The 57,671-nt window shown below is 37.3% G+C and carries 52 protein-coding genes and 1 riboswitch (2 of these 53 only partly in view); of the genes, 15 read left to right on the forward strand and 37 right to left on the reverse strand.

The window, feature by feature from the left end:
- Positions 1-114: the 3' end of a DUF599 domain-containing protein gene (locus ABVT42_RS01825; RefSeq protein WP_353873388.1), read on the forward strand. Its footprint begins 612 nt before the window's first position; only the last 114 of its 726 coding nucleotides appear in the window; its start codon lies off the left edge, out of view; the stop codon is at positions 112-114.
- Here the strand turns inward: ABVT42_RS01825 and ABVT42_RS01830 are convergent, their stop codons facing one another.
- The 8 genes from ABVT42_RS01830 to uspE all read right to left on the reverse strand — a co-directional run bounded on the left by ABVT42_RS01830 (position 115) and on the right by uspE (position 8,893).
- Positions 115-2,529: a heavy metal translocating P-type ATPase gene (locus ABVT42_RS01830; RefSeq protein ID WP_353873389.1), complete on the reverse strand. Its 2,415-nt coding sequence runs from the start codon at positions 2,527-2,529 to the stop codon at positions 115-117. It abuts the gene before it with no gap.
- An 82-nt stretch (positions 2,530-2,611) separates the two neighbouring features.
- Positions 2,612-3,118 (reverse strand): FixH family protein, encoded by a 507-nt coding sequence (locus ABVT42_RS01835; RefSeq protein ID WP_353873390.1) that lies wholly within the window; start codon positions 3,116-3,118, stop codon positions 2,612-2,614.
- A gap of 38 nt (positions 3,119-3,156) precedes the next feature.
- Positions 3,157-4,584: a cytochrome c oxidase accessory protein CcoG gene (ccoG, locus tag ABVT42_RS01840; RefSeq protein WP_353873391.1), complete on the reverse strand. Its 1,428-nt coding sequence runs from the start codon at positions 4,582-4,584 to the stop codon at positions 3,157-3,159.
- A gap of 66 nt (positions 4,585-4,650) precedes the next feature.
- Positions 4,651-5,538 carry a cytochrome-c oxidase, cbb3-type subunit III gene (ccoP, locus tag ABVT42_RS01845; protein ID WP_353873392.1) on the reverse strand — a complete coding sequence of 296 codons (888 nt, stop codon included), beginning with the start codon at positions 5,536-5,538 and terminating at the stop codon, positions 4,651-4,653.
- Positions 5,531-5,722, reverse strand: a complete 192-nt coding sequence (locus tag ABVT42_RS01850) for a cbb3-type cytochrome oxidase subunit 3 (protein ID WP_353873393.1) — start codon at positions 5,720-5,722, stop codon at positions 5,531-5,533. The genes ccoP and ABVT42_RS01850 overlap by 8 nt, the downstream gene beginning before the upstream one ends.
- Positions 5,723-5,727: 5 nt before the next feature.
- Positions 5,728-6,339 carry a cytochrome-c oxidase, cbb3-type subunit II gene (ccoO, locus tag ABVT42_RS01855; protein WP_353873394.1) on the reverse strand — a complete coding sequence of 204 codons (612 nt, stop codon included), beginning with the start codon at positions 6,337-6,339 and terminating at the stop codon, positions 5,728-5,730.
- Positions 6,336-7,784 (reverse strand): cytochrome-c oxidase, cbb3-type subunit I, encoded by a 1,449-nt coding sequence (gene ccoN / locus ABVT42_RS01860; RefSeq protein ID WP_353873395.1) that lies wholly within the window; start codon positions 7,782-7,784, stop codon positions 6,336-6,338. The genes ccoO and ccoN overlap by 4 nt, the downstream gene beginning before the upstream one ends.
- A gap of 206 nt (positions 7,785-7,990) precedes the next feature.
- Positions 7,991-8,893 carry a universal stress protein UspE gene (uspE, locus tag ABVT42_RS01865; protein WP_353873396.1) on the reverse strand — a complete coding sequence of 301 codons (903 nt, stop codon included), beginning with the start codon at positions 8,891-8,893 and terminating at the stop codon, positions 7,991-7,993.
- Positions 8,894-9,155: 262 nt separating this feature from the next.
- Between uspE and ABVT42_RS01870 the strand changes: the two genes are divergently transcribed.
- Positions 9,156-11,723, forward strand: coding sequence for an efflux RND transporter permease subunit (locus tag ABVT42_RS01870; RefSeq protein WP_353873397.1), 2,568 nt, complete (start codon positions 9,156-9,158; stop codon positions 11,721-11,723).
- Between the two features lie 69 nt (positions 11,724-11,792).
- Here ABVT42_RS01870 and ABVT42_RS01875 read toward each other — a convergent pair whose 3' ends face one another.
- The 9 genes from ABVT42_RS01875 to ABVT42_RS01915 all read right to left on the reverse strand — a co-directional run bounded on the left by ABVT42_RS01875 (position 11,793) and on the right by ABVT42_RS01915 (position 19,402).
- Entirely contained in the window at positions 11,793-12,203 is a 411-nt protein-coding gene (locus tag ABVT42_RS01875; RefSeq protein WP_353873398.1) for a SufE family protein, read from the reverse strand.
- A gap of 27 nt (positions 12,204-12,230) precedes the next feature.
- Positions 12,231-12,767, reverse strand: a complete 537-nt coding sequence (gene sufT, locus ABVT42_RS01880) for a putative Fe-S cluster assembly protein SufT (protein ID WP_353873399.1) — start codon at positions 12,765-12,767, stop codon at positions 12,231-12,233.
- Positions 12,768-13,130: a HesB/IscA family protein gene (locus ABVT42_RS01885; RefSeq protein WP_353873400.1), complete on the reverse strand. Its 363-nt coding sequence runs from the start codon at positions 13,128-13,130 to the stop codon at positions 12,768-12,770. It abuts the gene before it with no gap.
- A gap of 16 nt (positions 13,131-13,146) precedes the next feature.
- On the reverse strand, positions 13,147-14,400 hold the full coding sequence (locus tag ABVT42_RS01890; RefSeq protein ID WP_353873401.1) for a SufS family cysteine desulfurase: 1,254 nt from the start codon (positions 14,398-14,400) through the stop codon (positions 13,147-13,149).
- A 25-nt stretch (positions 14,401-14,425) separates the two neighbouring features.
- Complete coding sequence (sufD, locus tag ABVT42_RS01895; protein ID WP_353873402.1) at positions 14,426-15,742, reverse strand: Fe-S cluster assembly protein SufD; 1,317 nt, start codon at positions 15,740-15,742, stop codon at positions 14,426-14,428.
- A 22-nt stretch (positions 15,743-15,764) separates the two neighbouring features.
- Positions 15,765-16,508, reverse strand: coding sequence for a Fe-S cluster assembly ATPase SufC (gene sufC / locus ABVT42_RS01900; protein WP_353873403.1), 744 nt, complete (start codon positions 16,506-16,508; stop codon positions 15,765-15,767).
- A 40-nt stretch (positions 16,509-16,548) separates the two neighbouring features.
- A complete protein-coding gene (gene sufB, locus ABVT42_RS01905) occupies positions 16,549-17,988 on the reverse strand; it encodes a Fe-S cluster assembly protein SufB (protein WP_353873404.1) in 1,440 nt (479 codons plus the stop codon).
- Positions 17,989-18,014: 26 nt separating this feature from the next.
- Complete coding sequence (iscR, locus tag ABVT42_RS01910; RefSeq protein ID WP_353873405.1) at positions 18,015-18,494, reverse strand: Fe-S cluster assembly transcriptional regulator IscR; 480 nt, start codon at positions 18,492-18,494, stop codon at positions 18,015-18,017.
- A gap of 143 nt (positions 18,495-18,637) precedes the next feature.
- A complete protein-coding gene (locus ABVT42_RS01915; RefSeq protein WP_353873406.1) occupies positions 18,638-19,402 on the reverse strand; it encodes an inositol monophosphatase family protein in 765 nt (254 codons plus the stop codon).
- Between the two features lie 304 nt (positions 19,403-19,706).
- Here ABVT42_RS01915 and moaB point away from each other — a divergent pair, with 304 nt between their 5' ends.
- Together moaB and ABVT42_RS01925 are read left to right on the forward strand one after the other, a co-directional pair.
- Positions 19,707-20,219 (forward strand): molybdenum cofactor biosynthesis protein B, encoded by a 513-nt coding sequence (gene moaB, locus ABVT42_RS01920; RefSeq protein WP_353873407.1) that lies wholly within the window; start codon positions 19,707-19,709, stop codon positions 20,217-20,219.
- A 175-nt stretch (positions 20,220-20,394) separates the two neighbouring features.
- Positions 20,395-22,206 (forward strand): DUF885 domain-containing protein, encoded by a 1,812-nt coding sequence (locus ABVT42_RS01925; protein ID WP_353873408.1) that lies wholly within the window; start codon positions 20,395-20,397, stop codon positions 22,204-22,206.
- Positions 22,207-22,365: 159 nt separating this feature from the next.
- Here the strand turns inward: ABVT42_RS01925 and ABVT42_RS01930 are convergent, their stop codons facing one another.
- The gene (locus tag ABVT42_RS01930; protein WP_353873409.1) at positions 22,366-23,691 is read right to left on the reverse strand and encodes an HD-GYP domain-containing protein; all 1,326 of its coding nucleotides are present in this window, start codon (positions 23,689-23,691) and stop codon (positions 22,366-22,368) included.
- Between the two features lie 605 nt (positions 23,692-24,296).
- On the opposite strand from ABVT42_RS01930, the gene ABVT42_RS01935 reads away from it, so the two are divergent.
- Positions 24,297-25,487, forward strand: coding sequence for an NnrS family protein (locus ABVT42_RS01935; protein WP_353873410.1), 1,191 nt, complete (start codon positions 24,297-24,299; stop codon positions 25,485-25,487).
- An 84-nt stretch (positions 25,488-25,571) separates the two neighbouring features.
- On the opposite strand, the gene cmoB is transcribed toward ABVT42_RS01935, so the two are convergent.
- From cmoB to ABVT42_RS01955, 4 genes are all read right to left on the reverse strand, one after another.
- Entirely contained in the window at positions 25,572-26,555 is a 984-nt protein-coding gene (cmoB, locus tag ABVT42_RS01940) for a tRNA 5-methoxyuridine(34)/uridine 5-oxyacetic acid(34) synthase CmoB (RefSeq protein ID WP_353873411.1), read from the reverse strand.
- An 18-nt stretch (positions 26,556-26,573) separates the two neighbouring features.
- The gene (gene cmoA / locus ABVT42_RS01945) at positions 26,574-27,302 is read right to left on the reverse strand and encodes a carboxy-S-adenosyl-L-methionine synthase CmoA (RefSeq protein ID WP_353873412.1); all 729 of its coding nucleotides are present in this window, start codon (positions 27,300-27,302) and stop codon (positions 26,574-26,576) included.
- The gene (pepE, locus tag ABVT42_RS01950) at positions 27,299-28,051 is read right to left on the reverse strand and encodes a dipeptidase PepE (protein WP_353873413.1); all 753 of its coding nucleotides are present in this window, start codon (positions 28,049-28,051) and stop codon (positions 27,299-27,301) included. The genes cmoA and pepE overlap by 4 nt, the downstream gene beginning before the upstream one ends.
- 125 nt (positions 28,052-28,176) lie before the next feature.
- Complete coding sequence (locus ABVT42_RS01955) at positions 28,177-28,869, reverse strand: TetR/AcrR family transcriptional regulator (RefSeq protein ID WP_353873414.1); 693 nt, start codon at positions 28,867-28,869, stop codon at positions 28,177-28,179.
- A 579-nt stretch (positions 28,870-29,448) separates the two neighbouring features.
- Between ABVT42_RS01955 and ABVT42_RS01960 the strand changes: the two genes are divergently transcribed.
- The 4 genes from ABVT42_RS01960 (at position 29,449) to mobA (ending at position 33,469) form a co-directional block, all read left to right on the forward strand.
- Positions 29,449-30,222, forward strand: coding sequence for a glucosaminidase domain-containing protein (locus ABVT42_RS01960; RefSeq protein WP_353873415.1), 774 nt, complete (start codon positions 29,449-29,451; stop codon positions 30,220-30,222).
- Between the two features lie 253 nt (positions 30,223-30,475).
- Positions 30,476-31,858 carry an oxygen-independent coproporphyrinogen III oxidase gene (gene hemN, locus ABVT42_RS01965; protein WP_353873416.1) on the forward strand — a complete coding sequence of 461 codons (1,383 nt, stop codon included), beginning with the start codon at positions 30,476-30,478 and terminating at the stop codon, positions 31,856-31,858.
- A gap of 173 nt (positions 31,859-32,031) precedes the next feature.
- Entirely contained in the window at positions 32,032-32,760 is a 729-nt protein-coding gene (fnr, locus tag ABVT42_RS01970) for a fumarate/nitrate reduction transcriptional regulator Fnr (RefSeq protein WP_353873417.1), read from the forward strand.
- A gap of 133 nt (positions 32,761-32,893) precedes the next feature.
- Complete coding sequence (gene mobA, locus ABVT42_RS01975; protein WP_353873418.1) at positions 32,894-33,469, forward strand: molybdenum cofactor guanylyltransferase MobA; 576 nt, start codon at positions 32,894-32,896, stop codon at positions 33,467-33,469.
- Here mobA and ABVT42_RS01980 read toward each other — a convergent pair whose 3' ends face one another.
- The 3 genes from ABVT42_RS01980 to moaA form a co-directional block, all read right to left on the reverse strand.
- Complete coding sequence (locus tag ABVT42_RS01980) at positions 33,470-33,784, reverse strand: DUF7009 family protein (protein WP_353873419.1); 315 nt, start codon at positions 33,782-33,784, stop codon at positions 33,470-33,472.
- 106 nt (positions 33,785-33,890) lie between these two features.
- The gene (locus ABVT42_RS01985) at positions 33,891-35,168 is read right to left on the reverse strand and encodes a molybdopterin molybdotransferase MoeA (protein WP_353873420.1); all 1,278 of its coding nucleotides are present in this window, start codon (positions 35,166-35,168) and stop codon (positions 33,891-33,893) included.
- A 6-nt stretch (positions 35,169-35,174) separates the two neighbouring features.
- Complete coding sequence (gene moaA, locus ABVT42_RS01990; RefSeq protein ID WP_353873421.1) at positions 35,175-36,158, reverse strand: GTP 3',8-cyclase MoaA; 984 nt, start codon at positions 36,156-36,158, stop codon at positions 35,175-35,177.
- A riboswitch (molybdenum cofactor riboswitch) is annotated at positions 36,149-36,333 on the reverse strand. It overlaps the preceding gene by 10 nt.
- A gap of 812 nt (positions 36,334-37,145) precedes the next feature.
- On the opposite strand from moaA, the gene ABVT42_RS01995 reads away from it, so the two are divergent.
- A complete protein-coding gene (locus ABVT42_RS01995; RefSeq protein ID WP_353873422.1) occupies positions 37,146-38,339 on the forward strand; it encodes an alginate export family protein in 1,194 nt (397 codons plus the stop codon).
- Between the two features lie 114 nt (positions 38,340-38,453).
- Here ABVT42_RS01995 and trhP read toward each other — a convergent pair whose 3' ends face one another.
- From trhP to ABVT42_RS02025, 6 genes are all read right to left on the reverse strand, one after another.
- A complete protein-coding gene (gene trhP / locus ABVT42_RS02000) occupies positions 38,454-39,782 on the reverse strand; it encodes a prephenate-dependent tRNA uridine(34) hydroxylase TrhP (protein WP_353873423.1) in 1,329 nt (442 codons plus the stop codon).
- Between the two features lie 213 nt (positions 39,783-39,995).
- On the reverse strand, positions 39,996-40,691 hold the full coding sequence (locus ABVT42_RS02005) for a sulfite exporter TauE/SafE family protein (protein ID WP_353873424.1): 696 nt from the start codon (positions 40,689-40,691) through the stop codon (positions 39,996-39,998).
- Between the two features lie 11 nt (positions 40,692-40,702).
- Positions 40,703-41,368 carry a DUF2057 family protein gene (locus ABVT42_RS02010; RefSeq protein ID WP_353873425.1) on the reverse strand — a complete coding sequence of 222 codons (666 nt, stop codon included), beginning with the start codon at positions 41,366-41,368 and terminating at the stop codon, positions 40,703-40,705.
- A 91-nt stretch (positions 41,369-41,459) separates the two neighbouring features.
- Positions 41,460-41,792, reverse strand: coding sequence for a cbb3-type cytochrome oxidase assembly protein CcoS (gene ccoS / locus ABVT42_RS02015; protein ID WP_353873426.1), 333 nt, complete (start codon positions 41,790-41,792; stop codon positions 41,460-41,462).
- Between the two features lie 52 nt (positions 41,793-41,844).
- Positions 41,845-42,447, reverse strand: coding sequence for a Yip1 family protein (locus tag ABVT42_RS02020; protein ID WP_353873427.1), 603 nt, complete (start codon positions 42,445-42,447; stop codon positions 41,845-41,847).
- Positions 42,448-42,512: 65 nt separating this feature from the next.
- Positions 42,513-43,220 carry a DUF445 domain-containing protein gene (locus ABVT42_RS02025; RefSeq protein WP_353873428.1) on the reverse strand — a complete coding sequence of 236 codons (708 nt, stop codon included), beginning with the start codon at positions 43,218-43,220 and terminating at the stop codon, positions 42,513-42,515.
- 378 nt (positions 43,221-43,598) lie between these two features.
- Here ABVT42_RS02025 and ABVT42_RS02030 point away from each other — a divergent pair, with 378 nt between their 5' ends.
- Complete coding sequence (locus tag ABVT42_RS02030; RefSeq protein WP_353873429.1) at positions 43,599-43,814, forward strand: hypothetical protein; 216 nt, start codon at positions 43,599-43,601, stop codon at positions 43,812-43,814.
- Between the two features lie 186 nt (positions 43,815-44,000).
- On the forward strand, positions 44,001-45,272 hold the full coding sequence (locus tag ABVT42_RS02035) for a GNAT family N-acetyltransferase (protein ID WP_353873430.1): 1,272 nt from the start codon (positions 44,001-44,003) through the stop codon (positions 45,270-45,272).
- Between the two features lie 109 nt (positions 45,273-45,381).
- Here ABVT42_RS02035 and ABVT42_RS02040 read toward each other — a convergent pair whose 3' ends face one another.
- The gene (locus tag ABVT42_RS02040; protein ID WP_353873431.1) at positions 45,382-48,435 is read right to left on the reverse strand and encodes a M14 family metallopeptidase; all 3,054 of its coding nucleotides are present in this window, start codon (positions 48,433-48,435) and stop codon (positions 45,382-45,384) included.
- Between the two features lie 225 nt (positions 48,436-48,660).
- A complete protein-coding gene (locus tag ABVT42_RS02045) occupies positions 48,661-49,254 on the reverse strand; it encodes a pseudouridine synthase (protein WP_353873432.1) in 594 nt (197 codons plus the stop codon).
- A 616-nt stretch (positions 49,255-49,870) separates the two neighbouring features.
- Between ABVT42_RS02045 and ABVT42_RS02050 the strand changes: the two genes are divergently transcribed.
- Positions 49,871-52,090 carry an NADP-dependent isocitrate dehydrogenase gene (locus ABVT42_RS02050; protein WP_353873433.1) on the forward strand — a complete coding sequence of 740 codons (2,220 nt, stop codon included), beginning with the start codon at positions 49,871-49,873 and terminating at the stop codon, positions 52,088-52,090.
- A gap of 469 nt (positions 52,091-52,559) precedes the next feature.
- Here ABVT42_RS02050 and cspD read toward each other — a convergent pair whose 3' ends face one another.
- Positions 52,560-52,811, reverse strand: coding sequence for a cold shock domain-containing protein CspD (gene cspD, locus ABVT42_RS02055; protein WP_353873434.1), 252 nt, complete (start codon positions 52,809-52,811; stop codon positions 52,560-52,562).
- A gap of 315 nt (positions 52,812-53,126) precedes the next feature.
- Here cspD and clpS point away from each other — a divergent pair, with 315 nt between their 5' ends.
- Positions 53,127-53,456, forward strand: coding sequence for an ATP-dependent Clp protease adapter ClpS (gene clpS / locus ABVT42_RS02060; RefSeq protein ID WP_353873435.1), 330 nt, complete (start codon positions 53,127-53,129; stop codon positions 53,454-53,456).
- Positions 53,457-53,528: 72 nt separating this feature from the next.
- On the forward strand, positions 53,529-55,808 hold the full coding sequence (gene clpA, locus ABVT42_RS02065) for an ATP-dependent Clp protease ATP-binding subunit ClpA (RefSeq protein ID WP_353873436.1): 2,280 nt from the start codon (positions 53,529-53,531) through the stop codon (positions 55,806-55,808).
- Between the two features lie 265 nt (positions 55,809-56,073).
- Here the strand turns inward: clpA and infA are convergent, their stop codons facing one another.
- From infA to aat, 3 genes are all read right to left on the reverse strand, one after another.
- Positions 56,074-56,292: a translation initiation factor IF-1 gene (gene infA, locus ABVT42_RS02070; protein WP_196137995.1), complete on the reverse strand. Its 219-nt coding sequence runs from the start codon at positions 56,290-56,292 to the stop codon at positions 56,074-56,076.
- Between the two features lie 83 nt (positions 56,293-56,375).
- The gene (locus ABVT42_RS02075) at positions 56,376-57,098 is read right to left on the reverse strand and encodes an arginyltransferase (protein ID WP_353873437.1); all 723 of its coding nucleotides are present in this window, start codon (positions 57,096-57,098) and stop codon (positions 56,376-56,378) included.
- Between the two features lie 14 nt (positions 57,099-57,112).
- On the reverse strand, positions 57,113-57,671 hold the 3' portion of the coding sequence (aat, locus tag ABVT42_RS02080) for a leucyl/phenylalanyl-tRNA--protein transferase (protein WP_353873438.1). It continues 149 nt past the right edge of the window; only the last 559 of its 708 coding nucleotides appear in the window; its start codon lies off the right edge, out of view; its stop codon occupies positions 57,113-57,115.

The raw sequence follows: 57,671 nt of genomic DNA on the forward strand, positions 1-57,671 counted from the left end.
TTATTTATTGCAACGACAGCATGGGTCGTTGGTGTTTTATATCGAAGAGAATTCTATTCACGCACTTTAGCTGCCATGCAATCAGCCATTAGAATTTTAAAAAAGCAAGACTGATTAATGTCTTAATCTAAGTGCATTAAGCACAACGATAAGTGAACTGGCAGCCATACCAATGGCTGCCAGCCAGGCTGGGACTAATCCTGCGATAGCAAATGGAATAGCAATAAAGTTATATAAGATTGCCCATGATATGTTTTGTCGTATGACTTGATTTAATCGTCTTGCAACTTTAATGGATTCACTTATCACACTTAAATCTTGACTAGCCAAGACTGCATTTGATGCCGTTTTGGATAGATGTGATGCGGCACCTAAAGTGACTCCAACCTCGGCCTGGCTCAGTGCGCCAATATCATTGACACCATCACCAATCATCATTATTTGCTCATGCTTTTGTTGCGCGGCTTGAATATGTTGTAATTTTTTTTCTGGTGAGGTATTGGCAATAAAATGCGAAAAACCAAGTTGATTAGCAATTTGTTTGCAAGCCAGGGTAGAGTCTCCACTCATAATACTGGCATTGACTTTAAGTTTTTTAAGTTGCTTGACTATATTTTTTGCGCTTAAGTTACTTTGGTCACTCACTAGAAAGGTGGCCAAATGCTGTTGAGGAGTGCACAAATAAACAGGTATACAAGTTTGATTTTTTAAATATTTTTCGGGAATACTGTTTAATTGTAAATGAGTATTTTGGCAAACGAATTCCCGCTTGCCAATTCGAAAAAGCTGTCCGTGAATTTGGCCCTCAATACCACCAGAAATAATTTCCTTTAATGCCGTAGTTGGTAAGGGGCTTAATGAGTTATTTTTAAATGCATGAGCTATTGGATGATTTGAAATTGACTCAAGTGTCGCAGCAATTTGTAAGCAGTCAATATCATTGTCTTGGTTGTAATTGATCGTGTTTACTAATGACATACGGCCGAGTGTTAACGTACCTGTTTTATCAAAAAAGATATGCGAAATTTTTGCTAGATTGGCTAAAGTATATTTGTCTTTTATCATTAATCCACGATCAGTTAAGCGGGCGATAGCTGCTGCTACTGCCGCGGGTGTTGCTAATGAAAGTGCACAAGGACAACTGACGACTAAAAGTGATAACACAATCGGAAAGACTTTTTGTGGAGCAATTATCCACCAAGCAATCCCTGATAAGGTGCATAAAATCAGTAATCCAATAATGTACCAGTTAGCCACTTTGTCAGCTAAGGTAACTTCACGTGAAGTTAAGTGTTCAGAATTATGTTGTAGCTGAACCAGTTTTTGTACACGGCAGTTTTGCAGCTCTGTTGTTGCTTGCATAACAAAGCTACCGCCATTATTGGTCGAGCCACTATATAAAGGCTCGTGGTAACCTTTAATAATCGGTAAAAACTCACCCGTTATGACAGATTCATTAATCTCGACTTCTTGTTCCAGGTTGATACCATCAATGGGAATAATTGCACCGCTATTAATTATTAATTTATCACCAGCTTGTACCTTATTGGTTGCAATGATTTCCGTTTCTCCTTTTTTTGTTTGACGGATGACAGAAAGTGGAATTAAGCGTTTGAAGTTTTGTTGTTTTAAGATCGCTTTCAAGCGCATTTTGTGTTCAAGAAATCGGCCAATTAACAAGAAGAAAATAAACATTACCGCTGAGTCAAAATAAAAAACATTTGCATGAGCGATTAAAGAGTAAACACTGGCACTGTAACTGGCAATAATTGCAATTGAAACTGGTAAATTCATACCAAAATGAAAATGTTTTAACGAATTCCATGCACTTTTGAAAAAAGGAAAAGCGGAATAAAATACTACTGGTGTTGCCATTAATCCGCTGACGGCGTGTAAAAAATAGGCATGTTCGGGAGACATATCTTGAAAGTCACCAACATAAATACCAGTGGCATACATCATCACCTGCATCATGCCAATTCCAGCAACGATTAAGCGTCTCACATAGGCGCGATCTTCCTGTTGGATTTGTTTTTCTTGTTGATCTTCAGTAAACGGAAAAGCGCGGTAACCTAGATCACGAATGTTTTTTAAAATTGGACTGATAGGGGTATCTTTGTTAAAACGTAATCTTGCGCGGCTGGTTGTTGTGTTGACCTGAATATCGACAACATCATTTCTTTTGTTAATTTGGTTTTTAATTAGCCAGCTACAAGCCGCACAGGTGATACCGTCAATACCTAATTCGATTTCCTGATAATTATTTTCTGTATTGGAAACAACTTCTTGCAGTATTTCTGGATTATCTAAGGATTCCAATTCAAGAATTTCTTCGGGTAAAATTTCTTCAGGTCTGACGTTTCGTTCGGTTCTGAATTGATAAAATTTTTCTAAGCCATTTTCAATAATTGTTTCAGCAATCGCCAGACAGCCGGGACAACAAAAACTTCTTTGTTCACCGAGTATGGTCGATTTGAATTCGCTATTCTTCGGTACCTTTAAATCACAATGAAAGCAAAGGTTACTCATTTAGTATTCGCTCGCTGAAACAATTTTTATCTGGTTAACTTGACTAAATTTTGTAGTATTTAATACAGGAAGTTATAAAGTTTTAACCGTTTGGCTTTGCATTAATGGTAATTGACCGACTTTCTGGGTAATGCCAACGAGATTTTAATAGCCACTGATTTTTATCGTCGCTGATTCTTACATGCCAATATGCTTTTGGAAGGTTAGGTATTTGCGCAATAAATTCATTATCACCTAATTTTTCAAGGCTAACTGCCTGATCCAGGTTTGCTTGAGTAGGGTGAGAGAATATCAATTGTAAACTTTGTATATTTGAGTGATTACCAGTTAATTTTAAAGTAATAAGTTGACTGCTTTGATCGGTTGTAATATTCGCTGATAGATTCAATGTTTTTGCTTTTTGCAGCTTTTCAATTGATTGATTGATGGCTAAGCCTTCCTTGAAGTAATCGTCTTTTACCATACTGTGTGGATCAGTTGCTGCAAGCTGATAAGTAATTATGCCTGCAACAACACTAATTAACGGGAGAGAAATAATGAACCAAGGCCATGTTTCTTTGTACCAGGGAGTAGGCGTTTTTTCTGTCATTGGTTTTTCTCTCACATTAAAAAGTTTTCAAGATTAATTTAGTTAGGACCAAGGAACTTGCCTTTGGCCTTAAAAGTATAAGGTTCTTCACCTGTTTTACTGATTTCAAAATAGATATCATTACTACGCTTAGGTATACGATCTTGTGAGGTACTGATTCTCAACGGAACCGTTAATACTTCACCTTCCGGTATAGTAAACTCGGTTTCACCCTGAATAGATAAACCTTCAAGTCCAAGCACTTTGAGTTGATATTTATTGGTATGTTGAGACATATTTAAAATTCTTAATTGGAATATGTTCTCAATGCTACCATCGAATGATTCGGTATAAAGATTATTTCGGTCGCGTATAACATTAACATCCAGCGGTACACGCGTAGCTATTAGGTATACGAACAAACTGACTAAAGTAATAAATAAGATCGAATAAACAAATGTTCTGGGCCGTAGAATTTGTGTTTTTTGACCTTCTTCTTCGTGCTCTGTAGTGTACTTGATAAGTCCTTTTGGATATCCCATTTGCTCCATGACATTATCACAAACATCAACACATGCCGCGCAGGCAATACATTCATACTGTAAGCCGTCTCGAATATCGATGCCGGTTGGACACACATGTACGCATTGATAGCAGTCTATACAATCTCCCAAACCTTGTAGCTGATAGTCATCTGAGTCTTTTTTACGCTTACCGCGTTTTTCCCCACGTTCTTTATCATAGGAGATGATCAGAGTGTCTTTATCAAACATTACGCTCTGAAAACGTGCATATGGACACATATGAATACAGACCTGCTCTCGCAGCCGGCCGGCATTGCCGTATGTGGCTAGGGCATAAAAACCTATCCAGAATGTTTCCCAAGGACCCAATGTAAAAGCAAGCATTCCATCCCACAATTCTCGAATCGGAGAAAAGTAACCTACAAAGGTGTATCCCGTAAATAACGCAAATACAACCCAAAAACTATGCTTAAGCGTTTTACGAGTAATTTTTTCTGCATTCCAAGGCATCTTATCAAGCTTCATTCGCTTGTTTCGATTACCTTCAAAAAACTCCTCCATCCAGATGAAAGTTTCTGTCCAGACAGTTTGTGGACAAGCATAACCACACCAGATGCGTCCAGCAAATGCAGTAAAGAGAAACAGACCTAACGCACAAATAATCAATAGTAGCGCAAGATAAATGAAGTCTTGAGGCCAAAATGTAATGTTAAAGAAATGAAACTTTCGTGCCGGTAAATCTAATAATATTGCCTGGCGAGAGTTCCATTGAATCCAAGGTGTAAAGTAATAGATCCCCAATAAGAAAAACACCGATAAAACGCGTATTTTTGCAAATATTCCGTGAACTTGGCGGGGATAAATCTTTTCACGCTTTGCATATAAATCTTTTACTACAATCGGTTCGCCTTTTGGTGGTTGTGACTTATCGCCACGCACTGGCTTGGCCTGAACTTTTGACATTCCATTCTCTCAATGAAGTTAACCGAAGTATCTGTCGATACTTCGGTGTCGATGAAATAAACTGATTTACTTGTTAGATAGACTATAAACGTAGGCGGTAACTAAATGAGCTTTGGCTTCACCTAGAATATCGGCGTGTGCAGGCATTTCTCCGGTTCTGCCTTCACGAATTGTTTTTGCAATTTCTGTTGCTGCTCCGCTATGTAACCAAATGTTGTCGGTTAAATTAGGTGCGCCAAGTGCGATATTGCCTTTACCATCCATGCCATGGCAAACAAAGCACTGAGTTTGGAAAGTTGCTTTACCTGCTGCAGCTTTAGTTTCATCAACTTTATTATTTGATAAACTTCCAACATATTGTACTAGCTCATCAATTTGTTGCGCAGTAAGCATACTACCAAAAGGAGGCATCGCGCCCATGCGGCCATTCACAATGCTGTGTTTAATTTGATCAGGTGCTCCTCCCCATAACCAGTCTTTGTCGGTCAGGTTTGGATAGCCGGGGTTACCACGAGCATCTGAACCATGACAGCCAAAACAGGTATTCATAAAGATACGTTTACCCATTTCTGTTGCTTGTTTAATTTTTGCTAATTCAACAATTGGTGTATTCGAATATTTATCAAATAGTGGTTGATAGCTAGCTTTAGCTTCCGCAATTTCTTGCTCAAGCTGATTTTCCTGAGTCCAGTTTAATACACCTTCAAATTTTCCTAAACCCGGATATAAAACTAAATAAACTACTGAAAAAACTAATGTGATATAGAATAAATATAACCACCAGCGAGGCAGGGGATTGTTATATTCTTCAATACCATCATATACATGACCTGTTGTCTCGCCGTCCTGGGTTTCTGACTCTTTTACAGTACGAGTCCAATGCAGCAGTGCCCAACAGCCAAAAATATTCACTGCTACTATTATAATAATCCACCAATTCCAAAATTCAGTCATGGTCTTCTACCTTAGATTCTGCTTGGTTTAACTTGTTTGAGCGCTCATCCCCATCTTTAAAGACGAGATTGGCTGCATCTTCATAGCGGCGCTTGTTTTTCTTACTATATACCTGATAAATCAGCACTATAAATAAGATAAACAGCGCCAGTGTTATCAAACTTCTGATTAAGTTGATATCCACACGGATTACCTTTTATCTTTTAAGGCAAGTCCAAGCGATTGCAAATAAGCAATTATTGCTTCTAATTCAGTTTTGCCTTCGACGCTTGCACTGGCTGTTGCGATATCTTCATCGGTATAAGGAACACCCATAAAGCGGAATGCTTCGAGCTTTTTGGGCGTCAGCTTTTCATCGATAATTTTATGCTCTAACCAAGGGAAAGCTGGCATGTTCGATTGTGGAACAACATCACGAGGATTTAACAAATGAACACGATGCCACTCATCACTATATCGTCCACCAACACGTGCCAGATCGGGGCCGGTTCGTTTTGAACCCCATAAAAATGGATGTTCCCAGACATGCTCACCCGCAACAGAGTAGTGGCCATATCGCTCTGTTTCTGAACGAAATGGACGAATCATTTGCGAATGGCAAGTATGACATCCTTCGCGAATATAGACGTCTCTACCTTCGAGCTGCAGAGCTGTATAGGGTTTCATACCTTCAACGGGCTTCGTCGTATCGTCCAAGAAAAAGAGTGGAACAATCTCCGCCAAGCCACCAAAACTGACAACTATAATTATCAGAATTCCCATTAAGCCTATATTCTTTTCAATCGCTTCATGTTTACTCATGCATAGGCCTCCCGCATTTTACCTTCACCTGAATCAGCTGGTACCGTTTCTTTATCAGGGCCAGCTTTAATCGTCTTGATGACGTTATAAGCCATTATCAGCATACCGGTTAAGAATAATATTCCACCAACCAGACGTATTGCATAGTATGGATAGGTTGCTTGAACAGACTCAACAAAGCTATAAGTTAATGTACCGTCTTCGTTTACTGCACGCCACATTAGGCCCTGCATAACACCGGCAATCCACATTGATGAGATGTATAAAACAACACCAATTGTTGAAACCCAGAAGTGAACATTTATGAGATTGGTACTTACCATCTCCTTACGACCAAATAACTTTGGAATCAGATAATACATTGATCCAATCGTAATAAATGCGACCCAACCAAGTGCACCAGAATGAACGTGACCAACGGTCCAATCTGTGTAGTGAGATAACGCATTAACGGTTTTAATTGACATCATTGGTCCTTCAAAAGTTGACATTCCATAGAAAGATAATGACACGATCAAAAACTTAAGAATTGGATCTTCACGTAACTTATACCATGCACCAGATAGCGTCATCATTCCGTTGATCATACCACCCCAAGATGGAGCTAACAGAATTAAAGAGAACACCATACCAACTGACTGAGCCCAGCTTGGTAGAGCGGTATAATGTAAATGGTGTGGACCTGCCCACATATAAATAGCAATCAGTGCCCAGAAGTGAACAATTGATAATCTATAGGAATAAACCGGACGTTCTGCTTGTTTTGGAATAAAGTAATACATCATTCCAAGGAAGCCCGCGGTTAAAAAGAATCCAACTGCGTTATGTCCATACCACCATTGAACCATGGCATCAATTGCACCAGAGTAGGCTGAATATGATTTGGTTAGTGATACGGGAACCGCAGCACTGTTAACAATATGTAGTAGCGCGATTGTTAAAATAAATGCGCCATAAAACCAGTTAGCAACATATATATGAGATGTTTTACGCTTTGCGATAGTCCCAAAAAATAAAATAGCATAAGCGACCCAAACGACAGCAATCAATATATCGATTGGCCATTCTAACTCAGCATATTCTTTGGTACTGGTCATTCCCATTGGTAAAGTGATTGCCGCTAAGACAATAACCAGTTGCCATCCCCAGAAGACAAACGCCGCGAGACCGTTACTGATTAAAGGAGCTTGACAAGTTCTTTGAACGACATATAAAGAAGTGCCTATTAGTGCCGATCCACCAAATGCGAAAACAACTGCGTTGGTGTGGAGTGGACGTAAACGTCCATAGGTTAAATATTCAATACCATAGGTTAAGTCGGGCCAGTATAGTTGTGCAGCGATAATCACACCTACCAGCATTCCCACGATACCCCAAGCGACAGTCATTATTGAGAACTGTCTGACCACAAGATAATTGTAGGTCGGAGATTGATTTTCAGACATTGTTCATCCCATTGTTTGTAAGAAGCCAACGAATTTCGTTATGTCGAATTTTGCTATATCAGACAAGTTGCGTTAGTGATCTAAATCAATAATATCATTAAGGAATTAGACCCGTTTTCCAGTGGCGGTATTATAGTTCAGCTTCGCTGCATTTCACATAGTTTCATTGCAGATTTTAAAAAAAAAAATGCTAAATTTTTTTGTTATTAGGGTTTTAGTGCAAGAACTTCACATTGTAAGTGGGTTAAAACTTTTTCTGCAGTGTTTCCCATGAGTGCTCCTTTTAGACCACTGCGACAAATTGTCCCCATAACAACCAATTGCGCATTTATTTCATTGGCTAGCTGCGGAATTTTCTCTTCGGCTAATCCTTCGATAATATGCAAGTTTTTTTTATCTATATTTTTATTTTTTATTAAGTCACTTAACTTATCGTGATTTAATTTTGTTACCTCTTTGCGCAGCTGTTGTAAATCAAATCCGGGAATAGAAATAGCATTATCAATCGTAGGTGTAATATGAGTGGTAACAAGATGAACAGGTGTGTCAGTTAAACGGCTGACGAGTTTTGAATAGTCGATAATCTGTTGATTAAAAGTTATATCTTCAGGGCTTTCTTTAGTTGCGTCTACCGCAGCGAGTACTGGTGCTGATAAATTCCAGTTTTCATCTTTAATGATTAATAAAGGAACAGGACAATGACGTAATAGTTGCCAGTCGGCTGGCATATTGAATGGATTAAGACGTGATGCATTTTCACTGATTCGTTTGACAACTAAGTCAGGCTTTATTTCTTCACAAGTTTGAATGACAGCTGTTTGAATTTTCCGGTGCCATTTCACCGTTGCAGTGCTAGTAATTCCCTTTTCTTGAATCTTGCGCTGAATTTGCTCGAGATACTTTTGACGTTCCTGAATTTTTTCAGATTTTAGTTTATTTTTTACCTCATCAGATAAAAGAGGGGAAAGTTCGGTACCCGGATCATAAACACAACTAAGTAGGTTTATTTGAATATCATAAAATCGAGCGAGTTGCATAACACGGTTGAGTGCGATGTGTGTGTGCTGCTTGCCACTAACAACAACCAATATATTCTGTGGGAATTTCATTTCGTTATCCGGAATTTTTCATAGGAACTTGAGTCATATTCTACCGTTACCTCTTGTTACTAAATAACCAGCAGAGTGTGACAAAGTAGTAGTCATACTAATAGTATGCGGTATAAAATACTAAATAGCTTAAATTAACCAAATTTTAGCTTAAAAGACGCTATATTATTGTATATTTTGCCAAATATAGACAATTTTTAAGCACTACCCATTGATTCCTATCAATGTTATTTGGTTCTTCTTAGTGAATGAAGGGGATTATATGCCAAATTGGCTAAAATATTTGTACGCTGAATACATTTTAAAACATGTGTGGATATCTGCACTGCTGTTTATCGCAATTATTGGCGGTATCGGCTCTAATTCTGTTTATTTTAGAATGGATGCTTCTGCCGATTCGCTAGTTCTAGAGAATGATCATTCTCTAGAATATTACCGAAAAGTTAAAAAGCGTTATGGTACAGATGATTATTTATTTGTTACTTTTCAACCAAAAGAAAAATTATTTTCTACCGAATCAATTAAACAACTTCGTTCATTAAAAGAGCAACTTGCAGCATTGCCTGATGTTGAGGCTGTTATTTCTTTAATTGACGCGCCAATTTTTGATGCCAATAAGATCAGTCTGGCCAGTATTGAAGATGATCTTTATTTTATTGAAGACAAGAATATTGATTTAGAAAAAGCGAAACGTGATTTACTTAATATTCCATTATATAAAAATCTGCTTATTAGCAGTGATGCCAATATTACGGTGATTCAGGTTAACCTAAAAGGGAATAAAAATTATTTTAAGCTCAATGATGAATTGCGCAAGCTTCAATGGAAACAAATAAACAAAACCGAGCTTAGTCATTACGAAAAACAAGCAGAGATTAATTTAAAGCAGGAACTTAGGTTACTGGCTGATGAAGTCGCTGTACGCAACGAACGGGTTATTGCTCAAATAAGAAATATTAAGCATGGATATAAGGAGGTAGCGACCATCTACTTGGGTGGAATTCCAATGATTGCTCACGATATGATCGAATATGTTAAAAATGATTTGGTTGTATTTGGTGTTGGCGTCTTTCTTCTACTGATTGCTATTCAGGCATTTATCTTTAGAAGAATGCGTTGGGTATTCATAACACTGGGGGGGTGTACAATCACCGCAATTACCAGTATTGGCATTTTGGGGTTAATGGATTGGCCTGTTACTGTAATATCATCAAATTTTGTTGCCTTGTTATTAATTATTACCATGTCTTTAATCATTCATTTGATTGTTCGTTTTAGACAAGTAGAACGTGACAATATGGATATGGGCTATAACGACAAAATTTTAGAAACCATATCATCAATGTTTACACCGTGTGCTTACACCAGCTTAACAACTATCGTAGCGTTCGGATCATTGATGGTGAGTGATATTCGTCCAGTAATCGATTTTGGTAAAATGATGATAATGGGTGTGAGTCTTGCCTTTATTATTGCATTTTTACTTTTTCCAATACTTATGCGGATCCGGAAAAAATCAGGTATGGATCGACGTAAAGAAAGTGGCTTTTTTACATTTACCAATCATTTAGCTGTCATTTCAGATCGCTGGCGGTGGCAAGTTGCAACAATCGCGATTGTTATGAGTATAACGAGTGCTTGGGGAATGATTTATCTTTCGGTAGATAATCGATTTATTGATTATTTTAAATCGGATACAGAAATTTATCAGGGAATGAAGTTAATTGATACCGAATTAGGCGGTACAACACCACTTGAGGTGATTATTGAGCGCTCGGCAATTGAAGCTGATTTTGCCTTTATTAATGAAGAAAGTGAAGAAGATGAGTGGGATCAGGAATTTGAAGATGAAGGTGTTTCCGATACAACAAGCGATAAAGAAGAAAGCCCAAGACTTTGGTTAACTTCGCACGGTATTAATAAACTGCACAAAGTTCAGACATTTTTAGATAGTTTAGGTGTAACTGGTAAAACATTATCGCTAGCCGCTGGTCTACAAATTGTAGAACAAATTAATGGTAATCAGCGTCTAAGCGACTTTGAACTTTCATTATTAGAGAAAAAAATTCCTGAAGATCTTCGAGAGCAAATTATGTCGCCTTTTTATAACCGCGAGCATGATGAGGTAAGATTTTTGATTCGTGTAAAAGAAACGGATCCTCAATTAGATCGAAACAAGTTACTCAGTGATATTTCTGAATTTTTAACTAAGCAACTTGAGTTTAAGGAAGATACTTTTCATTTCACGGGAATGTTGATCTTATATAACAATATGCTTGAGAGTTTATTTAAATCACAAATTCTCACTTTAGGTGTTGTGTTTGGTATCATACTAACCATGTTTATCATTCTTTTTCGATCGCTCAAGTTAGCATTATTGGGAATGTTTCCAAATTTAGTTGGCGCATGTTTTGTGCTTGGATTAATGGGGTGGGCGGGTATCCCGTTAGATATGATGACTATAACAATTGCCGCTATCAGTATTGGTATAGCTGTGGATAACACTATACATTATATTCATCGTTTTAAACTGGAATTTGCTCAGTTAGGTGATTATACCAAGGCAATGTATGCATGCCATGATACTATTGCTCGAGCAATGTATTTTACTTCTATTACAATCATTGCGGGCTTTTCTGTATTAGTATTATCAAACTTTATGCCATCAATATATTTTGGTATTTTCACTAGTTTGGCTATGTTAGTCGCGCTACTGGCGAACTTAACATTACTACCTGTTTTATTATTACTAACTAAGCCCCTAAAACTTAAGAAGTGTGAAGAAAATATTGGTGAGGCAGAGGCAGGACAGCAAGTTGATTTATCTTAGCTTTTAGCAGTTCATCAATAAAAAAGCCAGAATATTTTTTCTGGCTTTTTTTGTTTAATCAGCTTTAAACTAAAGTTGTTCTTTAGCCATGCTAATAATCTTTTCCACCATCGCTTTAAGACCGTTACCGCGAGTAGGACTTAAGTGTTTTACCAAATCTAGCTGTGAAAAATAATTTTCAATATCAAAATCAACTATCTGCTGAGGTGTTTTGTTGTCATAAGCGGCCATTACGATAGCTAACAGACCACGAACAATATATGCATCACTATCTACTTGGAAATGAAATTTACCATCATTAAATTCAGGAGTTATCCAAACTTTGCTTTGACAGCCAATAACTAGTTTATCATCGGTCTTTAGTGTGTCAGGCAATTCGGGTAATGACTTTCCCAAGTCAATCATATATTTATAGCGTTCTTCCCAGTTTTCAAAAAAACTCAGCGTATCTATAATTTCATCAGTTGAAGTTGTCGTCATAAATAAAATCCCGCGAAATAATCAGCATTAAAAGAATAAACCGGTTTCCAGTTTTGCTTCATCGCTCATCATATCACGAGTCCAAGGTGGATCAAAAACCAAATCCACTTCGACTTCTTTAACATTAGGGACTTTACTCAGTCGATACTTGATATCACTAATCATAACTGGACCCATACCACAGCCTGGAGCAGTCAATGTCATGGTAATTTTAATTGACTTAGATTCTTGATTAATATCAACGTTATAAATGAGACCTAAATCCAGCAGATTAACAGGAATTTCAGGATCGTAAATACCTTTTAATGTCTGAATTATTTGCTCTTCTTTAATTTCTCCTGAATCATCAATCGAATCAAATTCGAGAATTTCAGATTTAAGACCAAGCGCTGCTGCATCTGTACCATCAACACGCGCCATATTTCCGTTTACCACTACAGTATAATTTCCTCCTAAAGCTTGTGTAATTGTTACAAATGTATCTTTAGGAATAATAATTTTTGTGCCAACTGGAACTAATCGGGCAGGACAGTCTTCCAGTGCTACAGCCATTTTGTTTTGCATTTAATTGCTCCCTACACTAAAACTTTCACCACAGCCACAATGAGCTGTGGCATTTGGATTAGTAAATTCAAGACGGAAATTAACGCCATCTTGGACATAATCAACTTTTGTACCTTGAATTAAAGGTAAAACCTTCGGCGAAATAAATAGATCCAAGGCATCATTAAGCTGATATTTAATGGCGTCAGCGTCGGGAGTAAAAGTTAGTTCAAGTAAATATTTGTATCCTGAGCAACCGCTTTCTTTAATATTAAACTCTATGCCTTGCGCCTGCTTTTTCTCAACCTGATTGGTGAGATGTTTTATCGCAGACTGGCTAAAGCTAACCGGTATGGTTGCCGGGTTGAATGTAGAAACAGTCATAGGTAAATTAACTCGATTAATTTAAGAAAGATTGTGCTTTTTCAATGCCTGCAAAAAGCTTATCAATTTCCTGTTTGGTATTATAAAAACAAAGTGATGCTCGAATTGTACCGTTAATATTCAAGGCACTCATGAGCGGCATAGCGCAGTGATGCCCAGTTCTAACTGCAATGCCTTGTTGATCAAGGATCATTCCCACATCTTGAGAATGGCAGCCTTCGATTATAAAACTAAGTACTGAAGCTTTTTCGCAATCACTTCCAATAATTTTAAGACCGGATATTTGTTGCGCTTTTGATGTCGCATAATCCAATAACTCTAACTCATAGTTGGCAAGTTGCTTTCGATCAAATTTCTCTAGGTAATCAACGGCTGCACCTAATCCAATAACTGCTTCAATATTGGGAGTGCCTGCTTCAAATTTATAGGGCAGTTGATTGTAAGTTGTCTTCTCAAAACTAACAACTTCAATCATTTCGCCACCACCGTGCCAAGGTGGCATATTACTTAGAATATCTTCTTTACCATACAACACACCGATACCTGTTGGCGCAAACATTTTATGTCCAGAGAATGCATAAAAATCACAGTTCAATTTTTGTACATCAATAATGACATGAGGCGCAGCCTGTGCGCCATCGATAAGAACCTTCGCGCCGACTTCATGGGCTAGTGGTATAATTTGTTCAATGGGATTAATAACACCAAGCGCATTTGAAATATGTCCAACAGAAACCAGTTTAGTTTTTGATGAAAGACAGCTTTTAAAATTCGCTAAATCAAACTGGCCATTAGCTTTAACTTCGACGGGAATTAAAGTTGCTCCCGTTTGCTCACACAACATTTGCCAAGGGACTATGTTTGAATGATGCTCAAGGGTAGAGATAATAATCTCATCTCCTTGATGAATATTTTGTCTTCCCCAAGTTTGTGCAACAAGATTAATTGATTCAGTCGTACCACGTGTCCAGATGATTTCTTTACGTGAATTAGCATTAATAAAATGCTGAACCTTAACTCGCGCTTCCTCAAAAAGTTGCGTCGCGTGATCGCTTAGTGCATGTGCACCGCGATGCACGTTGGAATTAGTTTGATAATAAAAGTTTGCAATAGCATCGATCACAGACTGTGGCTTTTGAGAAGTTGCGCCATTGTCCATGTATACCAGATCTTGACCATGTACTTTTTCATTCAAAATTGGAAAATCCAGACGAACTTTATCAACATCGAATTGTTGTAAGGGTGAATCAATCTTAACTTGCATATTCATTGACTTGGTCTTTTCCTAAATTGAATTAAGCGACTTTCGACATATATTCATCAAGTAACTGAGTTAAAAAATCTTTTACCGGCTCATTCTTGATTTTGTTTAATAGCTCTTGTACGAATGCCAAACTCAGCATCTTTTTAGCAACTTGCGCATTGATACCACGAGATTGCAGATAATATAGTGACTTTTTATCTAATTGAGCAACGGTTGCACCGTGCGCACAACTGACATCATCCGCATAAATTTCAAGCTCTGGCTTGGTATTTATTTCGGCTTCATTCGTTAACAACAGGTTTTTATTATTCAAGTAAGCATCTGACTTTTGAGCATCTTGAAATATATGAATTTTGCCATTAAAAGTCGCGCTTGCCTTATCAGCAATAATACCTCTAAAAATTTCATTTGTATTGCAACGAGGTGATTGGTGTTCAATATTTGAATGATAATCGATGGCCTGGGAATTTGCTGGCAAATAAATACCTGTAATATTGCATTGCGCATTTTGACCCTGATGTAATACATCAATATCAGTGCGATTAACTTTACTACCAAATCCCAAGTAGAAACTATTCATTACAGAATCATTTGCTAAACGCGTTTGAGTTTGTGCAATTTGATAGGCAGAATCACTCTCAAGACTTAATCGGTAGTGATTAAAGTGTGCATTCTCCGCGATGGAGATTAAAGTTTGTTGTAATGATAGCAGTTGGTCTTGTTGTTTATCTGAGTTAAATTGCTCAATTAATGTAAATTCACTTGATTTGGCTGCTGAAATAACCGTAATCTGTGATGCAATTTTATGTGGCTGCTTTTCACTGGTTAAATAGCGAATATACAGCGGTTGCTCAATTTTATGATTGGCAGCAATTTCAACAAGAATACCAGACTGGTTAATAGCTTGATTCAACGAAGAAAAAATATTTTTTCCTTCGTTATTTTCTGCCAATTGTGCAGAAATTACTTTCTGTTGTTCTGCGTCAGCTTGCTCAAAAGTAGTGACTTTTATGCCTAACTGGTTTGCCAAATTATTTGGAACAGCTGTTAAAAAGCCATTAACAAAGGTAATTTCAATTGCATTTTCAAAATTGATTTTCTGGGTGCACTCATGTGCATCGACCTTTTGAACATCTGTCGGTTTATCTAGTAATGAAAACTCATTTTGAGTAATGCTGGTTAAATCGTTATATTTCCAGTGCTCAACTTTTCTATTTGGTAGTTGAAGACTTTTAAAGTTATTTAGTGCTGATTCTCTGTTCAAACCGAACCATGCTAACTCCGAAGAAGAGGGGAGGTTAGATAGTTCAGTTGATTGATGATTAGTAAAATCTACAATAAAGCTCATAATGGTAACATCCATTCGCTATTTAAAGTTGGTCGATCCAGCTGTAGCCTTTTTCCTCAAGCTCAAGGGCAAGTTCTTTTCCGCCTGACTTGATAATTTTTCCACCTGATAGTACGTGTACATAATCAGGTACAATATAGTCTAGAAGTCTTTGGTAGTGTGTAACAATGATAAAAGCTCTTTCTGGATCTCGACATGCATTAACGCCATCAGCGACAACTTGAAGAGCATCGATGTCAAGGCCTGAATCGGTTTCATCAAGTATGCAAAGTTTTGGCTCAAGCAACATCATTTGCATAATTTCATTTCGCTTTTTCTCGCCGCCCGAAAAACCTTCATTAACACCACGTTTTAAAAAATTTTGATCAAGGTTAACTGCTTGACATTTTTCTCTAGCAAGTTTCATAAAGGTAACAGCGTCTAACGGCTCTTTTCCTTGAAATTGGCGAGTTGCATCAACACTGGTTTTCAAAAATTCCATATTACTAACACCTGGAATTTCAACAGGATACTGAAAAGCTAGGAATAAGCCTGACTTTGCTCTTTCATCTGCTTCTAACTCTAATAAATCTTTACCTTCCAGCGTTACCTCACCTTCAGTTGCTTCGTAACCTTCGCGACCAGATAGTACGTAGCCTAAAGTACTCTTACCTGATCCGTTTGGTCCCATTATCGCATGGACTTCCCCTGGCTTAACTTGTAAAGATAACCCTTTAAGAATTTCTTTATCTTCAACTTTCGCGCGTAAATTATTAATCTGTAACATCTAAGTTCTCGATTGATAAGGTGATTGATGATTTAGTTATTTACCCAACTGAACCTTCCAGGCTAACTTCTAGAAGTTTACCTGCTTCAACTGCAAATTCCATTGGGAGCTCTTTAAAGACTTCTTTGCAAAATCCGTTAACTATCATGGATACTGCTTTTTCTGTGTCTATACCACGTTGTAAACAAAGGAAAAGCTGATCGTCACTAACTTTGGAAGTCGTTGCTTCATGCTCGATAATGGCATTGGGGTGTTTACTTTCTATATAAGGGAAAGTATGTGCGCCACAACGGTCGCCAATTAGTAATGAATCGCATTGAGTGTAATTTCTTGCGCCATCAGCTTTTGGGCTCATACGCACTAAACCACGGTAAGAATTTTGACTTTTTCCTGCAGAAATACCTTTAGAAATAATGGTTGATTTGGTGTTTTTGCCAAGGTGAACCATTTTGGTACCTGTGTCCGCCTGTTGAAAATTACGTGTTAATGCTACCGAATAAAATTCGCCGATACTATTATCACCACGTAATACCACAGAAGGGTATTTCCAAGTAATCGCTGAACCTGTTTCTACTTGGGTCCATGAAATTTTTGCACTATTATGGGCGACGCCACGTTTAGTTACAAAATTATAAATTCCACCATTCCCATTTTCGTCACCAGGATACCAATTTTGTACAGTCGAGTATTTGATCTCGGCATTATCCATTGCGACCAATTCGACAACAGCGGCGTGTAACTGGTTCTCATCACGCATAGGTGCCGTACAACCTTCAAGGTAACTCACATGACTACCTTCATCGGCAATAATTAATGTACGTTCAAACTGACCAGTTTTGGCTTCATTAATTCTAAAATAAGTTGATAATTCCATTGGGCAACGAACACCTTTTGGAATATAAACAAATGAGCCATCACTAAAAACAGCCGAGTTTAAAGCAGCAAAAAAGTTATCTTTCTGTGGAACAACTGAACCTAAATATTTTTTTACCAGTTCAGGATGCGAATGAACCGCTTCTGAAATTGGACAAAATATGACACCAGCTTCAGCCAGCTTTTCTTTAAATGTTGTAGCCACTGAAACCGAATCAAACACAACATCAACCGCAACACCTGCAAGAATTTCTTGTTCATGTAGCGGGATGCCGAGTTTATTGTAGGTTTCAATCAATTCAGGATCGACTTCGTCAAGACTTTTGGGTCGATCATCAATACTTTTGGGCGCGGAGTAAAATGAAACATCACTTAAATCAACTTTAGGAAATTTAACGTGTGCCCATTCTGGATCGTGCATTTGTTTAAAGCTTTCGAATGCTTTTAAACGCCATTCGAGTAACCATTCCGGTTCCTTCTTTTTTGCTGATATAAATCGAATAACGTCTTCGTTCAAACCCGGTGGTAATGTTTCTGATTCAATATCAGTGACAAAGCCAGCAGCATATTCGGTTTTTACAAACTCATCTATTATTACGTCAGACATTGGTATTAACTCTTTATTTAAAGCGTTTAGTTAAGCGGAGCCAAATCAATTTTGTGCGTGTTTTCGCTCTGCATCTTTAAAGCTTCGCGTTCGCGAGCTTGGCGTTCGTTCTGACGAATTAATTCTCCAATAGTAATTTCATCTAAAAAAGTATTAATTCGAGCACTCAAATCTATCCAAAGATTGTGAGTCAGGCATTGCTTACCATCGTGACAATTTGCTCTTCCTTGACAACGTGAAACATCCATCGATTCATTAACTGCATTAATGATGCTGGCCACGCTGATATCATCGGTAGTACCATTTAACTGATAACCACCACCAGGACCACGAATACTTCTTACCAAATTTTCTCGACGTAGTTTTGAGAAAAGTTGTTCTAGATAAGAAAGTGAAATGGCCTGCCTTTCCGAAATATCACTCAGATTAACTGGATGATTGATACTATTAATGGCCAGGTCCAACATTGCAGTCACCGCATATCTGCCTTTTGTTGTCAATCGCATAGGTTACCTCGAAAATTCAAACTAAATGTTTTTGAGCTGTAATTGAGTGCTATTTCCATTTGGGAATGAACGTATTTTCCAATAACCAAGTATTTTAGTCAAGTAAATGAGAGGAATTAAATCACGTTTTTCTAATTTAATTTTTAATTAATTAGCTTTAGCATAGATTTAAAGGCTTTCGGGTTTGCTGCTAATAACGAATTACTATTTTGATAATTAGGATTACCTGAAAAATCGGATACAATTCCACCAGCTTCAGTAACTAATAATGTGCCTGCGGCAATGTCCCATTCATTCAAACCAAACTCCCAAAAACCATCGAAGCGTCCGGCTGCGACGTAAGCTAAATCTAATGCAGCAGAACCACCACGTCGCATATCTGCGCAATGAGGAAAAAGTTGATTGAAGATTCGATTATACTCAGCAAGTTTTTGCGGGTGACGAAATGGAAAACCAGTTGCTAGTAATGAATGTTCTAGCCCATTAGTTTGACTAACTCGAATGCGTTTATCATTTAACTGAGCACCACGACCTTTTACCGCAGTGAAAAGTTCTTCACGAATTGGATCATAAATAACCGCAACCTCTGAACGACCACGATATGTACAGGCTATTGATATACACCAATGAGGAACTTTACGAATATAGTTGGTTGTGCCGTCGATGGGATCAATAATCCAGCGATACTCGCCTGAGCCGGAATGACCACTTTCTTCACCCAGAAAAGAATGATCTGGGTAAGCCTGGGCAATGGTGTCAATAATAAGCTTTTCAGCTGCCTCATCAACATTAGTGACAAAGTCGTTTGAGGATTTACTCTGCACTGAGCGAATTTTATCTGCTTCACGAACGATGTAATCACCGGCTTTACGCGCAGCACGTACAGCAATAGTTAAAAATGCTTGCATTATTCTAGACACCTAAATTGTTTAATAGCGGAACAGCATGGCAAAGAGCTTATGCTCTGGGCTCTGTTGGGGCGCAAGTATAGCTGAATTTAGTACGGGTTAAAACATTAATTCAAGAGAAATCTAGCAATATCTATTGGTCTTTATGGTACTGAATCATTAAAAATCTAAGTTTGATATTGATAATAATCATTTGGTGTCGTCATCTATTGAAAAACATAACATTTTTAAGTTTTAATGGTGTATTCTCTAGGTCATAATTTGAGTTGATACAATATTAAAACCAACGAAAAAGGATATAGCGATGAGCGCTTTGAATAAAACATTAAATATTGCCGTTTTAACTGTTTCAGACACGCGAACAATTGAGACAGATAAATCTGGTGCTTACTTAAAGCAAGCAATTGTTGAAGCTGGACACCAAGTTTTCGATAGCCAGATTGTTAAAGATGATATTTATCAAATTCGGGCGGTGGTATCACAATGGATTGCCGATCACGCGGTACAGGCGATTATTACCACAGGTGGAACGGGGTTTTATGGGCGCGACTCAACACCTGAGGCGGTTAAACCATTGTTTGATAAAAACATCGAAGGTTTTGGTGAACTGTTTCGTCACGTTTCGTACACCGAGATTGGCTCATCGACGATTCAAAGCAGAGCTGTTGGTGGTTTTGCAAATAACTCGGTTATCTTTTGTCTACCTGGGTCAACTGGGGCATGTAAAACTGGATGGAACAAAATTATTAGCGAACAGTTGAGCGCTGAATTTGGACCCTGCAACTTTGTGAAGTTAATTACTAGTGGGGAGCATTAATTTCATAGTCGCATTTATCTTCTAAAACTGTCATGTTAATGAAATTTATCTGTATCTGATTTATAAATAATAATAGGGATAAATAATAAGAATTCTTCATTAGGGACCGATTACTAAGAAATAAACATAAAAAAATAAAACAACGCATCGATTACCAAAGGTCATTAATAGAATTATGAAACAACTTATTATTCTTGGGCTGGTTGCCAGCAGTATTATATCCCTATATCCAGAACGTGTTGTGGCTAAAGATTTATCTGTCACTCAGTCCCATGAAACCTCACAACAACTCCATCAAATTTTTGAGCGAGAGTGGCAAGCTCGAGCAGCAAGAAATCCATTAAAACCAAATACAAAGAAAGAGCTATCTAAAAGTGATTTGCTTTTGATGGATGTTTCACCAGCAGCTTATGAAAAATGGGCTGAGCAATCTCGAGAGTTCCTGAAGCAATTAGAAGCCATTGATTATCAAAAGCTCTCACAAGTTGACCAGATAAACTACCAGATTTTTTCTCGACAGTTAAATCATCGAATTGCAGAAATTACTTATAAAACCTATCAAATTCCCTTTCTATCCGATTCAGGGTTCCATACAGAAATGATGAATTTGCACTTGCACAGTCAATTTAAAACGGTTGAGGACTATCAAGAATATATTCAACTTTTAGCAAGTATTCCTGCATATTTTTCACAAAATATTGATAATATGAAAGCAGGTTTAAAGCGAAAATACTCTATGCCAAAAGTTGTTATGCAAGGATTTACTCAGGTAATTGAGTCTGTTTACAAATCTAAGTTAGAAACAAACAATTTATGGCAGCCCTTTACCGCTTTTCCTGCTCATTTTAGTCCATCTGAAAAAGCAAAACTAATTCAACAAGGGCGAGCGGTTTTAAATGATCTGGTATTTCCAGCTTTTAAAAAGCTGAAGGTATTTTTTGAAGATGAGTATATCCCAAACACACGTCACTCGCTGGCTGCTTACGAACTACCGAATGGAAAAGCATACTATCAAATGCAAGTAGAGCACTTTTCTACATTGGAATTAACCGCAGATGAAATTCACCAAATCGGTTTAGATGAGGTTGCTAGAATACGCGGTGAAATGGAAACCATAATTAAGCAATTAGAATTTAAAGGCGACTTTAAGGATTTTCTAGCTTACTTAAGAACGGAGCCAAAATTTTATGCCAAGACACCATTAGAGCTTATTAAACAAGCATCTTATCTAGCGAAAAAAATGGATGGTCAATTACCCAAGTTGTTTAAACGTCTTCCTCGCCAACCTTATACGGTTGAACCCGTGCCTGAGTCAATTGCACCTAAATATACAACTGGACGTTATATTCCTGCGCCATTAGAAAGTGAACGTTCGGGTGCTTATTGGGTCAATACTTATGCGCTTGATAAGCGACCTTTATACGTGCTAGAAGCATTAACATTACACGAAGCAGTACCTGGTCATCATTTGCAGGTTGCTTTAAATCGAGAGTTAGATAATTTGCCTGAATTCAGACGCCATTCATATATTTCTGCATTTGGTGAAGGGTGGGGGTTGTATAGTGAAAAACTGGGATTAGAAGTTGGTTTTTATCAGGATCCTTATAGTAATTTTGGTCGATTAACCTATGAAATGTGGCGAGCGGCAAGATTAGTTATTGATACAGGAATTCATGCTAAAGGGTGGACGAGAGAGCAGTCAATTAAATTGCTCGCAGAAAATTCGGCACTATCAATGCTCAATATTACAACGGAAGTTGATCGCTATATTAGCTGGCCTGGACAGGCCCTATCTTATAAATTGGGCGAGCTAAAAATACTGGCATTACGCTCAAAAGCTGAAGAGTCTTTGGGTCAACATTTTGATATTCGTGAATTTCACGATGAAATACTACGCTATGGCTCTTTGCCGCTCAAAGTTTTGGAAAGCCAAATTATGCGGTATATTGAGAGTAAACTAACTGCAATTAATGCAGAAGGTGCATAGCTATCCAAAACGATCTTTAATGAAAGTGAGTTTATTAGACGTTACATCGAGTATTTTAAATAAACTGATTAATTCAGAATTAAAGATGAAAAATTTTAGGTGTTAATTGTAATTAATCTTAGGTGGGGTCTTTTATTAATTAAACGAAAAGTAACTGGGCTAAACCGCATTACTAAAAGGGACTAGCGTTGATAGCCAGTTTCCATTGCCGAAAAGCTTTTCATGGATTTCACTAGCATTAATGTCTGTGCTGGTACTTGGCAGACTTTGGCTAATAAACAAAGGCACACCGTTATGATCAACCGGATCTTTAGCAAGATTAACGATTTTTGGCTTATCAAGGTGTATATTCATGTGGTCAGTAATAATGGCTACTTTGGGTCTTAACCTAAAGTTCTCAGGTTGCTCTAGCACAACGGCAATTGCATTATTGGATAGTTTGACCAGGCTCCCTGTTGGATAAATGCCAATTGCTTGAATAAATGCTTCGACCAATTCCTTTTGAAATAATTCACCACGCACATTATACAAGTGAGAAATGGCTTCGACAGGTGTTAAAGCATCTGCTCCAGGATAGGGATTAATTAATTGCTCGTAATATTCAGAAATCCCGGTAACTCTAGCTAAAAAAGGAATTCGATTACCAATAAGATTTCTAGGGTAGCCAGTACCATTGTTTCTTTCACAATATGCCGACAGTATATAATTAACCTGATGGGCTTGGGCAAATATTTTACTGGTTTCAGCCAATGTCAATTCAATGTGAGTCTGATACTCTAATTCTTCATCTTTAGATTGTCTGCTATAGAGTAACTCTTTAGGTAATTGACATTTACCAATAGGTGCGAGTAATAATGCTGTACATATATCAATCAAGTCTTGTTTTGCTAATCCAAGATGACGAGCAAATATTAATCCCCATACTGCGCTGCGAACAGCTTGTTGATGTAGAGTCCGGTTATTTTCACCAATTCGGCACAGCCAAGCTAACGCATTTGGATTTTTGACAATACTTGAAACCATTTGCGATGAAACCTTTTGAGCTTCACGCATGTCAACATAGCCATGCTGAGTCATATTGCGATACATCGATGACATTTGACCCATAATCTGATCATACATCACGCTAGCATTCTTAACTTCGCGTTTTAGACCCCGAGTGATGGTGTAGGTTTCTTTACGTGGTTTAAACTTGGCCTTTTCATTAATAAGTCTGAGGGTCTTGGCATCCAGATGAGGAGCATGACCATTTTTAGCTGGTGAAGTATTAGCTAAAAACAGTTTTGATGTGACATCGACTTTGCTTAAAAACTGATCGATATAAACGACTGAACAGTAATGAGTAAGTAGCTCAAGTTCTTCTTGCTTGGTTATATAGAAGCCTTGAATTGGAAAGGGAGTTTGCACCCAAGGTACGTCCAGTCGAGATACATACATACCTATCTCGAGGTTTTGCACTGGGACTTCTTGGGTTGTTAAATGCATTAAACGGGGCCTCTTATCACTACCTTTAGATTCTTCCCGGACAACAAATACATTCCGTATGACTTAGTTAATGCTACGTGAATCTAAAGTATTTTACCGGAACAAGTTCACATTAATTAATGCTGTAATGTGTTTCATAACATTGTTTTAATCTGTTAACTCAAACTAATAGATGTTTGCGATATATAGCGTCAAACCTCCTGATTATTTTATTAATTTCTCTACTTTTATTTAAAAATTTTATAAGAAAAAATTTGCATCAACCAAATAATTGGACTAGGCATTTTATAAGTGCAGGCGGTCATTGTCGAATCAGATTTACTGGATAAGTATACGTGAGCATTGTTTGCTTATTCAATCTAATTTTAAAAAATCATTTATTAAATATGAATTGATTAACTTGATATTGGAAACAAAGTTCGACGCAATTAACTGTTTGAACATAATAATTTTTAAATTAATGTCTTGTATTAATAACGCCAGCTAAGCAACTAGATAATCGGTGAAAATAGGCATTTTGACCTTAAATTTATAGTGGTTATTGTTCGGGGTTTTAGTTGCTAGAATTATCTGAATATCGCCGTTTTAAAATCAGGGTTTAAGGAATGCCTACAAAAAACAATCAAAATTTTTTTATTCCCGTATTTAGATTACCTTTTCGTCCTTTCTTTCTCGCTGCTGGTATATTTTCCACACTTATTATTGCTTTATGGGGATTATATTGGAGTGGTAGTTTTATCTTGAAGCCTCAAGGCGGAATTATCTGGTGGCATGGTCATGAAATGCTATTTGGATTTTCTGGTGCAGTGTTAGTTGGTTTTTTATTGACAGCAGCTAAAAATTGGACCGGTTTGCCCGGCATGGGGGGATGGCCATTGGTAACACTTTTTCTATTCTGGGTCTGTGCTAGGGCTTCACTTTTTTTCCACCATGAAATAGCTTTGGTAACTGCGTGTATATTTGAAGCTGTGTTTTGGGGGTATGCCTGCTTAATCTATTCAATAATGATTATACGAACAAAACTCTGGACTAATATTGGTTTTTCAATTGTCTTAATTGGCATGGGGAGTTTTAGTATTTTAAGTATTTTATCTACCATATCCGGTGAGCACTTAATCGATTATTTGCATACGGCTGTAGCATTTTTTATTTTAGTGATTACCGTAATTGGCGGACGAATTATTCCTTTCTTCACGGCTTCAGCAACAAAAACTGAAAAAGTAAAACCGAATCCTATCATAGAGTTAATGACAATTATTTTGTGTATTATTTTGCTCGCCTGGACGATTATTTATGGATTAGCAAAAACTAACCAATTCTTAGGTACTGGCTTGCTTTTTCTGGTGTTGATGCAGATTATTCGTGTTGCACGTTGGCCGATTCGCTTATCCTTAAGAAACCCGATGCTTTGGTCACTTTATTTAGGCTATGGCGCACTAATTATGGGTTTGGCGTTGTTGGCGAGTTATCATTATGGATTTATCAACAATGTATCAGCCGCTATTCATACGATTACACTAGGTACGATTGGATTAATGATTTTAACGATGATGAGCCGAGTCAGTATGGGGCACACTGGAAGAGCGATCATCGCTTCTAACTTATTGGTGTTAGCATTTATACTCATATTTGTTGCAATGCTGATTCGTGTATTCATTCCTTTGTTTGGTTTTCAACAATATTTAATGCTGGCTTATGCGGTTTCTGCGGGACTTTGGGTAATTGCGTTTAGTATATGGCTGGTGAAATTTTTCCCCATATTAACTCGGGCTCGAACGGATGGCCTGCCAGGTTAGCATTCTTTTGCAATTTTAAAGTCTTTATTATAAACGGATTGTATATCGACTTTTTTAACCGTGGCAGGTTCAAAAAGGTGAGAATTAAAGCGTGGCTATAAGTGTGGCCCGCTTGGGAGCTGGATATCCTTCGATGGTTTGATTAATATCATCAGGAGAGAGATATTCCTTGAGTGAATGAAAATGCATCCAATCGGTAGAGCGCTGCTCTTCAAGTGATGTTTGATTAATATCTACCGTTCTAATATTTTTAAACCCGCTACGTGCAAGCCAAAGCTCTAATGCTTTAGCTGATGGAATAAACCACACATTTCTCATTTGAGCATATCGATCAGTAGGAACTAACACTTGTTGTTCATCACCATCGATAACTAATGTTTCCAATACCAGTTCTCCGCCAGGACGAAGTTGTTGCTTTAGTTCGAGTAAATGATTGATTGGTGACTTGCGATGATATAGCACGCCCATTGAAAAAACGGTATCAAACCCATTATTGGTAAAATCTTTTGGCATATCTTCGATGCCCAGAGGGAGTAAGTGAACCGGACATTCACCAATATATTTTTTTAAAATAGCAAACTGAGCTAAAAATTTTTGTGAAGGATCGATGCCTAATACAAATTGTGCTTTTTCTCCAAGCATCCGCCAACAATGATAACCATTGCCACAACCGACATCTAAAATTGTTCGATTTTTTAAAGGTGAAATATGTTTGATAACTCTGTCCCATTTCCAATCTGAACGCCACTCGGTGTTGATGTGAATGTCAAATAAATTGTAAGGACCTTTCCGCCAAGGATGAAATCTCTTTAACTTTTGAATAAAGTTGTCAGTTTCTAATTGACTTAGCTGTTGTAAGTCTTTTTGTGAGCCTATTGAAACCTGATCTTTCAACTCGATGTTTTCAGTTTTTATCAAAGGAAGCTTTTCAATAATTTCTTCCCATTCCTGCCATTCGCCATGTGTGTATTGATTTAATCGTTGCTCAATTATCTGTTGAAAATAAGGTTGCCAATCAGCCAGGTCAGTTTGGTTAAGATCATGAAAAAAAGCAGGTAAATTAAGCATAAAAACTCGAGTTAAATTTTATTTGATAGCAATAATTGAAACAAAGTTAAACTGTTGAAACCAGCAGGTGGCACTAGAAAAACCAATCGATAATAAGCGTTCAATATGTTCGTTAAGAGACTCTGGAATGAGAATGTTTTCCAAGGCATTTCGCTTTTGGCTGATTTCTAAATCACTATAACCATTTTCTTTTTTAAATTCATGATGTAAATCGATGATTAAATTATTGACCTCAGGTTGCTTGAAACTGACTTTTTCTGAAAGAATCAATGCGCCTTGATGATTTAAACTATTAAAAATATTGGTTAATAAATTAGAACGTTGTTCTACCGGAATAAATTGCAGCGTAAAATTTAATACAACCAAAGAGGCACAATTCATGGTAACTTGGGTGATATCCTGATGAACTAATTCAATCGGTGTTTTATGTTTAAATGCATTAATATGCTGTTGGCAACGATTAAGCATTTCAATGGAATTATCAATTCCAATTATCTTGACGTTGTTGGCCAAATTGCCATTACTGATGGCCAGACTTGCTGCTCCTAATGAACATCCTAAGTCATAACAATTTGAATTGTCAGTAATGAATCGGCTGGCGAATTTTTCGATGTGTTGAACGATGGTTGTATATCCAGGAACGGATCGTTTGATCATATCTGGAAAAACTTCAGCAACTTTTTCGTCGAACTGAAAGGGGAGCTGTTGCTGCGGTTTAGCAAATAAGTTATCTGATTTATCCGTCATATTGTATCAAGAAGAAAGTTAATATTGGTGGTTGAAGTTATGAATGTTTTTGTTGCTTCTCCTGTAACAGAAGAAAAAATGACACCTGCTTGAGAGCCGACATATTTCAACTGACTTCCTGACAGTTGCAATGCTGTACCCTCTGGAATGCCGACAACACGTTGCCCAGGATTAATCTCTAAAAATTCACGAATTCTCTGTTCCCGGGTTTCACCTTGATGTCCGTCGATGGTGACTTCAAGGTAATGTGGATTAATCTGAAAAGGGAGTAAATTAAGCGCATTAAAACTAGCTGGCTCAACGATTGGCATATCATTAGTTGTTCGAATCGTTGGGGCCGCAATGTTACTTCCTGCACTCCAACCAATATAAGGTTTTCCTGATTTAAGTTGCTCAGTGATAAGGGGAATCAATTCATGTTTATATAATTGGTTAACCAGCTCAAAGGTGTTACCTCCGCCAATAATTATGACATCAGCCTGTAAAATAGCGTCTTGGGGGGAGGTGTATTGATGAATTGACGACAGATTGTAGCCTAATTCGGCGAAAGGGCGTCTGGCTATTTCGAAGTATTCGTCATAGCTAATGGTGACCCCAGCATAGGGTATAAACACCAGCTTTTTGTTTTGGTGATCTTTGTTGTCAGTAAAGCAAGATGCTAAATGAGATTGTATTAAATCGACTGCATGTTGCAAAAATGCGGTTTCAGCAACTCGGGAGCTACTTAGTAATAACAGATTTAGCGACATTTGAACTAACTTTTCAATCAGGAAATGCCGCTATTTTAACTGATATATTCGCCTAGATTCCAGTAACAATCAATCAACATATTTTTCCTTACAACATTAATTCGAGATTTTATTACTTTAATTAATCAGCCAGCGAAAGCTAACTCTTGTGGTTGCTCCAGTTCAACTGATACGGCGTCTGGTAACATCAGGCCTCTAAGCGTGTTTTCAATGGCCTCATCAATCAACTCATCGGATTTTTCCCAAGGAACGGTTGGTAAGTTGTAGTAAGCACCATAAATGCCATAAACAGCCATACCGATAATTTGAGAAGTGATCATGACATTGCTTTCACGGAATATACCTTCGTCAATACAAGCTTGAACAGATTTGTGCATCAATTCAATATAACTGCGGGTGCCAAGTGCTGAGTAAAAATCAAAGTTTTCTGACGTATCTGCTTTGTAATCCTGGGTGGCTATGCCCAATTGAAAGCTTTTTGGATTTTCTAACCAATATCTGACGTTTCGGCTCATCAGATAACGGATAACATCTAAAGGACTCTGGCTCATAATGTGCTCAGGAGGTTTACAAAATGCCCACATCTCTTCTGAGATATCTTGCCAGAAATGACGCAAAATGGACTTTTTGTTTTCGAAATAGTAGTAAATTTTTGTTGGGGCAAAACCTGCTTGCGCAGCTATTTTGCGCATACTGGTACTTTCATAACCTTCGTTAACAAAAAGCTCGCGGGCAATATCAATAATATCATTGCGAATTTCTTGTTTCTGAGCATCTGAAAGCGATGGTCTACCCGGTTTTCGTTTTATATTAGACACGACTGAAATTTCTCCTTTTTCTTATTATTTGATTATTGAGTTTTATTTATTAATTACTACTGGTTATTAATAGATATCGTTATTAAAATCTTTGATGGCAAATGATTATAGAGCAACCAAGTATTTATTCTAGATGTAAATTTGACACAAAAATAATAGGCTAAAATTACCTCATATTTTAAGTCTTTGATTCTAAAGGGCTAAAAAATACTAAATTTATTGTCTCGTTATTTTATCTATGGCAATATTCAGCATTAATTTTATATTTTATGAATTGTGTCACTAAAATTAGCCAGCTTTAAGCTGCTATTTTTTGAATTTTTCACGAATTTATTTCATTTTTAGCGGTATTTTTGTTGTTTTAACGATGAAATATAAGGTGAATTGGTCTGATGACTGGTTTTTATTTGGCTATTATTCTTGTTCAAAAATCCTTTTTTTCCCTAAAAATGAGTAAATTGTTGCTTGAATTGTTAACACTTAAAGAGGATTCGTTGGAGAATATAAGGTTTCAATTAAGGTTTAATTTGAACAAATAAATCAGGGTTATTATAACGGTTTCAAATACGAGAGTGATTGATGATTCCATTAGAAATAAAAGATAAAACACTTATCATTGGATTGATTATGACGTTTTGTTTAGTTGCTATTCTGGTACATCACCACCGGCAACAACCAACAGTTGAACCAGATAAAACGGTCGAACTGTTACCTGACTTTTCAAAAATCCAGCCAATTGCTGAACGCAAAAAAGCGTTTTTTAATTTTCTTCGTCCATTTATTAAGCAAGAAAATATGCAAATCCGCTATGATCGCGCACTACTTGATAAGTTAAAATCAGATTTACACACCGCTAAGCACCATCAGTCTACAACCATAAAAAAAATAGAACGTCTAGCTAAAAGCTATCATCTAGAATTAGAAATGCCGGTGCAAACTACTATTGATGAATTAGAAAAGCGTATTGATATTATTCCTGAAGCATTGGTTTTGGTTCAGGCGGCAAATGAATCTGCCTGGGGACGCTCTAGATTTGCCAAACAGGCATACAACTTGTTTGGGCAATGGTGTTATACCCAAGGGTGTGGAATCATTCCAAATAGTCGGCATGAAGCTGCCAAGCATGAGGTAAGAAAATTTGAATCGCCACAAGCTTCAGTAAAAAGCTATATGAAAAATCTAAACACTCATCATGCCTATACGGAGTTGCGAGAATTGAGACTGGCACTGCGTGAACAAGATCGAAATATTACCGCAAAAGTACTAGCGCCAACATTGATTAACTATTCACAACGGCGTGAAGCTTATGTGAATGAATTAATTCAGATGATAGAGCAAAATAATCTTGAGTAAGCATGTAGTGATTTAAGCATTAAGATAATTGGTATCACAACAATATCTGACTAACAAGCATACTATTTTAGTCATTTCATTTTTTGCAATCATGAAATTTATAATTTAAAACATCGATGTTAAAACTGGGATATTAATTTCTGATCTAGATCATTCTCTTTTCAATTTAGCCTGTTAAGCTACCTGCTGTTACCAGTCGAAACCTGATTAACGATATGTCTATCAGTTACAACCGAGAAGGGGAGAGAAGTCATTGCAATCACTAAAGCTTGAGTGGGATGAAAACCTGCTGAACAAGTATGATGTTTCTGGCCCTAGATACACTTCGTACCCAACTGCACTGGAGTTTTCCGATGAATATATGCAGAGCGATTATATTACTTGTCTTGAAAATATTGCGCAGGATAAATCTTTGTCACTGTATATTCATATCCCTTTTTGCCAAAATATTTGCTATTACTGCGCTTGTAATAAAGTCATTACTAAAGATAAAAGTAAAACCATTCAATATGTTGAAAATCTGGTCCGCGAAATTCAGTTGGTGTCCTCGCACCTAAAAGCAAAAACATTAAAACAAATTCATTGGGGAGGTGGGACGCCAACTTACTTATCAATGAAACAGATAGCATTAATTATGGATACTATTAGGACTTGTTTTGATGTACCTGATGATGTATCGACCGAAGTCTCTATCGAAGTGGATCCAAGGGCTTTGGCAATTACCGATATTAAAGTATTGGCTCAAATGGGGTTTAATCGCATGAGTATGGGCGTTCAGGATTTTGACCCTAAAGTTCAGCAGTCGATCAACCGCATCCAGTCTTTTGAAATAACTCGTGATTTAATTAATGAAGCAAGAAAGCATGGCTTTCGTTCGATTAATCTCGATTTGATTTATGGATTACCTTTACAAACTCGAGAAACATTTGCCGCGACTTTAGACAAAGTTATTCAAATATCTCCTGATAGAATATCTGTTTTTAATTATGCACACTTGCCTCATCGTTTTAAACCACAGCGTCGAATCAAAAGTGCTGAGCTACCAACTCCAGTGGAGAAATTGGCCATTTTTGCCTATATCATTGATAAACTTCAACAAAGCGGTTATTGCTATATAGGTATGGATCACTTCGCCAAGCCTGATGATGAATTGGCTATCGCGCAAAATAATCAGCAATTACATCGTAATTTTCAAGGCTATACAACACACGAGGAATATGAATTAATCGGCGTAGGGGTTTCTGCGATTGGTTCGTTGAATGGGCAATACCATCAAAATGTCAGAGAAGTTGATAGTTATTATCATTTACTTGAGCAGGGTCAGCTACCCACTTGGCGTGGAGCGAGTATGACTTTTGATGACACGATTAGGAAAAATGTCATATTTGATTTAATTTGTCACTTTTATCTAGATATAAATCAGATTGAAACTCGCTATCATATTAATTTTAAAACCTATTTTTCTCGCGAACTAAAGATGCTTCAACCGCTAATTGAAGATAAACTTATTACTTATTCAGGCGATTCAATTCAAGTCTTTGCTAAAGGCCGATTACTGATTCGTAATATTTGCATGACATTTGACGCCTATTTAAATGAGTTACAGGAAATCAGGTGTTTTTCAAAAGTTATCTAAATGACTGATTCAGCTTTATTTAAGCGCAAATAGATTGAGTAAATGATTAAAATGATAATTTTGTTGGCTTTTCTATTTTGTGAATATCGTTAATTTTTGTGAAAATTGGCTCCCTTGAATATATAAATTGAGTATAATGCACCTGTATATTCAAAACAAAGGGTGGGTCAAAGTTGTCTTCGAATAATTTTTTGCATAGTGAAATAAAGTGTCAGACCTGTAGTATTAGACGATTGTGTCTACCCGTGATGTTAGCTGATTCTGATATCGAACATCTCGAAAATATTGTTCAACGCAAAAAGGTACTGAAAAAAGGCGACTTTTTGTTCCATGCCGGTGATACATTTGATGCAATACACGCTATTCGCTCTGGCAGTCTCAAAACCTACACCATCAGTTCTGATGGTACGGAACAAATTACCGGATTTCATTTACCCGGTGAAATAGTTGGTTTAAATGCAATTAGCAGTACACAGTATCCTAGTTTTGCCAAAGCCTTGGAAACTTCACTGGTTTGTTCCATCCCCTTTGATAAACTTGAAGCACTCTCACGGGAATTGCCCGGCTTACAAAAGCAGCTTTTTAAGATTATGAGCGGCGAGATTCGCGAAGAGCAAGATTTAATGATGTTGCTCAGTAAAAAGAATGCTGACGAGCGGTTTGCGGCTTTTATTATAAACTTTTCTGGTCGTTTTAAACGCCGAGGCTTATCCAATAAGGAATTCCAGTTGACCATGACTCGTGGCGATATTGGTAATTATTTGGGCTTAGCCGTAGAAACAGTAAGTCGCTTGGTAACCCGTTTGCAAAAGCAAGGGCTCATATCGATTCAAGATCGTTATATTCAAATTAAAGATATGGAAGGCTTAAGTTCCTTAGCTGGTACATCTTGTCATGTATAATAGATTTTAAGTGTTTGAGATAATTTATTTTATTGAGTACTCAAGGTTAAATTATTTATATTTGAATAGCTCATTTATTAAGAGGAACTGTGAGTTATATTGGTAGGCAATTCTATGAGGATGAATTTGGCAAATGATTGACAAGTCATTTATTTCAGGACTCATATTATCTGGTGGTGCGGGTCGCAGACTAGAAGGAAAAGATAAAGGACTACAACAATTCCAACAAAAACCTTTGATCGAGCATCAAATAGATTGGCTGGCAGACCAGGTAGGAGAATTAATTATTTCTGCTAACCGTCATTTAGTAACTTATCAACAATATGGATATCTGGTTGTTACCGATCAACGAGAAGGTTATGCTGGACCGCTTGCAGGCATAGAGCAAGGGCTGCAAATTATGAAGAATGACTGGTTATTTGTTTTACCTGTCGATGTACCACTCCTACCTAAAATATTAATTCATCAACTTGTGCAACAAATTCAGTTTTCTGATTCTGCTTATTATTTAGTGACTGATGTAAGAGAGCATTACTTATGTATGTTGCTAAATCGATCTTGTCATAACACTGTCAGTCAATTACTCAATCAAAAGACTTATCGTGTAAGAGATTTCCTCAAGCAAATAAAGGCAACGCCAGTTAATTTGAATATTGAAGAGTCCGCATTTCGAAATTTAAATTATCTGGCAGATTATCAATCGGTCTAGTTATTTTGATTTTAAGTCAATTTCAAGAAAAGCACTGATCGCAGTGCTACTTGTGATTTTAATCCCTTGTTTGCTTGGTCTGTCTTTAACTTCACTTTCAAGAACTTGTTTATTAACACATAAAGTGAATTTTAATTGAGAGCCAAAATCAAAGAGTAACTCAGCATTGTTATTGGTAGTTTTAACCATATATTGAATTTGGTTTAGAGGATTCAGAGTGATTGAATCTTTTATTTCTCCGGTGTTTAATAATTGTTGAGCCTCGGCTTGGCTCACTCTAAAGGTGATGCAATCGGATTGAATTTTTAAATACATAAGTGCTATGAGTAAGTTGGTTAAACAAAAATAAGCTAAAGTAAATTCAAATAGCCGTAATCAATAAAACAACCATTTTTCTTTAGTCGATTAACGATAAACACAATTAAAACCAATAAGGTATGGTTGGATAAAACTCGACTTTCTCCCCAGTTGCTAAACTCTCAGTGGATTCTTTCAGATAAATCCAACCATTTGCATTGAGTAGTGGTTTAATTTTAAATGATTCTTGTCCAGGTAAAATGTTACAAGTTAACTGTGCATGCTGATTAATCTGTGCAAATGATTTTAGTATCGCTGCAAATCCAGGCCTTTTTGTAAACGCCTCATTGCATATTGCGGTAACTGGTTTTTCATCTGCTTGAGCTAGCAGGCGTTGGATTAGTCGAAATACAAAAAATCGTAAACCTAAATTTGCTGAAATAGGATTACCAGGTAATCCAAAGTAAAATGTGCCATTAGGAAATTTTGCAAATAAAATAGGTTTGCCTGGTTTGATTTTTATTTTATGAAATATAATCTGACCGCCAAGCTGTTTGATGATTTTGGGTATGAAGTCAAAGTCACCCATTGATACCGCACCACTACTAATAATGATGTTGGTATTTTTATTTAGTGCTGAAGTAAGGTCGTCTGCAAATTTTTTCGAATCATCGTGGTTGGTTCCTGCATTGTAAACATCAACAGGTAATGACTTAAGCCAGCTAACCATGTAAGGCGTATTAGAATTTCGAATTTGACCTGGTTTAAGTGTTTGTTCAGGGTGATCAACCAATTCTTTTCCTGTCGCAAAGAGTGCGATAGAAGGGCGTTGATAAACGCAGATATTACCAATGCCTTGCGCGGTAAGCGCCATAATTTTATTGGTATTAATAATTTCTCCCTTTTTTATCAGTGGCTGGTCTTTTTGAAAATCTTCACCTGCATAACGAATATTGGCGGCTACTTTAACCGGTGAAAAACACAGTACGCTATTATTTTCTAGCTGTGTATTTTCGATAGGAATAACACTATCAAAAGCTGATGGAACTGGTGCGCCAGTCATGATTTTCCAAGCTTTATTTTGACATTCATTGCTATCAATATTCAGGGGTAAATCTTCGCCAGCAGCACCAGTACCAAGCAATGATAATTTTACTGGGCTTTGTTGGCTCGCAGAAACCAGGTCTCTTGCGTTGACAGCATACCCGTCCATTGCTGAGTTATTGAAAGGAGGTACGGATTCTTTGGTGTTGATATCTTGCGCAGCGACGCAGGTTAGTGCTTTATCAAGCGAAATAAATACTTGTTCTATTGGAGAGGCATGTTGATTGATTAAATCAAGTGCTTGTGAAAACTCAATCAAGTAGTTTTCTGTATAGGGATTATCTTTATTATCATTCATATGGCTTTAACCTCCCACTGAAGCCAAATTAGGTATAAAACCAGTATTGCCGTCATGTAAAAAGTGTTGTTTGCGTTTATTGCCAAGTAAACGACACAGAGTCTCTTTTAAGGCTTCTTTTTGTGAATCAGCTTTCAACAAGTGACGAATACTAAATCCACCTTCGCCAAACAAGCATAAATGAAATTCGCCCATCGCTGAAATGCGTAAACGATTACAGGTGTCACAGAAATCAGAATCATAAGGTGCTATCACGCCAAACGTACCTTGATAATCTTCGTGATAATATTCAATAGCGGGTCCTGCGCCAGGCTCTTTTTCTTTTCTTATCCAACCATTGTTGACTAAATGGTTTTTTAATAAATCAGCGGAGACATGATATTGCTTAAAATATTCAAGATTGTCGCCAGTTTGCATTAATTCAATAAATCGCATGCTAAGTCGATTATTTTTGAGCAAGTTTTCATATTCATGAAATTGATGAGAATTAATGTTTTTAAGTAAGACTGCGTTAAGTTTTATTTTTTTTAAAGCTAAAGTCTGGGCAAAATAAATTCCGTCAAGAATTTCTTGTAAACGATTATGCCCAGTCAAACTGTGAAATAACTTGGGATCTAGGCTATCTACACTGACGTTAAGATTGGTAAGACCGGCGTCAACCCAAGCTTGAATACGTTGTTTAAGTTTATAGCCATTGGTAGTTGTGGCAATTTGTTGAATTCCGGGGATGTTTTTTACGGTACGAATGATTTCGACAAAATCTTTGCGAATGCTGGGTTCGCCACCTGTGAGACGGACTTTAAAAACACCTAATTCAGCAAAAGCTGTCATCAGATTTTTGATTTCGCTCACTGTAAGAAAAGATTTCTTTTTATCGCCCTGATAACCATCAGGCAAACAATATGTACAAGAAAAATTGCATACGTCAGTGATTGACAGGCGTATATACGGAAATTGTCGACCCTGAGGGTCGATAAGTTGATTATTCAAATCTTTCTCCTTTCCAAATGTGGGAGGTCAACCGATTTCTCTGTTAACCCTGGCAGTTATTGCTGCGGCCAAACTAACTTATTTTATTTTGTTTCAATTCTTATCGTGCATCGATACACTGCCAAGAAATAAAAAATAAAACTTAGTTAAGTAAGGCTCGGAGTTGTAATGTAATATTGCTTATCTTACTGCTAAATGAGAATGAACGCTAGTTATTCATTGTTAGCAATATTAATATCCACAATAAAATTATTGTTTATATTAAGGGTAAGCAAACCAATAATGTCAAAATTTGTCATTTGATTGACTCGTAATTATATGGTTGATTGTGTAAATAAGAGTTTAAACTCATTGACAAAAAATGACTATGTACGCTATGAAATAGCGCCAACCGTTGGGTGAATGTAGATTGCTATTCAGGCCGGTCACTTTTATTGTAAGTTACTTTTACAGTAAGTTCCTTTTATTGTCAGTTTCCAGATAAAAATCCCCCTATCAAATATCTATATTTGCAATAAATGATTAAGATGGCAATTTAATTTAGCTCGATAATAACTAACAACACTTTCTGATAATTTGTCACTAAAATAATTTAATTCTACTATGATGTTGTATACCACATATTAGCGAAATATTTTTAAGTTAACATGACAAGCTTTAACGATAAACACATTCTATTTGAATTTCTGCATGATGATGGTTGCCACCAATAAACATTCTTATTGAATCGCTTGAGCCAATTAACTGATTGAAATTGGCATAGCCACCTCGATTCAATTGGTACTTTGTTAACTCGTTCAAATATTGGTTGGAAAATTTTGATTTGTAGTTATCAATTTTTGAAAATTAAGTAAAATTATATTTGATATTGATCAAATAAAAATAAATTCATTCATATACATTAGTTGGCTAAATCAAATAAATTAAATCCTAACAACCAAAGACTAATGATAATAGTCGTTTAAATCCTTTTAAGGGGATAAAAAAATGAAAAATACCTTTAAGTTTAATATGATGGCTGTTTCTATTATGGCAGCCACTACGACAAGTGGGGTCGTATTAAGTGAAAGCAACATTTCAAATACCGTTGACTTAAGTTTTCGTTACCGAATCGAAACTGTCGATCAAGATAACTTTGCTAAAGATGCGAATGCATCAACCTTACGCACCAGAGCAACGATTAAAACGCAATGGGCAAGTCAGTTTGATTCGGTTTTGGAATTTGATGATGTCACTGAAATCGGTATGGATGACTTTAATGCGGGTGCGGATAATACACCACAAAGAGCAGAGTATCCTGTTGTCGCTGATCCTGAAGGTACTGAGGTAAACCAGGCATTTTTGCGTTATAGTTCCGACGCAACACAATATGCTTATGGCCGACAACGCATTCTTGTTGGTAATCAGCGCTTTGTGGGTGGAGTGGGTTGGCGTCAAAATGAGCAAACTTACGATAGCTTTACCGTGAAAAGTAAACCAGCAGAAAATCTTTCGATTGATTACGCTTATGTATTTAATGTTAATCGCATTTTTGGTGAAGCTGTCACTGCAGGCGATCATCAGCATAACACTCACTTGGTGAATTTAGATTATAAATTAGGAGCAGGCAAACTTTCCGCTTATTATTTTTCTATTGATAATGAGAGCGCATTGGGCTTATCGAATAACACTTTAGGTGTACGTTATGCTGGTAAAGTTGATAGTTTCGCTTATACCGTAGAATATGCTTCGCAATCAGATACAGGTGATAACCCAAATGATTACAGTGCCGATTACTATTTGTTGTCGGGTGCGTACCAGCAAGAGAATTATTCCTTCGGTTTAGATTATGAAGTCTTGGGGGGCGATGTAGACGGAGGCCAAGGTTTTACCACTTCACTGGCGACACTACACAAATTCCAAGGTTGGGCAGACGTATTTTTAGGTACTCCTGTTGTTGGTATTGAAGATTTGGCGTTACATGGTTCATTTAAATTAAATGGTTACAACTTTAAACTGGTGTATCATGATTTCTCTACTGATGAAAATGGAATTGATTTAGGTACTGAAATTGATTTTTCAGTTGCTAAAAAAATTAATAAAAATCTATCAGTATTATTTAAGTATGCCGATTTTAGCAGCGATAATGATAACTATGCTTCGCGTAGTAAAGGTTGGTTAATGCTGACTTATAAAATTTGATTGTTGTATATTGATTTGAAAAAAGAGGCTTTTGCCTCTTTTTTCTAGAGTAATTTTAGTGTGTATGGTTTGTGTTATTAATTGTTCAACATTAAACTGAAAATTTAATGTATATTATTTTTCAAGATTCAAGTGTTTTATAATTAAGCCCATTGAGGGATCATACGCTTCTGGGGCTTCGATCCACACTTGATGGCCTGAACCCGGAGCAACAATAATGTGGTTACCTGATTTATCATAAATTTCATTCAGCAAAATAGGGTAGTCAACTTTTGGTGACATAAGAGTTAGACGATCACCAACCTGAAAGCGATTTTTAACTTCAACTAAAAGTCTATTTTCCTCTCTTTTTACCACTTCTCCAACAAAAACCTGGGAGTGTCTTTCTGGGCTACCATTTAAATAATTTTGATAATCATCATGAACGTGTCTGCGATAAAAGCCTTCGGTGTAGCCCCGATTAGCCATGCCTTCTAAAATGTCCATTAATGATTTGTCAAATGGTTTTTGTTTAATCGCATCATCGATTGCTCGTTGATAGACTTGTGCTGTCCGAGCTGCGTAATAACAGGATTTGGTTCGACCTTCGATTTTGAGGCAATCTACGCCAATTTCAATTAAACGTGCAACATGTTGAATGGCTCGCAGATCTTTTGAGTTAAATACATAGGTGCCATGTTCGTCTTCATACATTGGCATCAATTCACCAGGTCTTTGGTTTTCTTCGAGTAGCACGAGTTGTTCTGAGTATTCTCCCAGTCCAAGTTGCGGTTTTGACTTCTGGAAAATATCACCGTTATTGGCTTGTTCAGCCTCATGAACTTTGTAACCCCATCGACAGGCATTAGTGCATGCTCCTTGATTGGGATCACGATGGTTGAAATAGCCTGATAATAAACACCGTCCAGAATAGGCAATACAAAGTGCACCATGAACAAATACTTCCAATTCAATATCGGGACAGTAATCGCGGATTTCTGCAATTTCATCTAAAGAAAGTTCACGTGAAAGAATAATACGTTTAATCCCAAGTGATTGCCAAAACTTAACTGCTGCAAAATTTACTGTGTTCATTTGTACCGACAAATGAATTTCAGTGTCTGGCCAATGCTGCTTGACTAACATAATTAGCCCAGGGTCTGACATGATTAAAGCATCGGGTTTGAAAGCAATAATTGGGGCAATATCGTTAACAAATGTTTTAACTTTGCTGTTATGCGCAGTAATATTTACTGCAACAAAAAATTTTTTATTAATAGCTCTCGCTTCTTTAATACCAGTTTCAAGGTTAGCCAAATTAAAACTGTTATTTCTAACGCGCAAACTGTAGCGGGGAAGTCCGGCATATACAGCATCAGCCCCGTATGCAAAAGCATAACGCATATGGTTGAGTGAACCTGCCGGTGAAAGTAATTCGGGACGTTTTAAAGATGAAAATGACATATCACTGATTAAATTAAATCAGCGATTATAGATTAAAATTTATTCTTAATTTTGACCTGGATCATGATGGGATCCTTTTATTCACCAGCTTTGATTAGTAATTTACTTTGCTTGATAATCAATAAAACATGCGGATTAAGCTATTAAATGATGAAAAACCTCACGTTAATTTTCTTTGGCAAAATTTAATTTTCATGTTGGCACACAAACTACTTAATGATGATGGTGATGTCCTGCCATTGTTGAGTCGGCAAAGAACAGTCCGTATAAAATATAAAATCCAAAAAGAATGAGCACCAAAGCACTTGCCCACTGAACCGGTTTTTTATTGAGCCAGATTTTTAGTGTAACACTGGCAGCGCCAGCGGCTAAAGTTGCGGGCAAAGTGCCTATACCAAAAAACAGCATAAATAAACCACTATTGATTGGGGTTGCCAAGGTTAATGCATAACCTAGACTGGTATATACCAGACCACAAGGTAGCCAACCCCAAAGTGCACCGAGAAATAATGCTTGTTTAATTGATTTGACGGGTAACAGATGTTTACTGAGTGGACTAATTTTATTCCACAGGAGTTTTCCAACTTTTTCCAGATAAGTAATCGCATTCCAAGCTTTACTGATATAAAGTCCCATAAGAATTAACAATACACCTGAAATTGTTTGCAGAACAGGAAAGTCAGTAACTCTTTGTGATTGATTACCTAACCAACCCGCAATTAATCCCAACGTTGTATAGCTGGAAATTCTGCCAATTTGATAACTGATGACTTTAAACCATTTGTGTTGTTTATCATCTGTTGCCATTGATAATGTGCTAATAATACCACCACACATACCAATACAATGACCGGCACCCATTAACCCTAAAATTACTGCGCTGAGTAAGGTAACTTGTTCTAATTCCATGATTTTTTGCGCTACTCTTTAATGTCTTTAATAAATTGTTGTCGTTCAGCTTCACTTGCCTGTTGCCACCAATACTGTAACATTTGCAATGCCATCGATTGATTTTTGCTGTTTAGACCTGACGATAAATTGTTAGGCTGAAGCAACTGTGATGAACGAGGTATTTTACTGGGTTTGGGATTGGGATGCGATAAATCGATGGGGTCATTTTGTCGCACTTGAGTTTGTTGTACTAAATAGCTTTCTGAACTACTCACCAGTGGTGTTAATTCAAACTGAATTCTAATGGAGTTGTCTTTTGTGAATTTAACAATTTCAAACAAGGGGCGTTGAATATAACGGCGCGCGGCATCGGCATTTTTTAATTTAACTACCTTTTGCTGATAATGACTGTCAGTGTCGAGGTAAAGTGTCAATAAAAATGGGGATGATTTTACAATATCAAAACTGTCATTGTCGTCACTATCAAAGACTTCTTCGTACTCAATCACTAGCAAGTTTTTACCGGGCTTTAATTGTAAATTTCGGTTTTGAGAAATAAATCCTGATGAATGAATAGTGCCATTAATCGCTTTGATATTAAAAGATTCTGCAATAATTAATTCGGGGGCAGTGAGTCCCATTATTGGCATAAGCATGGTTAATATGAGAGTAAAATACAGACTTTTTTTTGGCATGGTTTAATCGTATTACAGTTGGTTAGAACAATATTTTACGACAATATTGAAAAGAGTGAATAAAATGTCATGGTTGAATTTATTAGTTAAATTACTGAGCGCTACTGTTGTGCTTTTGGATATTGGTGGGATTATTTTCCACCGAATTATCTACCATTGATTCAGAATTAGAGTCTAAATGAGATTCTGATTGAGAATGCATCGAATGATGGGCTTTGCTTTGCGTGATTTTTTTTATCTGGCGCTTAGGGGATTCTTGTTGCTTTTGTTTGTTACTCTCAGGTGAGTCATCATCAAATAGAATATCAATTGCCGCAGAATCAAGGTCTTGAAACTGTCCTGTACGCACAGCCCAGAAAAAAATCGCAACTGCGATCATTAAAAGTACAATAGAAAGCGGGATTAACCAGTAAATAACGTCCAACGAAACAGACCTTAAGGTGATTAAGTAACCCGCCTAATATGAACTAATTTGATTAAGATGTAAATACTGGTGCTAGGCCTGAACCCCAAAAAATAATGGTAATCGCAAGCATTCCTACCAGACAGACCATACAAACTGTTAATATTGAACTAGCAAATAAAAATCCACGATCTTTATTGATACCCATTAATTCTGGCACGCCTTTGTACAACAGATTAATTGACATTCCGATGGCCAGCAGTGAAAACAACATATCTAACCAAAGGATTGGAAAACTCCCTAAAATCCCGACTAAAAATAGTGGCGTACAACTGTATGCGGTTAAGCTAACGCATTCGGCCAGACTTGGGTTTGCACCATAAGTCTTAGCCATCCACTGGACAAACCAAGATAATACCAATACCGCTGTCAATATTGCGACATAGGCAATGATAGAAAGATAAAGTGCACTTTCGGTAGTGAGTTTGTTTGTTTCTCCATCACCAATGCTCCAGCCAATATAGGTACTGCCGATAAAAGCTGAAGCGGGTGGAATCGCAGCGAAAAAAATTAAAAAGGTCAGATAAATATTACTGATACTCTGCTTTTTTTCTTTTATTTTTTGCCATTCCTGGTTGGGTCCATAAAGTAATGCTATGGCACTGGTTAATGACATGTTTACCCCCTTTTATTGCTGTCTTTCTGCCCAATTAGAGCAGGGCTATTGGCAACAAATAGTGGCTATGCAGGAATGAAAGTGGCGAATAAACCAATAATTCCACCAAAGACCCCCCCCCATACAACAAGCCAGCCTAAATGCTGTTTGATCATTTCCTGGACTATCTGTTTAACCATCGTTGGCGTTAATTCAGACAGTCGCTTATCTATAATTATAGACACTTTTTCTTTAATATCTGAAAGGACTTCGGGTTGTTCAATTTCTGAACGTAATAAAGATTTAAAGTCATCCTTTTCGGTAATCTCAATTATCGATTGACGCATATTAATAATAAAAGGCTCCTGCATAGGAAGTAGTGCCTCGCGACCACCAAGCATACCCAACATACTGCCAAAAGATGAACTCATTATGACGTCAAGTAATCGTTCAAAAGCAGGGGCCAAATCTATTTTTTCGATGACTGGGGCCAGATTAAATTGAGCTGGTTGATGATCGGGTGCCGATAAAAACTTATCGATATTTTCATCATTGAAAAACTGTTCCATGATCATCGTTTTGATTGCAGATTTAAATTCTTCAAATCGAGCTGGAATGACACCCGAGCCATAAAGACCGGGTACTTTTTCAAATAACATATGTACCGCAAGCCAGTTAGTTAAAGCACCCGATGTGGCAAATAACCCTACTGACAATATAATGGGATTAGCCAAAATATAACCAATGGCAATTAAACTGATAGATAAAATATTAGTGATAAGACTTTTATTCACCGATTAATTCTCAATAATTAATGATTTTTACCTGAGTCTAACAATAAAATATATTTTTGCACAGCTTATGATTAAAGGAAATATTAACGCGATAAAGTCTAATCAATCAGTTTAAGTAAAAGGTTAGAAGGTTAGAAGGTTAGATAACCTAATGATGAAGAAATCAATCAGTATATGGCGAATATCTGCCGTTGTGGAACTTATACAAGAATTCGCTGTAAAACTGGCTGCCAAACTAGCGAAACAAGAAGTAAAGTAAAAAGTTTCTCTTCAGTCAGTCGTTATTGACAAATTTGATAGTTGACGTTTAAAATTTTAACAGTGAACCGAAAGTTCATTCGATAAATTAACAGTTGCTATCTTTGTATGGGGTTTAAAATGGCTAAAAATCGAAAGTCCCGAATGGTGCTCAGTCACGAAGCTGAGACTGAGCAAAAATCTATTACGGTACAACATATTCCACGTAACCGAGTGTCACAAAATCCTTTGCTAAGAAAAGGTGGCGTTCATCAAAAGTCAAATTCTGCAAAACGCAGTGCTGCCCGTCGTCAGACCAAGCGCATGGTCGACGACGGCGTGTCTTTCGCTGCTTAATCAAAGAAATAGCCTTACCAATAAATTACAACAAATAACCATACCAATAGCCTTACCAATAAAAAATCTTGTCAGTTCTATTGCCATTTTGTTTCTTTCGATTGTTGTTGACTATTTTACAAAAATTATCCGTTCATTTAAGGTAATGACCCTAACAAAATCTGTTTGTATATAAAACAAACGCCTATGCTCAATTCTTATCAATTTCAGTTTATTTCTTCTATCCAAGAGATAGATCGGGCTTGTTGGCAACAGCTTATTAATACCGATTATCCTTTTATCCAATATGATTTTTTACTGGCGTTAGAAAAATCAGCATCGGTTTGTACTAAAACTGGTTGGCAGCCTCATCATTTAATTGTTAAAAGTGATACACAGTTGATTGCTGCCATGCCCATGTATATCAAGTCACATAGTTATGGTGAATATGTTTTCGATTTTCAGTGGGCTAATGCTTATGAACAGTCTGGCTTATCTTATTATCCTAAGTTGTTAACTGCGATTCCATTTACCCCCTCATCGGGTAAACGATTATATGTTTGTGCAACAATTGATGAAAATGAGTTTTACCAACATATTTTTCCTCTTATGCATGAAAAAATTATGGCACTTTGTCAAAAACAGCAATTATCTTCTTGGCATTTATTATTTTGTGATAAAACGGAATCAAATTATTGGCAATTGCAAGGTGGTTTACAACGTATTGGCATGCAATATCATTGGTTTAATCAAAATTATTCAAGCTTTGATGATTTTTTAGATCAATGTCGCGCAAAAAATCGAAAAAATATTAAGCGTGAGAGAAAACAGTTAACGCAACAATCGTTACAGGTTGAAGTTTTGCAGGGAGCGCAAGTCACTTTGGCCCATTGGCAGGCATTTTATGAATTTTATCAAGTGACTTATCTTAAACGAAGTGGCCATAATGGTTATTTAACGGATGAGTTTTTTAAGCTTTTAAGTGCAAGTCAGTCGCTGCAAATTGTTATGATAATTGCGAAAGAGTTACCTGACAATAATGAGTCGCTTAGAGATAGAAAGATGAGCGAATACCACCAAGCGGTTTTTCCTGATTTTAAGGAACAACTGAGCGATAAAAACGACAATGTAAATAAACAACCTCAGCAAATTGTTGCAGCGTCATTATTTTTTAAAGACGCAGAGTGTTTGTATGGTCGTTATTGGGGGTGTCGCAAAGAATATGATTTTTTGCATTTTGAACTTTGTTATTATCAAGGCATTGAATACTGTATTGAGCATGGTCTAAAACGTTTTGATGCCGGTGCGCAAGGCGAACATAAAATACCTCGAGGCTTTAAACCCATCGAAACTTATTCAAATCATTGGATTCAAAATTCAAATTTTGCGGGGGCTATTCGTCAGTTTACTGAAGAAGAAGCCTTATACGTACGCCAGGCAATAGGGCAACTAAAGCAAAAATTACCATTTAAAGTTTAAGTGAAATTTATTGAGCAGACCGCTAAATATGATAAAGAAAGCTTGACGGTTTTGCAGCTTTAGTTAATCTAAAAAAGATTAACTAAAGCCAGCAGTTTGAATATCTAAATTAAAGAGCAATTGGCGTATTGGCCCCAAGTCCGGTTCCATATACAATTGCATTGAGTAATAGCCGGTTACTGGCTAAAGTCGAACCTCGAAAGTTTGGTTGGCCTGCAAATAAAATAATTTGTCCATTACCCAATCGCTCTCTACTGAGGTAGGCCGCATTGGCAATCCGTTGTGCTGCTTCGGGCCAGAGTAGTCCACTCATTCGCAGCTTTAATTCATACTCATCAGGTAAGCTAGACCAACCTACGCGGCGAATTTTTTTGTTATCTTTTAAACTGCTTGTTAGTTTTTGCCATACAGATTTATCCATTTTTGAAAAGCTACCTAAACGAACCGGTGCTTGCGATCCTCTGGCAGACATTAAAATAGGGTGATTGGCAAATAGTAAAGGAATGGTTTCAGGTGTACCAAATGTTAACCAGTGTTTTTGATCGACTCGCGCCGCGACCATTGCACCTGATGGCATAAATTGTCGTTGCCACTGGTCAATTGATTTAAGCTCTTTCTCATTTTTATATTGACCTTGTTGTAATGGACTGTTGAGTTCTTCTAAAACCTTGTGACTCCAGATTTGTTCGAAGTTTTCTACCGGTTGCTGAGCTAACCATTCTTGTTGTAGAGCTAAATCATATTGTTGTATGTTTTTAAAACTTTCATCAATAGGACGAACTTGACTAAATTGAGCTTCGGGATTGATTAAATCCTGAATTGAGCCGTCTACCGCAATTAATGTTCCACCATTAGATACCCAGTTTTTTAATGCGTCCAGTTGCGGTTTAGATAAAGAGCCATAATAGCGATCAGGTAAAATCAATGTGTTGTAACGACGTAAATCGTTGTAGGAAAATGTTACCGCGTCTAAATGCGAATGTCTTATGCCAAGATTATTATCAATGCTGAACCAAATTGAACCATAATCGTAAGTGTTAATTCCTGCATTAGTTAAGATCGCTATTTGAGGTCTCGATAGCATTCTAAAATGAGAGCCACCAATATCAGGTAAATCGCCATCGCCCAAACCATCGTTAATCGCAATGGCACTAACTTTTAGATTTTGTGCAGTTGATTCAACGACTGAGGTCAAATCTTGGTTTTGATATTGATTATCATAGCGCGAGACAACTACCGAGCCACGGCTAAATTGTTGGCCATCGAGTTCGGCTGCTTTATCGATAACTCTGACCTTTATACCTTGCTCTAATAATTGAGCGGCAAAGCCAACTGAAGCATCATTGGCACCGTCTACAACATAAGCAATGTAATCTTTTTTCTTAACTATCGCTGGTGCGGGTTCAGGCGACTGATAAACAGCAAGATTATTAGAGACATATTCAGGGATAGTATAAGCCGTTAGCCCATGCATCATGGTGAGATTCCAGGCAGTTGTGTCGTACATTAAACTGGAACCGTCACGCAATATTTTCTGACGCTCTTCAATCAGAACTTCGTTATCGATTTTCGCATCAAACTCTAAAATTGCAGTAATCAAGCGAGCTTGAGATTGCCGAGCTCGAATAATTAAACTTCCTTTAGGAAGTGTAACGTTTGTGGTTTCTCCTAATTGCGTTGTTACTTGATTAAAACTCATCGCTTTTGTCGTAGTGTGAATTTCAAATCCTTGAAGTTCCATCAGTCGAATAAAACCAAGCCAGCGCTTTGTATTTTTGGTTGGGGGTAGGGCAAAGGTAATATTGGCAAAAGGACTATTTGCCGAAATTAATTGGCGCTTATCATTAACAAAGTCTTCATACATCGCTTTAGAATGTTTAGCCAATGTTTTCAGATTCTCTATTGTGCTGACTAATTGATGATGCACTGATTCTTGATAAGTTAAAACTCTACCATTTGATTGCATGACGCCATCTTCAGCCATCCGCGCCTGCTCATAAAGAATGTGTACTGAGCCCCTGAACTCTGAATAACTCGAATAACCAGGATATAAGTTTTCAAACCATTCGCCTGTAAAATAAGGCCAATGATTTTTGTCGAATGCCGCTGCTTGATCTTCGGCAAATGCCAATCCCCATTTTTTAGTGGCTGGCGAAAGATTTTTATTCACTGGCTCTCTGGCTGGGGCAAATAAATAAGAGCTTTGTGCACCCATTTCATGCGCATCGATTACCAGCTGGGGATGCCATTCATTAATGGCTTTCACTCGACCAACGGTTTCGGGGTGTACGCCGAGAATAAAGTCTCTGTTTAAATCGAATAAATAGTGATTAGTTCTACCATAAGGCCAGACGCCAGCATGTAATAAAGATTGATCATCAATATTGGGTGATACACCTCGATTTTGTTGAAGGGCTTTAGTAAAGCGTGCGCGTCCATCAGGGTTCATTGAGGGATCAATAATGATAATACTTTTTTCAAGCAAACTCAGCGTTTCTGAATCGGTTGCAGCAGCTAAATGATAAATTGCAGCTAATGCTGAGTCAGAGCCTGAAGACTCATTGCCATGTATTGAATAAGCCATCCAAGAAACCGCAGGAAGTGCTTGAATAATTTCTTTTTGTTGAGCTGTAGACAAATCTTTTGGGTTAGCAAGCTTGCTTAAATTTTGCTTGGTTTGTTCAATATTTTTCAAGTTTTGCGCGGTTGAAATTATCGCATAATAAAGTGGTCGACCTTCATGTGAGCGAGCATACTCAATTAGTTGAATTCTGTCGGAGCTATTGGAAATAGTCTTCACAATATTAACAATTTGCTCGGGTGTCGCCGTTCTTTGACCAACGGGAAAACCAAGAATTGCATCCGGGGTTGGAATTTGCGGGTTGTACTCACCGGATAGTAATGGTTTATTGTATTGCAACTCGGTTAATGGTGTTGGTTTTAGCTTAATTCCTGCAAAACCGGTTTGAGCCATGACTGCTATTAAAGCTGGCAGAATATATCGGGTTTTATTCGTACCATTTGTCTGGCGTGATGGATGAGATTTTTTATTACCAGTTAAAAGATTAATTGACTGTACGCCGATTTTGACATGATTAATTAGACGAGACAGATACGCGTGATTAGTCTTTTTAAATGGCTTAAGTTGCCGATAGAGTTGCATTAAAACGCCCCTTTTCTGAATTTATCTTTGTAGTTTGTGATGGACACTAGCACTCGCTAACCTTAAAGGTCAATATCCGTTTGTTCTAAAGCATAGTGAATCTATACAATAAAGTGTAACTAAATTGTTCTGCCAACGAAGACTATTTGGTAACTTGGAATAGAAATAAAATAATACGCAATCATTCATTTTGAATATAAAAGGGGAGTTAAAGCCTTAGCAAAATTAAACCGTGATTGATGAAATCTCTCTATATTCGCCCGGTTGCAAGTTATCCAGGCACCAATTTCCAATTTGAACTCGAATAAGGCGCAGTGTTGGAAAACCCGTAGCGGCGGTCATACGCCTAACTTGGCGGTTTTTACCTTCTCGAATAGTTAGTGCGATCCAGCTTGTCGGAATATTTTTTCTTTCCCTGATAGGTGGGGTTCGTGGCCAAATTGTTGAATTGACTTTATCGGTAGACAACACGTTTACTTGTGCGGGTTTGGTTTTACCATCCTTTAAAACAATTCCGCTTTTTAACTGCGCTAGCGCGGATGAATCAATTTTACCTTCTACTTGAACCCAATAAGTTTTACTTAACTTGAATTTAGGATGACTGATTTGCTGCTGTAATTTTCCATCATTGGTTAATAGCAAGAGTCCTTCTGAGTCTTTATCCAAGCGGCCTGCTGGGTATATATCTTTGATAGGGATAAAATTGGCCAGAGTTGAGTCTTGTGCTTCTCCACTGAATTGACACAGAGTGTTAAAGGGTTTATTGAATGCGTAAAGTAACGGCGATTGGGCTGTCGGGCTGGTAGTTTTGTTACGCAATGTCTTATTCGCCGCATTGTTATTCCGAGAAAATACCTTGTTCGAAGATCGATTATTGTGTGATTTGCTGGACGAACGCTTGTTGACTGTCATATGTGAAAAGATGTTCTAATTTGATGATAGAATTGCAAAAATAAACTAATCTAAATGATGTTTATTTATGACAATATTTCTGAAAATAATCGCAAAACTATGATTTTTATTGCAATTTAGCGTATAATCCGCACGCTTGATTTTAGTCGCAATAAGTTTAATCGAGTTTAAAATTTAATTCATTATACTCTTAAATGTATTCGTGAAAAGATAAATGTTTTTATAAAAACTCAACCTGTTTACGATAGTTTTTTAATAAGGGTATATCTCTACTTTAAATTCAGTAACTGATACTGTGCTCGATATTGAAGACAATATAAACTCGCTTTCGTAGCGTCCTAAAGTAGAAATTTTATAGTAGATAATTGTATAAATGCGCGACCATTTCTCGCAAAAGATTAAATATTAGACTAAACAAGTTATTTAAATCTGACTGTCCGAAAAGATATCAAGTAATAGAAAGCCAATATTGGTATCGTTGACAGTCTTTTTGTCTGTTGAATCATTGACGTTAGGAAATCAAATGACAACTTCGAAAATTATATATACTAAAACTGATGAAGCCCCAGCGCTTGCTACATACTCGTTATTGCCAATTATTAAAGCATTTACAAAGCCTGCTGGCATTGAGGTTGAAACACGAGATATTTCACTGTCAGGCCGGGTTATTGCAAATTTTCCTGATTATTTAACAAATGAACAAAAAATATCAGATGCATTAGCGGAGCTTGGTGAATTAGCCAAGTTGCCAGAAGCAAACATAATTAAATTGCCAAATATCAGTGCATCAATTCCACAATTAAAAGCCACTATTAAAGAACTGCAAGATAAAGGGTATGCGTTACCAGATTATCCTGAAGAACCTAAAAATGACCAGGAAAAATCGGTAAAAGCACAATATGACAAAGTTAAGGGAAGTGCGGTAAACCCTGTTTTACGCGAAGGAAACTCTGATCGCCGAGCGCCTTTATCAGTTAAAAACTTTGCTAAAAAGAATCCTCATTCAATGGGGCAATGGCAAGCTGATTCAAAATCGCATGTGGCGAGTATGTCAGATAATGACTTTTTCGGTAGCGAGCAATCAACAACTATTGAAAATGAAGGGAGCCTAAAAATTGAGTTGATTGATAATGCTGGGCAAGCGACAACCTTAAAGCAAAGTGTACCGGTACTTCAGGGTGAAATTGTTGATTCTTCAACGCTTAGCGTTAAAGCATTACGTCGCTTCATTGCGCAAGAAATTGAAAAAGCGAAACAGGAAGGTGTGTTATTTTCGCTACATTTAAAAGCAACGATGATGAAAGTCTCTGATCCAATTATTTTTGGGCATGCTGTGTCAGTATACTACGCCGATGTTTTAGCACAATATGCTGATGAATTTGATCGTTTGGGTGTTGATCTCAATAATGGAATTGGTGATGTTTATACCAAAATTCAATCATTGGATGAAGCCAAGCAAGATGAAATCAAAGCTGCAATTTTGGCGGTTTATGAAAAACAACCACCATTAGCGATGGTTGACTCAGATCGTGGAATTACTAATTTGCATGTGCCTTCTGATGTAATTGTTGACGCATCAATGCCAGCAATGATTCGCTCTTCGGGACAAATGTGGAACGCACAAGGTCAACAGCAAGATACAAAAGCAGTTATTCCAGATCGTTGTTATGCGGGTGTTTATCAGGAAACTATTGATTTTTGTAAGAAAAATGGCGCATTCGATCCGGCAACAATGGGATCTGTGCCTAATGTTGGTTTAATGGCTCAAAAAGCGGAAGAGTATGGTTCACATGATAAAACTTTTGAAATTGCAGCTGATGGTGTTGTCAAAGTAACAGATAATACTGGCAAGGTAGTTTTTGAACAGTCGGTCGAAAAAGGTGATATTTGGCGAATGTGTCAGGTGAAAGATGCACCGATTCAAGACTGGGTAAAACTGGCCGTTAATCGTGCGCGATTGAGTAATACGCCTGCTGTGTTTTGGTTAAATGAGCAACGCGCTCATGATGCTGAATTGATCAAAAAGGTTAACCAATATTTACCTGAGCACAACACGGATGGGTTGGAAATTTATATTAAATCACCAGTTGAAGCGACTCGTTATTCTTTAGAGAGAATGAAAGCAGGTCAAGATACTATTTCGGTAACTGGCAATGTGCTGCGTGATTATCTAACCGATCTTTTCCCTATTTTAGAACTGGGTACCAGCGCTAAAATGTTATCCATTGTGCCATTGATGAATGGTGGTGGATTGTTTGAAACAGGTGCTGGTGGATCTGCCCCGAAACATGTACAACAATTTGAAAAAGAAAATCATTTACGCTGGGATTCATTAGGAGAGTTTTTAGCGTTAGCGGCTTCTTTGGAACATTTGAGTGAATTTGCGAATAACCCAAAAGCGAAAGTGCTATCTCATGCGCTTGATCGTGCGACAGGTTTATTTTTAGATAATAATCGCTCACCTTCGCGTAAAGTTGGAGAAATTGATAATCGAGGTAGCCATTTTTATCTGGCTTTATATTGGGCACAACAAATGGCTGAACAGTCTGAAGATACCGAATTACAAAGCTTCTTTAAGCCAATTGCTGAGGCCTTAACCGCTAAGGAGTCAACGATTGTTGATGAATTAAATGGTGTTCAAGGACAGCCAATGAGTATTGGTGGTTATTACTTACCCAATGATGACTTGGCAGAAAATGCGATGAGACCTAGCGCAACATTTAATGAGATTTTATCTGTATAACATTTGTATATCTGGTCCGTTCATCATTGAATTTATCAATGGATTAAGATAGCTCTAAACTATCTTAATCCCAGTTTTACCATACTATTTTCTTCTTTTCGTCATCTAAACTCAGATCTTAATTTACTTTTATTGCCAAATTGAATTTTGAATTAATCGCATATTGATTCAAAGTCAATTTTATTGTCTTCAAAGTTTCACTGAACTGTTTATCAATAATCATTTTATTTAAGTAATGCTATTAAATTTAAAGTTAGACTAAAAGACAAATTAAATTGAATAAAACATTAATTAATTGGTTTAGTAGATGTATTTGTGATTGTTTTGTAATGGCAATTATAAATAAAAGTGTATACTAAAAAGTAAGACCGAAAATAAGACTTTGCAAACGAATTGCATTTAGAGATTTTTACAGATGCAAGAACGCCCTTTATCAAGGGCGTCTATTTTTAAATTTGTGAGTACTTCTCTATTCGTGAGTACTTTGTTGTTCTTGTTTTATCTGCTTAGATTCAGCGCCGATTGGTGTGATGTCTAAAGCATGAAGACCTTTTGGTCCTTCGCAAGTGTCAAAAACAACTTCCTGACCTGCTTTAAGGCTTTTATAGCCTTCCATTTCAATTGTTGAATAGTGCGCAAAGATATCGTCGCCGCCGTTATCTGGTCGGATGAAACCATATCCCTTTGCATTGTTAAACCACTTAACTGTGCCTGTAGCCATTTTATCTACTCCTCATTTTCCCTTCATCGTTGAATAATAACCAGTCTGACAATAATAGCCGGAATTTTTGCTAAATAAGTAGAACGGTTTTGCAACTTTATTCATTAAACTAGCAAATGAAAGCGCTCAATAAATGTCATATTTAAAATACTTTGTCAAGATGTATTTGTTTATATTATAAGCAGAGATGTTTCAGAAAGATTAAGCATTGAAAAATAACTAGTTATCCCCCATTAATGTCGCATAGAATGGTATTGTTAGAGAAAGCTCTTAACTTGGAGCTGCAAATTTGAAAACATTGACTAGAATTAAGATATGAGCAACGAAGATATTGATAAGGAAGGGCAGGAAGAAAGTGGAGTTGCTGTTGCTGAATCGACTCCCGAAACTAAAAAGCCAAGGATGTATCGAGTTGTCATATTAAATGACGACTACACGCCAATGGATTTTGTGGTGCAGGTGCTGAAGCGCTTTTTTCATAAGACAACTGAGCAGGCAACGAAAGTGATGCTACAGATACATTATGAAGGACAAGGAACCGCCGGGATTTATACGGCGGAAATCGCGGAAACTAAAGTTGTAATGGTTAACGACTTTTCTCGTGCAAACGATCATCCGTTGATGTGCACTATGGAAGCAGAGTAAATGGGGTCGAGGTTAGAGTTATCGCCTTGCGCATGATATTTTTACCTAATGTTAAGATAAGGTGTAGTAACGATGTTGAGTAAAGATTTAGAGTTAACCTTAAATTTAGCCTTTACCGAAGCGCGAGAAAAGCGTCACGAATATATGACCGTTGAGCACCTTCTCTTGGCTTTGCTCGACAATGCCAGTTCGGTAAATGTCATTCGCGCTTGTGGTGGAGATATTGAAAAGCTACAGCGGCAACTCACTGATTTTATAACAGAAACTTCTCATATTTTGCCCGAAGATGCGGGCGAAGTTGAAACCCAACCGACACTCGGTTTTCAGCGTGTATTGCAACGTGCAGTATTTCACGTCCAATCGTCTGGTAAGAAAGAAGTTACCGGCGCAAACATATTGGTGGCGATATACAGTGAACAAGAAAGTGAAGCTGTTTATTTGCTACAACAACAAGATATCACTCGCCTTGATATTGTGAATTATATTTCTCACGGTATTTCTAAGGTACCAGGGGAAGAATCAGAGCCTGAAAGCATTGAGTTTGATGGTGAAAAGAAAGAGCAGTCGAATAAGCAACCCACTGCGCTTGAATCGTACACCGTCTTTTTAAATCAACAAGCCAAAGATGGTAAAATTGATCCATTGATAGGCCGCGAGGATGAGATAGAACGGACCATTCAGATTTTATCGCGCAGACGCAAGAATAATCCGCTTTTTGTTGGTGAAGCTGGTGTTGGTAAAACTGCTATTGCTGAAGGTCTGGCCAAGCGAATAGTTGACAATGAAGTACCAGAAATTATTAGCGATTGTAACATTTTCTCACTAGATTTGGGTGCGCTGTTAGCTGGTACTAAATATCGAGGTGATTTTGAGAAACGTTTAAAAGCGGTATTAGCTGAGTTAAAAAGTCAAAAGAATGCCGTATTATTTATTGATGAGATCCATACTATTATTGGGGCTGGCTCTGCTTCCGGCGGGGTTATGGATGCTTCAAACTTGATAAAACCTATGCTTGCTAATGGCGAATTAAAGTGCATGGGGTCAACGACTTTTCAAGAGTATCGCGGAATTTTCGAAAAGGATCGTGCACTTGCTCGTCGCTTCCAAAAGGTTGATATTGAAGAACCCAGTATTGCAGAGACTGTTGATATTTTAAAAGGTTTACGCGGACGTTATGAAAAGCACCACCATGTTAACTACTCAGATGCTGCGCTGCAATCTGCAGCAGAGTTATCTGCACGTTACATTAATGATCGACAATTACCTGATAAAGCGATTGATGTGATTGACGAAGCGGGTGCCAATCGCCAATTACAAGATAGTGAAGATCGTAGTAGTCAAATTTCTGTTCAGGATATTGAAAATATTATTGCTAAAATGGCAAAAATTCCAGCTAAAACTGTCTCTACAACTGACATTAAAGCACTTAAAAACCTTGAGAGAAATCTCAAAATGGTGGTGTTTGGTCAAGATGAAGCGATTGAAACTTTAGCGAATGCGCTCAAACTTTCTCGCTCTGGTTTAGGTTTGGAAGACAAACCAATTGGCAGTTTCCTACTCGCTGGGCCTACTGGTGTTGGTAAAACTGAGGTAACTAAGCAGTTAGCCAAAATAATGGGGATTGAGTTTATTCGATTTGACATGTCTGAATATATGGAAGCCCATACTGTTTCAAGATTGATTGGTGCACCGCCTGGCTATGTTGGATATGATCAGGGAGGGCTGTTAACTGAAGCGGTAACTAAGCATCCATATTCGGTTGTTTTGCTCGATGAGATTGAAAAAGCTCATACCGATGTATATAACTTGTTATTACAGGTAATGGATCATGGTACCTTAACCGATAACAATGGTCGAAAAGCCGACTTTAGAAATGTTATTTTGGTGATGACAACTAATGCGGGTGCGGCTGAACTGGAAAAACCAAGTATTGGTTTTCAGCCTCAAACTCACGATAAAGATAATCTAGAAGTTATTAACCGAGTATTCTCACCAGAATTTAGAAACCGACTCGATGCTACTGTCTGGTTCAATGCGCTGAGTATGGATGTTATTTGCTCGGTTGTTGATAAGTTTATCGTTGAACTGCAAAGTCAGCTAGACAATAAAGGCGTATCGCTCGAAGTGACCGAAGAAGCAAAAGTCTGGTTGGCTGAGCAGGGCTTTGACCGAACTATGGGGGCTAGACCAATGGCTCGGGTAATGCGCGATAAGATCAAGAAAGAGCTGGCAGAGGAGTTATTATTTGGCCGTTTAGCGAATGGTGGTTCGGTGATTGTTGACTATAGTCAAGAGAAAGATAAGCTAGTGTTTGATATCAATAAAAAGCGCGAGCTTGTTGTTAAACAATAACTCTTCAAATTTGCTTTGTAACACAAGCATTAATTAATAAAAAAGCAGGTTTTAAACCTGCTTTTTTATTATTCTGAAACTCGCGAATTCTATACCAATAAAAATAATAATCGACAATCTGTCGACTCTTTATGATAGTGAAAAAGTTAAATAGCGATACAGGCTAATACAAATAAAAATAGCCTGAATATCGGTTTATTTTTAAATATCGGATAAATATTGGATATTAAAGAATTTGCTTATGGAACATTTCTTAGCGTAAATGTTATCGGGCACGAAAAGTAATACGACCTTTAGTTAAATCATAAGGTGTCATTTCTACTGTCACTTTATCGCCAGTTAAAATTCTAATATAGTTTTTACGCATTTTGCCTGAAATATGTGCAGTAACGACGTGGCCATTTTCAAGCTCCACTCGGAACATGGTATTAGGTAAGGTTTCCAATACTGTTCCTTCTAATTCAATACAATCTTCTTTTGCCATACTCTCTATTTTATCTGTTGGGGATTAAATCGCGCGTAATGATGCCTTAATTTCGCTCAATAATCAAAGTGTTTATCCATAGCTTAGCTCAAATATCTCCAGCTATCATTGATATAGCACTCAAGTGGACGATATTCACCTTTATAAGCCATTTTTTGACTGTTTTTTATCCAGTATCCTAGGTATACATAGGATAAGTTTGATTGCCTAGCTATCTCAATTAATTTAAGAATCGTTAACCGACCTAAGCTGAATTTTGAATAGTCAGGATCAAAATAAGTGTAAACCGCAGATAATCCATCAGGGAGTTGATCGTAGACCCCTGTTGCAATTAAATTTTGTGTTTTGAGATCATAAAAATTCAGGTAATTAGTCTCTAACCAGTCAGTTAACAAAAATTCTTTATATTGATGTGTAGAAGTAGGGTACATATCGCCATCTCGATGACGAATGGATATGTATTTATCAAATAATTGGTAGTGTTGTTGGTTAAAGTGAGCAGGCTCAATTTTCCAGCTGAAACGACTGGATTTTTTCAAGCAGCGTTGCTGAATTTTATTAGGTTTAAACTGTTTGACTGGCACTCTAACTGATATACAGGCGTTACAGCTTTCGCAGTTAGGTCGATAAACGTGTTCTCCACTGCGTCTAAAGCCTTTTTCGATGAGCGCTGAGTACAGCAGGGTATCGCTATTGACTTCAGGTGAAAGAAACATGGTTTGCGCAGTTTGCTCTTGCAGATATGGGCAGCTGTGCGGTGGCGTTAAAAAGAAGTTCAGTCGGACAGGTTTTATTTGATTAGACATAGTTTTAAAAACCATTAAATCAGTAACGTTTGCCAGTCGAGTATTTTTCTTTCCCAGATTTTATTGGTTACCAGGTTGTTTTCTTTTTCTAGAAAGGATAAATATTTATTTCTTGGAATATTGATACAACCTAGACTGGCAAGGTGAGGATTTTCGACCTGACAATCAATGAGTTTAAATCCGCTTTGTAATAAATAACGAGCAAGACAACTGAGTGCAATTTTTGAGCCGTTAGAAATGCGACTAAACATCGATTCTCCACAAAATACCTGGCCACAAACGACACCATATATACCGCCCACGATAGTATCCTCTTGCCAGACTTCGACAGAATGCGCATGCCCTAATTGATGTAAATCGGTATAAGCGATTTTCATTTCATTGGTGATCCAAGTTCCTTCGCCCTCAGCTCTTGGAAGTGCGCAATGGTTAATGACGAGAGAAAAATTTTGGTTGATTGTGACGGTTAGTTGATTTCTTTTTAACGTCTTTAAAACACTGCTGTGAATGTTAAAGTTGGATAAATCAAAAACAGTGCGCGGATCGGGTGACCACCAAAGAAGTGGTTCACCT

The organism is Aliikangiella maris, assembly GCF_040719265.1.
Classification (GTDB): domain Bacteria; phylum Pseudomonadota; class Gammaproteobacteria; order Enterobacterales; family Kangiellaceae; genus Aliikangiella; species Aliikangiella maris.

What these genes read in the sequence shown, in the direction of transcription:
- uspE (WP_353873396.1), bottom strand. Translation starts at nt 8,893, where the DNA reads ATGAAATTCCCACAGAATATATTGGTTGTTGTTAGTGGCAAGCAGCAC.
- ABVT42_RS01875 (WP_353873398.1), bottom strand. Translation starts at nt 12,203, where the DNA reads ATGACGACAACTTCAACTGATGAAATTATAGATACGCTGAGTTTTTTT.
- infA (WP_196137995.1), bottom strand. Translation starts at nt 56,292, where the DNA reads ATGGCAAAAGAAGATTGTATTGAATTAGAAGGAACAGTATTGGAAACC.
- pepE (WP_353873413.1), bottom strand. Translation starts at nt 28,051, where the DNA reads ATGTCGCTAAATCTGTTATTACTAAGTAGCTCCCGAGTTGCTGAAACC.
- ABVT42_RS02040 (WP_353873431.1), bottom strand. Translation starts at nt 48,435, where the DNA reads ATGCAACTCTATCGGCAACTTAAGCCATTTAAAAAGACTAATCACGCG.
- cmoA (WP_353873412.1), bottom strand. Translation starts at nt 27,302, where the DNA reads ATGACGGATAAATCAGATAACTTATTTGCTAAACCGCAGCAACAGCTC.
- ABVT42_RS01870 (WP_353873397.1), top strand. Translation starts at nt 9,156, where the DNA reads ATGCCAAATTGGCTAAAATATTTGTACGCTGAATACATTTTAAAACAT.
- ccoN (WP_353873395.1), bottom strand. Translation starts at nt 7,784, where the DNA reads ATGTCTGAAAATCAATCTCCGACCTACAATTATCTTGTGGTCAGACAG.
- ABVT42_RS02030 (WP_353873429.1), top strand. Translation starts at nt 43,599, where the DNA reads ATGGCTAAAAATCGAAAGTCCCGAATGGTGCTCAGTCACGAAGCTGAG.
- sufD (WP_353873402.1), bottom strand. Translation starts at nt 15,742, where the DNA reads ATGAGCTTTATTGTAGATTTTACTAATCATCAATCAACTGAACTATCT.
- mobA (WP_353873418.1), top strand. Translation starts at nt 32,894, where the DNA reads ATGATTGACAAGTCATTTATTTCAGGACTCATATTATCTGGTGGTGCG.
- ABVT42_RS01980 (WP_353873419.1), bottom strand. Translation starts at nt 33,784, where the DNA reads ATGTATTTAAAAATTCAATCCGATTGCATCACCTTTAGAGTGAGCCAA.
- ccoO (WP_353873394.1), bottom strand. Translation starts at nt 6,339, where the DNA reads ATGAGTAAACATGAAGCGATTGAAAAGAATATAGGCTTAATGGGAATT.
- ABVT42_RS01890 (WP_353873401.1), bottom strand. Translation starts at nt 14,400, where the DNA reads ATGAATATGCAAGTTAAGATTGATTCACCCTTACAACAATTCGATGTT.
- ABVT42_RS01885 (WP_353873400.1), bottom strand. Translation starts at nt 13,130, where the DNA reads ATGACTGTTTCTACATTCAACCCGGCAACCATACCGGTTAGCTTTAGC.
- cspD (WP_353873434.1), bottom strand. Translation starts at nt 52,811, where the DNA reads ATGGCTACAGGCACAGTTAAGTGGTTTAACAATGCAAAGGGATATGGT.
- sufC (WP_353873403.1), bottom strand. Translation starts at nt 16,508, where the DNA reads ATGTTACAGATTAATAATTTACGCGCGAAAGTTGAAGATAAAGAAATT.
- iscR (WP_353873405.1), bottom strand. Translation starts at nt 18,494, where the DNA reads ATGCGATTGACAACAAAAGGCAGATATGCGGTGACTGCAATGTTGGAC.
- cmoB (WP_353873411.1), bottom strand. Translation starts at nt 26,555, where the DNA reads ATGCTTAATTTACCTGCTTTTTTTCATGATCTTAACCAAACTGACCTG.
- ABVT42_RS01830 (WP_353873389.1), bottom strand. Translation starts at nt 2,529, where the DNA reads ATGAGTAACCTTTGCTTTCATTGTGATTTAAAGGTACCGAAGAATAGC.
- ccoG (WP_353873391.1), bottom strand. Translation starts at nt 4,584, where the DNA reads ATGTCAAAAGTTCAGGCCAAGCCAGTGCGTGGCGATAAGTCACAACCA.
- moaB (WP_353873407.1), top strand. Translation starts at nt 19,707, where the DNA reads ATGAGCGCTTTGAATAAAACATTAAATATTGCCGTTTTAACTGTTTCA.
- ABVT42_RS01995 (WP_353873422.1), top strand. Translation starts at nt 37,146, where the DNA reads ATGAAAAATACCTTTAAGTTTAATATGATGGCTGTTTCTATTATGGCA.
- ABVT42_RS02050 (WP_353873433.1), top strand. Translation starts at nt 49,871, where the DNA reads ATGACAACTTCGAAAATTATATATACTAAAACTGATGAAGCCCCAGCG.
- ABVT42_RS01930 (WP_353873409.1), bottom strand. Translation starts at nt 23,691, where the DNA reads ATGCATTTAACAACCCAAGAAGTCCCAGTGCAAAACCTCGAGATAGGT.
- ABVT42_RS02075 (WP_353873437.1), bottom strand. Translation starts at nt 57,098, where the DNA reads ATGTCTAATCAAATAAAACCTGTCCGACTGAACTTCTTTTTAACGCCA.
- ABVT42_RS02005 (WP_353873424.1), bottom strand. Translation starts at nt 40,691, where the DNA reads ATGGAATTAGAACAAGTTACCTTACTCAGCGCAGTAATTTTAGGGTTA.
- clpS (WP_353873435.1), top strand. Translation starts at nt 53,127, where the DNA reads ATGAGCAACGAAGATATTGATAAGGAAGGGCAGGAAGAAAGTGGAGTT.
- ABVT42_RS01915 (WP_353873406.1), bottom strand. Translation starts at nt 19,402, where the DNA reads ATGCAAGCATTTTTAACTATTGCTGTACGTGCTGCGCGTAAAGCCGGT.
- sufT (WP_353873399.1), bottom strand. Translation starts at nt 12,767, where the DNA reads ATGCAAAACAAAATGGCTGTAGCACTGGAAGACTGTCCTGCCCGATTA.
- ABVT42_RS01985 (WP_353873420.1), bottom strand. Translation starts at nt 35,168, where the DNA reads ATGAATGATAATAAAGATAATCCCTATACAGAAAACTACTTGATTGAG.
- ABVT42_RS01935 (WP_353873410.1), top strand. Translation starts at nt 24,297, where the DNA reads ATGCCTACAAAAAACAATCAAAATTTTTTTATTCCCGTATTTAGATTA.
- ABVT42_RS01925 (WP_353873408.1), top strand. Translation starts at nt 20,395, where the DNA reads ATGAAACAACTTATTATTCTTGGGCTGGTTGCCAGCAGTATTATATCC.
- ccoP (WP_353873392.1), bottom strand. Translation starts at nt 5,538, where the DNA reads ATGACTGAATTTTGGAATTGGTGGATTATTATAATAGTAGCAGTGAAT.
- ABVT42_RS02020 (WP_353873427.1), bottom strand. Translation starts at nt 42,447, where the DNA reads ATGTCATTAACCAGTGCCATAGCATTACTTTATGGACCCAACCAGGAA.
- clpA (WP_353873436.1), top strand. Translation starts at nt 53,529, where the DNA reads ATGTTGAGTAAAGATTTAGAGTTAACCTTAAATTTAGCCTTTACCGAA.
- ABVT42_RS01960 (WP_353873415.1), top strand. Translation starts at nt 29,449, where the DNA reads ATGATTCCATTAGAAATAAAAGATAAAACACTTATCATTGGATTGATT.
- trhP (WP_353873423.1), bottom strand. Translation starts at nt 39,782, where the DNA reads ATGTCATTTTCATCTTTAAAACGTCCCGAATTACTTTCACCGGCAGGT.
- ABVT42_RS02010 (WP_353873425.1), bottom strand. Translation starts at nt 41,368, where the DNA reads ATGCCAAAAAAAAGTCTGTATTTTACTCTCATATTAACCATGCTTATG.
- sufB (WP_353873404.1), bottom strand. Translation starts at nt 17,988, where the DNA reads ATGTCTGACGTAATAATAGATGAGTTTGTAAAAACCGAATATGCTGCT.
- ABVT42_RS02035 (WP_353873430.1), top strand. Translation starts at nt 44,001, where the DNA reads ATGCTCAATTCTTATCAATTTCAGTTTATTTCTTCTATCCAAGAGATA.
- ABVT42_RS01835 (WP_353873390.1), bottom strand. Translation starts at nt 3,118, where the DNA reads ATGACAGAAAAAACGCCTACTCCCTGGTACAAAGAAACATGGCCTTGG.